We start from the raw sequence: 57671 nt of genomic DNA, 5'->3' as shown, positions 1-57671 counted from the left end.
GCGCACCTGCAGGGCTACAAACAATCCCACCCGGTAAGGATTGGCAATGATGCAAATAAACAGCTGCAGCTGGATATACACGGCGAATTGCTGGATACCATTTACATCTACAACAAATTTTACGAACCGGTAACACATGAGCTATGGGAGCTGATTGAAAGAGAGGTGAACTATGTGATCGACAACTGGGAAAAAGCAGATCACGGCATCTGGGAGATCCGGCAAAAGAAAAAACACTTCCTGAATTCCCGCTTAATGCTGTGGGTGGCCATGGACCGGGCCATTAAGATAGGCCGCGACCGGTCATTTCCCTTCCCCGTGCAAAAGTGGGAATCAGTAAGGGATGAGATTTACAACGACATTTACCACAACTTCTGGAACGAGGAGCAGCAGGCCTGGGTGCAGCATAAAACAAACGGTAAGGCCGGCGATACCATAGATGCCAGCGTGCTGCTAATGCCGCTGGTGCACTTTATTACCCCGGAGGAGCCCCGCTGGAAAGCGACCATGGAAGCCATTAACAACAAGCTAAGGCTGGATGTGCTGATATACCGCTACGATAATGATATTGATGGATTTGACGGGCTTACCGGCAAGGAAGGCACTTTTAACATGTGCTCATTCTGGTACGTTGAATGTTTGGCAAAATCAAAACGGCTGGATGAAGCTATAGAGAACTTTGAAAAAATGCTGGGTTACGCCAACCACCTGGGACTGTTCTCTGAACAGATCAGTAAAAAAGGCGAGCACCTGGGCAACTTCCCGCAGGCCTTTACACACCTGGCTTTGATCAGCGCCGCACTGGAGCTGGATAAGCAGATAGACCGGCTGAATAAGACCGCAGATCTTTAGTTAGCCGGCTTGTAGAACGGTACTTTGATGCCGGTAAAGTCCTGCGACCGGAAGGTATGGGGCTTCATTTTTTCCGCAGTATCTTTTCTTTTTATAATGAAGGTAATGCCGCCATATAAGCCGGTAAGCTTTGCCAGGCGTATATCCATATTGGTTAGCCGGTTGGCGGTACGGATGCCCCACAGCTTTCTGAAAAGCGGCGTTAAGTGGTTATATATTTTAAAGGTCCATTTAGTATTTGGCTTGGCGTGTCCCTCCGCCACTACACGCGGCACCACCAGCAGGGGACATAGGGTTTTCTGGTATTCTACGGTATAACCCTGCTGCTTTAAATAATCGAGGGTATGTATATCAAAGCAATGGATATGCTCATGGGTTCTTTTAAGCCGGATGTTTTCCGCCACCAGGGCAGGAGGGTCGTGCGGAACCGTTATCACCAATACCTTATTGGTAATTCTCAGTAATTCCTGTACCGCCATTTTATAATCCGTTACATGCTCAATGGTCTCGCTGCAAAGCACTGCATCAAATGCCCGGTCTTCAAAGGGCAGGTGGTGAATGTCGCAGCAGGCCGCGTTTATATTGAATATTTCGCTGGCCATTCTGCAGGCATAGTCCGACAGGTCTGTTGAGCGTACATCCACTTTAAACAAGGTCCTTACCAGGTTAGCGGTATAACCTTCAGCGCCTCCCACATCAATAAAGCTGGAAAAGGAAAAACGTCCCAGCGCATTTAGAATGGAGCGGGTAACCATATACCGGGCAATATTGCTGGTAGCCGCATATTTGGTACGGTAGCCATAAATAGGCTGATGGGAAAAGTGAATGCCGTCAATGGTTTTTGAAAACCACGAGTTAACAACTTTTTTAACCTCCTGGGTATACGGGTCCTGGGCAAAGTTTTCGCCGGTTGCATTGATCATGTAGGTATAGACAGCAGCGTGTAGCCGGAAGGTTGGGTATGGCAGAAAATAAATTTAAGCTCACTGCCGGGGTAACTGATCAAACAAATAATACAAAGGCGATTCTTCCAGCACTTTCCGCTCACCTTCTTCCCATTTAATAAGGCGGATAAAACCTTCCGCTATTTCAATGCCGGTAATATCCCCATCACTAAAACAGCAGCAGCCGGTATTAAAATAGGTGGGCTGCGCCATGGTTTTTACAAATTGTTTGCCGGCATATTCTGCACGGCGCTTTTCCAGTGCGGCCTGCAGGGTATTCATGAGGGCTGTGTTGCCGGCCTGCTTTGCTTTTTCCAGCTGTTTGGTGAGCCGGTCTATATGGTCAAGGGAGGCAAAAACCGGTTTATGCGTGTGCCCGGAAATCAGGAACGTGTTTTTATACTGCAGGGTCCATTCATACATCACCACATTGTGGCGGTCTGCCAGGTCAAATGAGTCGGAAATGGTATCCGGATGAATGTCCAGGAAACGCTGAATGGGCGTCCAGATGGCGGCTACAAACCATTTGGAAAAGGCATTGCCATCGCTCCGCTGGTCGCCCTGGTGGCCGTGGGTTAACAGGAAGGAGTAGGTTTGGTTATTATAGGGTATTTGCAGCACCAGCCCTTCATACACTTTCAGCTTTTCGCCAAAGATGGGTTTAAGGAACTGCTGGCGGGGTATCAGGTAGTTCCATTCCAGGTCATGATTCCCGAAAATGCGGTAATAGCGGGTTTGCTGCAGGAACTTTGCTTCTTCCAGTAAGGTGAGCCGGTTTTTTTCAATTACAGTGGCGGGCTTGCTTTCCCACAGCTCCTCACAATCGCCCAGGTTTATGAACGTATAGTCATTACTGTAATACCAGCTTAAGGCGGTCATATAATTGCTTTCAGCAGCTGCAAAATCATCGGCCGCATCCCTGCCGCCTTTGTGCTGATCAGAGAAGATGATGAAACGCGTGTTTTCCGGCAGGCACGAAAAAGTGACACCGCGGTTGGTTTTTCCTTTCAGCAGCTCCTGGAGCAGCTGGCTGAGTGAGCTGAAAACAGCAGCCTGTTTGGGATGGGATGATAACCTGTCTGCCAGCCATATTACGGGTTTGCGGAATATTTTCCGGAAAAGTTTCTTCACATTCAATCTCTTTAAGATCTGGGTATAAGGCGCTAAATTAAAAATCATATTGCTTGCCGGGCAAAATAATATGGAAAGAAGTGCCTTTGCCCAGCTTGGAATCTGCAAACAGATACCCGTTATGATTAGCAACAATGCGGCGGCAAAGCGCTAAGCCAATACCGGAGCCGGGATATATATTCCTGCCATGTAAGCGTTTGAAAATTTCAAATACCTGCTCCGCATACTCTTCCTCAAAGCCTATCCCGTTATCTGTAAGGATAAAGCGATAATAAGCGGTACCTATAAATGGCCTGGTAATGTATCTTGATACATCTTCAAGCGCAATAAGGCTTGAGCGGATGGTGATCTGCGGTATAACACCAGGCGCGGTGAATTTTAGCGCATTGCTGATCAAATTATTAAACAGCTGGTTCATCTGAAACCCGATGGCCTCTATCTCCGGTAAGTTTGCCACTTCGATCACTGCCTGTTTCTCTTTAATTTTTAATTCAAAATCCCCGATCACTGCGGCAACCGTTTCATTTAAATTTACCGGCTGCATTAAAATGTCATCTTTTAAAAGATGGGAAAATTCAAGCAGGTCTCTTATGAGCATGCTCATACGCTCGGCAGAGCCATGGATCTTTTCTATTAAAATGCTGGTCTCAGTGGTCAGGTTTTGTTGCTTTTTCAATACATCAGTGAAGATGCGGATCTTACGGAGCGGCTCCTGCAGATCATGACTGGCTACATAGGCATACTGTTCCAGCTCCTCATTGGAATGCAGCAGCCTGGTATTGGCGTCCTCCAGTTCTTCATTAGTGGCCAGCAGCTCTTCATTGGCGGTTGCCAGTTCTTCTGTTTGTTGCCGTACTTCATTTTCCAGCGCCAGCTGCAGCCGGCGCTGAATGGTAATATCCCGGGCGGTTCCGTTCAGGCTTACCGGTTTCCCGGTTTCATCAAAAGTAGTTTGGCCGTTTAAATGGAGGATACGTTTTTTTCCGTCCGCCAGGTTACTGATGGTGTATTCACTATTGTACCTGCCGCCGGATGCAGGGTTCAGCGCGTTTTCAAAAGTACGGGCTGCGCCCAGCCGGTCATCTTCATCAATGGCCTTTAATTTTTCTTCCAGGGTGGTGGTTTGCGTTGGAAAGCCAAACCAGCTTTGCATGCGGTCAGAGCAGGTGATCTTATCCGTTTTGGCATCCCAGGCCCAGGTGCCTAATTCTGCCAGCTCTATAGCGCCGCGCAGGTTAGCTTCCACCTCTTTTATCGCCTTCTTTTGTTGCTCCTGTTCAGTAATATCCTGTAAGGTGCCGTTAAAGCGATAAGCTTTTTTATCCTCCCCAAATCGTGCGAGTCCCCTTGCCCTCACTATGCGGTCTTTTTGCGTTGCAGGGGTAATGATGGTGTATTCAATATCATAATAGCCGCCGGATTCAAATTGCAGGGCATAATTAATAGCATCTGTTACCCGCTGCTGGTCCTGCCGGGCTATTACATCTATTACCAGCGATGAGGGAATTTCCTCACCGGGTTGCAGTCCCAGCCATTCTTTGAGCCGGGCGTTGGCCGTATATTTATTCGTAACCGGGTTCAGATCCCAGGTACCCAGTTCGGTAGCGTCCACTGCCAGTTCCAGCAGGGCTTTACTTTCGGCCAGCTGCTGCAGGTTTATTATTTTATCTGTAGTTTCTGTGCAGGTTACCAGCACACCGCCTGTTTCGCCGGCTTCATCACACACCGGGCTATAGCTAAATGTCCAGTATACATCCTCCAGCTTGCCGTTCCGGTAAATAGGAATAAGCTGGTCTTCGCTCCAGGTAGCTTCACCGCCAGCCAGTACCTGGTCTATAAGGGGTTTGATGACCGGCCATATTTCCGGCCAGCAATCTGCCCCCTTTTGCCCAAGCGCAGTGGGGTGTTTGCCATTATTACCCAGGCTGGGACGGTACGCATCATTGTAAAATTGTAACAGGGTTTCTCCCCACCATAAGAACATAGGGAATTTAGAAGAAAGGATAACCCCAATAATTGTACGCAGGCTTTGCGGCCACTGGTCCGGGGTACCCACGGGGGTTATTGACCAGTCATAGCTGCGTGTTAACCTGCCCATCTCGCCACCTCCTTTAAGAAAAGGATAGCTTTTTTCCATCACCGTTATAGTCACAGGTAAAGTTTAAATGCTGAATGTTAATGCGGGTGCGGCATCAATTAAATGCCCGATATTATTCTATTCCAGGCTATTCATCGTAACCAACCAAACTGTTATAAATATAAGCAATGCATTTAAATTTAAGGCTTTAGTTCCATCAATAGGGGAAAATACCAGTATCCAAAGTCATCCGGAAGAACAGCGCATGGCAATTATTTTATACGTAAGCATAAAATAGTATCTTACTCCTGATGAAAAACAGCATACAACTTTCCACGATCATACTCGCAGTACTGCTGCTGGGCGCCTGCTCTGTTATGCGCAAAACATCGGGCAGTAAGGAGCTGCAGTGGTATAAAAGCAGAACCTGGGCAGATGGCATACCACAGCAAATGTTCACCGGGTTTAATTACAGAACCTTTTACCGCCAGTATCATACCGATTCCCTGCGCTGGAAAAAAGCTTTCCATTTTATAAAGGAAAACAACCTGCAGGAGATGGCCCCCGGCAAATACCCGATTGACAGCAACATTGTATTTGCATCCATTACCGCGGGCCCCTTGCGCGCCTTTGAGCAAACCAAATGGGAATTTCATAAAGATTATACCGACATCCAGTACATCATAAAAGGAAAGGAAATGATCGGCGTGGCGCCGGTAACTGTTACACCCGCAAACCCCTTTGCCGGTATTGATACCAGCGCTGCAAAATATTACACGGCCCAGCCGGATACCATTTATATGCTTTTTCCGCACGATGCGCACCGCCCCACCATACAGGTGCCCGGGGAAACCATTGTTAAAAAGCTGGTGATAAAAGTAAAGACGGTGGATCTGCCAGTGGAGTAAACTTTAATAAAGGATCCGCTGATCCGATGATATTTAAAAAGGAGCTGCGTACTGCAGCTCCTTTTTTATTTGCTTAATGTTTAAAAAAGCTGTCCGGTACCTCTGCCACAGGGCTATTGCCTACACTGTATTTCAGGCCCAGCGAAAATCCGCCGCCGCCTTCAATAAAATCAAGCGTAAAGGGGTGCAGCCCTTTCTGCAATGCCACCTGCCCCGATTTTTCAATGGGTGCATGCTGTCCGTCGTTATTTACTACTTCCTTATCGCCAATGGTTAATACGCCGCCATCATCACACAGGAAATAAAAGCTGTATACGCCTGTTTCCGGTACATCAATAAAGCCCGTGTACTTCAAACCAAAGCTAGGTGCATTCACGGAGGCAGGCACAACCAGGTCCTTTGCCACAAACTGGCTGTCGGGTTCTGACGTTTTCATGCCGCCGGTATTTAAATAATATTTTTTATAGTAAGCGCATTGCAGCCCTTCCTTTACAGAGGCAAAGGTTTGTACGGCGGCCTGGTAAGCCTCTTTTTTATATTGCAGCGTATAAATATCGCCACGGGTACGGCCGGGGCTAAACGCTGCCAGCTTAATGGTAAGCGGTTTGGTAATTATCAGCGGTTTATTTAGTGCGGGGGAGGAGAACTGCGGCAGGCTGCCATCTGTAGTGTAATGCAAAGTAAGGTCGGGCAGCGGCTTTTTAATATCCAGCACGGCCTGGTCTACAAATACATTCTGTGCTGTAAAACCGCTAAGGTCCGGCAGGCGGTAATGCACCTTTAACGTTTCCAGCCGTTTGAAATGGGCAGGCAGGCGTTGCTGAAAGGCAGCATAGTCAAGGTTTTTACTCCATACCCTTTCTGCTAAGGCAAGCATGCGGGGAAAATATAAATAATCTGCACGGTGCTCAGAAGGCACCTGTTCCGACCACAGGTTGGCTTGTGCGCCAATGATGAATGATGCCTGTTCCGCAGTGAGCTTTTCAGGTACTACCTTAAACTTATAAATATTGGAAAGTGAATTAGCGTCGGGCTGGTTATCAAAATACAGCGGGTTACCGGGGCTCATAATAACATGGTTGCCGTTGCGGGCCGCTATAACAGGGGCGTCCGGCACCCAGCTGCGCCAGTACATTACATTGGCTGTGGCGCTGATGCCACCTTCCAGGATCTCATCCCAGCCTATGAGCTTTCTGGCTTTGGACTGGAAGAAACGTTCCATGCGTTTTACAAAATAGCTTTGCAGCTCGGCTGTGTTCTTTAATCCTTCTTTTTCCATCAGCGCAGTACAGGCCGGGCTTTTTGCCCAGGTTTTACGGTCTACCTCATCTGCTCCCAGGTGAATATATTCTGAAGGGAATAAGGCAATGATCTCTGAAAAAACATTTTCTGCAAATTCATAGGTGCCTTCGTTACAGGGGCAGATGGGGGTGGAGAACAGCTCGCCCCATTTGCTGCCACCTTCGCATGACAGGTTCGGGAACTGATGTATAGCGGCCATCATATGGCCCGGCATATCAATTTCAGGAATGATATCAATGTAGCGTGCAGCCGCATATTTTACCAGCCCTTTTATCTGCTCCTGTGTATAAAAACCGCCGTACAGGGTTTTGCCATCCCGTTTAATAATGTGGGAGGCATCAATAGCCATATCAGGGTTCTCTTTCGACTGGCGTATGCAAGCGGAATCGTTCTTGTCAAATGTGCGCCAGGCGCCTTTTTCCGTAAGCGCAGGATATTTTTTGATCTCTATGTGCCAGCCCTGGTCATCTGTTAAATGCAGGTGCAGCTTGTTCATTTTATACAGCGCCATCAGGTCCATTAGCTTTTCCAGGTATTGGATGCTGAAAAAGTGACGGGATACATCCAGGTGAAGGCCTCTCCATGCATAGGAGGGTTCATCTGTAATGGTAAGCGCCGGTACCTGCAGGCGCTGCGCGGATGCTGTTCTCTTTTCAACGGCCAGGGGCAACAGCTGGCGCAGGGTTTCCACTGCACGGAACATACCGGCGCCGGTTTGGGCTGATAGTACTACCTGGCTGGCAGATACATTGATCCGGTATCCTTCCGCAGCGGTGATAGTTTCATCTTTACGCAGTACGATCTGTCCTTTAGCCGCTGCAGCTAGTGGTTTGCCCAATGCCTGTTTCATGAGGCGCTGCAGCTGTGCTACTGCATTTTCAAAGCCGGCGTCTGCCTGGATGGTTGTGCGCGGCGTAATTGAAAACGTTCCGCTACCGGCTTCCAGTGAAGCAGGGTAGGGGATCAAAGGGAAACTGGCATTCGTTTGTGCGCTTACGTAAGCGCCCTGCAAGGTAATGGCTGCTATTAACAGGAGCCGGGAAAGAAGACGTGTCATTGTTCTGTTTAAACAGGTAAAGCTACTGAAGGGTTCAGCGAAAAGCAATATATGCGGAAAATGGCGGTATTAATTGGTTAAAATGTATCACTATCTTTATGCCCCTAAACCTATTGCATGCAAAGTAAAACGGTTCTGTTGCTGGGCGCCAATTCCGATGTAGCCAAAGCGGCCATTAAACAATACACCGCTAAAGGCTACCGGGTAATAGCGGCCTCCCGCAGCACAGACGCGCTGCAGGCTTTTGTACAGCAGGAAGTGCCGGAAAAAGAGCAGGTGACCATCCTTTACTTTGATGCGGCCGATTTTGCAAGCCATGCCGGCTTTTACCGCCAGCTGCCGGAAAAGCCCCACATTGTGGTATATGCCGCCGGTTACCTGAAACAGAATGAAGAGGCCCTGCTTGATTTTGAAGGCAGCTTTCGCATGATGCAGGTACATTATGCAGGCGCGGTGTCTATCCTGAACATGATTGCCATGGATAAGGATAATGAGCGGCTGGAGCGTATTATAGGCTTGTCATCCCTTTCAGGGGTAAGAGGGCGTAAGAGCAATTTTATTTACGGCAGCACCAAAGCGGCTTTTACCCAATACCTGGCCGGCTTACGGCAGTATCTTTTCTCCCGCCGCATTATTGTAAATGTGATTGTGGCCGGTTATATCCGTAGTAAAATGACAGCCGGGCTAAACCTGCCGGAGCCCTTGATGCTGGAGCCTGCATATATTGCTGCAGCAGTGGTGAATGCGGGAAGCGGCTTTACCATTGTACCGGGTTTTAAATGGAAGCTGATCTATACGGCGCTGAAATGGATGCCGGAAAAGCTGGTAGCTAAGCTGCCGTAAAAAAAGATCTCAGCTGCTCCTGAACTGGTTAAAGGATTGCCAGTATTTGTCTTTATAAATAGTGAAACCTATTTCAATTTGTGAGGCATACCTGTCTTTAATGTCATACACTACTTTAGAGGGTTTCCTGAAATCTTTACAGGCAAAGAAGATCTCCCTCACACTGTTGGCGGTTTGCCGGCCAATGTTCAGGTAACCTTCATAATCTTTCAGCTCGCTTAATATCGCATCTTCAATCTCGTTCAGCAGCTGGTAGGTGTCATCATTGGGCATGCCGCCATCATTTTTACTGCCGTATTTTATTTCAATGTTTAAGATCCAGGGGTGGGAGGCTTTACTATCCCATTCCAGCAGGTCGGTGTTGATGACTGCCAGCAGCATATTGCCGTTCTTCAGCTTTGCTTCCAGCATGGCGTAGTTGTCGTTTTCCGTATCGTGCCGGGTGCCTTCATATTTTTCTATGAACTCTTTCTGCCGCCAGATCAGGAAATCCTTCAGCTTTTCAATAGGGATCCATTCCTGCTGTGCTTCATGGTTCCGGATCACTTTTAAATTATCAATAGTGGTGGCAAAGTTCAGCTCACCCAGGTAGGTATCCAGGTAAATATAGATGCCGTTAATGATGGTTTGTTTATTTTCGTCATTCAGCTCGTCATGTGTGATCACAATATCTATTTCATCGGGGTACTCCGCAATTTCGTTCGCATAAAAACGCATGGTATCACTGTTAAACAGGTGGCCGGCCATTTTAAGGTTGCTGTTACGGATGTCTGACGCCGGTTTAAATGCAGTGAACTTCCAGCCCGGAATATCGGGCGCCGATTGTATCAGCTCCTCCACGAAAACAATATGTTTAATAGCTCCTTCCGCGGTGATCACCAGGTCCACGGTATTATCATCCAGCATACCTGTTAAAAAGTAAAAGCCTTCTTTCAGCTCACCCAGCCTGGACGACAGCCTATCAAAAAATACCTTTTCAATATCCCCTCTTTCCTTCACCACCTTAAAAAATGTCTTTTCATTTTTCCGGAACCAGTTCCAGAAATCCTCATAAGATCTTATAGGTTCCTCTTTTTTGGAAAAAATACTTTTTAAAAGACCCATTGCTGTCAGCTTTTTTAGTACGGTTAAGATCAGGGCTGAAGATAAGGACTTTTTAGCATGAAGATGTGCTGCTTTGCTGGTAATTACCGGAGAAGTACATTATATTGTGTGTCAATCTAACACTCATTGAACCACGGATATATGAAAAAACTACTCGTTATACTGCTTATAGCCTGCAATGCTGCTGCCTATGCGCAGTCTTCCACCAACTTTCATGACTGGGCGGCTACACCTCCAATGGGCTGGAACAGCTGGGATTGTTACGGCCCCACTGTTACAGAGGCGGAGGTAAAAGCCAATGCGGATTACATGGCTAAAAACCTGAAGAAATACGGATGGGAGTATGTGGTGGTAGATATACGCTGGTACGTAGCCAATGATAAATCACACGGATACAATGAGAAAGACCCGCAGTATAACATAGACGAATATGGCCGTTTTCAGCCGGCAGTGAACCGTTTCCCATCCGCAGCCGGCGGCAAGGGTTTTAAGCCCCTGGCCGATTACCTGCATAGTAAAGGATTAAAGTTCGGTATCCACATTATGCGGGGCATACCGGTAATAGCAGTACAGCGCAAGCTGCCTATTAAAGGTACCCAGCTTACCGCGCAGGACATTTACTCTGATAAAGACCAGTGCCTTTGGCTGCACGATATGTACACCGTGGTGCCTGGAAAGGCCGGGGCGCAGGAATATTATAATGCCCTTTTTGAAATGTATGCATCCTGGGGACTTGATTTTGTGAAGGTAGATGATCTGTCGGCGCCCATTTATTTTGCGGAAGAAATAGAAATGATCCGTAAGGCCATAGACCGTACAGGGAGAAAGATCGTGTTAAGCACCTCGCCGGGAGAAACACCCATAGCGCATGCGGAGCACGTACAGCAGCATGCCAATATGTGGCGCACCGTGAACGATTTCTGGGACAGCTGGGAGCCGCTAAAGGAACACTTTGAAGTGTTTGAGCGCTGGAATAAATGGCGGGCAGCAGGCGCCTGGCCTGATGGCGATATGCTGCCTTTAGGACGCATAGGCATACGGGCAGAGCGTGGCAACCCGCGTATGACCAAATTCACCCGTCCTGAACAATATACTTTAATGACCTTGTGGTGCATCTTCAGATCGCCGCTGATGTTTGGCGGCAACCTGCCGGACAATGATGCCTTTACCACTTCACTGTTAACCAATAAAGGAGTGCTGGCCGTTTTAAACCACAGCACCAATAACCGGCAGCTTTTTAACGATGCTGATAAAGCTGCCTGGATAGCTGAGGAACCGGGTACCGGCGCACGTTACCTGGCTGTTTTTAACAAAGCAGATCAGGAAGCGCCTGTTTCCGTAAACCTGAAGCAGCTGGGCATTACCGGCCCCGGCGCTGTTACAGACCTCTGGAGTGGAAAAGCAATGGGTAAATTCTCCGGAGTATTTGCGCCGGCTATTCAGCCGCATGGAGCAGGATTGTATAAAATAAAGTAAGCCATGTTCTAATTCTGTATCTTCAGTGGAGCATGGAACTTATAGATATCATCGGGTTTATAGCGGGCATCTGCACCGCAACATCATTGCTGCCGCAATTAATTACCACACTTAAACAAAAGAAAGCGCAGGAAGTGTCGCTGTTCATGTTCATTGTTTTGCTCATGGGCAATGCTTTGTGGATCTGGTTTGGCGTGGCTAAGTCGGAGCTGCCTATTATATTGACCAACTCATTTTCGCTGCTGCTGAATATTATTATGCTGGTGCTGAAGTATAAGTATAAGGATAATGAATAGCGCCTGCAAGTTGTAGAACAATCTACCCAATATAGTATGCTGCCGGCAGCTAATCCATAGCCAGGCAGGCCAGTCCTTAAAACGGCACAGATTATGTAAAAGCTGTTAATATCACAAAACAACTATCGCATGAAGCAGCTCACTTACAGCATGTTAGCACTGATCGCCGTAACACTCACCAGTTGCGAGGTAATAGGCGGTATTTTTAAAGCCGGCGTATGGACGGGTATTATAGCCGTAGCCATTGTAATAGGATTGATCATTTTCCTGGTCACCAGGGGACGCAAATAAAAGATCGGTCCTTTCTGGTGGCATACCAGCAGGCGTTAGGCCGGACTGTTTAGAAAACTACGGCCAGCTTTAACGAGCAGTAAAAACGATAACGTAATTAATGGATGGGCTGTTCCGGAAGGAGCGGCCCTTCTTTTTTTAGCGGCATTTTGAAAAATAAATATATCAGCGTAACTATACAAAGCCAAACCCGCCTATACCATGAAACGAAGCCGGATACTCGCAGGTATCTCCTTTTTGTTGCTTATTATTTCATTTGCGGCGAATGCCCAAACAGCCGGGAGCCGGTTCATTACCTATACGGCTGATCTTAAAAAGCAGCACCTGCAGCTGTACTGGAAAGATGATCAGCACAAACCTTTTGGAAGTATACAACGTTTAAAGAGCTGGCTGGAAGCGCACAAACAGCAGCTGGTGTTTGCCATGAACGGCGGTATGTACAGGCCCGATCATTCCCCACTGGGTTTGTACATTGAAAACGGTAGTACCCTATCACCTTTAGATACTGCCAACGGTAACGGCAACTTTTACCTGCAGCCGAATGGCGTGTTTTACATTACTGCAGATAATATCCCGGTGATCTGTAAAACAGCTGACTTTAAGAACAACGGCAAAGTGAAGTATGCCACGCAATCAGGCCCTATGTTATTGATAGATGGGCAGCTGAATGCCGCATTTAAAGAGGGTTCCGCCAATCTGAATATCCGCAATGGCGTAGGTATTTTACCGGATGGAAGGGTGATTTTTGTGATGTCTAAAGAAGACGTGAACTTTTACGATTTTGCGAATTACTTTAAAAGCCTGGGATGCAGGAATGCATTGTACCTGGATGGGTTTGTGTCCAGGATGTATGTACCGGAAAAGGATTGGCGGCAGCTGGATGGGGATTTTGGAGTGATGGTGGGAGTGGTGGAGAGTATGTAGAATAATATAAAAATCGTAGTTTTGACCGGTTTCTTGTTGCCTTAACCCGGCTACTTACATTATCCCTATATGCAGTTTATATCCCGGATCACAATGATCCTTTCGCTTATTTCATGTGTTAACCTGGCCAAAGCCGACACATTTATAGTTACCACCAAGGCCGATAGCGGGCCTGGCACACTACGGGATGCCATTAATAAGGCAAATGCCAACGGCACTGCTGCAACGGATTATATTCATTTTAACCTGCCGGGTACTACCCTGGATGACAGGACCATCCGGATCAATGCTGAATTGCCCACCTTATCCTCCAATATCATTGTGGACGGTACAACGCAACCGGGAGCTGCTTTTGGCGTGAGTAACGCGAAGGTGAAAGTATTAAAGGACAATTACCATTCAACGGGTAATTTTTACAATACGTTTTCCATCCGGAATGCAGACAATGTGAGCATTTGCGGTATGCATATAGAGGTGACGGACGGTTTTTCAAACGGTGCATATTGTATTTATATTGCTAAAAGCAGCAACATTAATATCGGGGCATCCGGTAAAGGTAATGTGCTGAATGCGTCGGATGCGATCATTGCCAGCGATGTAGAGCTGGAATTTGGTAGTACTACTGATCTCCATATTGCCTATAATATGTTAGGTGTGAATCCGGATGGCGTAACAGTACCTGTATATCCCATTGGTTACTCACGTATAATTTTATGGGGTGCAGGGAATATAGAGATGGACCATAATGTGATAAACTCTCAAATAAGAATAGAAGAAACCTTTAACACACTAGCGCCACTGGGTAAGCGCAGTTATAAGGTGCATGATAATATTGGAGGCGGGGATTATACCGGTGATCGGAAGATCGGCTACCTTTTTTGTACCATAACAACCTATCCAAGACTGGACATTAGCGGGGACAATATTATTGAAATAAAGAACAATCATGTGCTGTCAGGCCGTTTTGCACTGGGCGGCGGGCAGGGTATTATTACGGTACAGGGGGAATCATAGCCTTCCGAAACAGGAAGCGAACGATATTCCCGGAAGTTTTAAAAATGTCTCAGGTGTATTTATATTGATGAATTTTTTTAAATAGAATTATGAGGTATTTTTTCTTTCTTATAGTTATTCAGATAGGGTTAATAACTAATTCAAACGGTCAAAGTAAACCTATTTGTAAATGTTCATATTTCTCTAATTATGAAATTGATCGCTTTCTTCACGATGCGGATAGCATTTATACATTGTTAGCAAGAAAGTATAGTAAAAATATTATGATAATTGGTGCAAGGGGCCATAGTGCAGCTAATTTAATGTTTATTGTCAACCTCAATGGTAAAAATAAGGGCTTTTATTATGATCTTATGGAACCGGAGAATCGTGTATATAAGGGCATTAAGCTTGATGAATTAGTAAAGAATCTTGTGCGCGACAGTGCCTTTCTGCATACAGCAAAGTATAATCCTGATGCAGTTGATCATGATTCCGGATTTTTCGTTTCGTTCAACTATTCGAAAAGCAAATTTGTTGAAATTTGTTTTTCTCAACTACTTGGGGGAAATAGTAAAAGGCCATTATCTGTTGCAATCCACAGCTATTTATCGGATTTTTAGTTTATTGGACCCTGGAAAGGGATTATTATACTGATCATTAAATATTAGGCAGGGTCGTGCTTAAGGATAGCTTAACATCAGCGGCTTTTATGTAATAAATGATGATCGTTATAAATTAAGTATAAAGATGTGCAGTTGAATGCAATCCGCAGGTACTGATTTTTGGAAGAGACTCATTAAAGTATGAATAAACTATTTATTACTGTAGTATCTGCAATCATAGTTAGTGGATGCTATTCTCCTCAGCCGAATAAAAGTTTGGGAAAGGATTCGCTTGCAAAATCCGATACTTTGACTGATAAGGACAAGCAATGGTTTGATACAACCGGTTTCCTGAGTAACTGTAGCCCCTTTATGAAAAGTGCCTATGTAGGAGTTTTACAAGGAACAAACGCTAGCAGGGACTCTATATTTAACCTATGTTTCGCTCCCTGCTATGACTGTCCAGAAACCTACGAAATTATTTTTGTATATAAGGGAGGAGTCAGGGAACGAAAGCTTATGGATTACAAAATAATGGAAGATATATTTCGGAAAGGGTGTGGTAACCATTTTAGCGAATTTGATTGTTTTGCGTTTGTAGTACCTATACGGGACCCGGAAAAACAAGATGACATGCATGCCTTAAATATGGATTTCCCATTGGAAGTCAAAGTATACAGTCGGATTGAAGGAGACAAATGGAGAAAGGTTATTGCAAGAAGAGTTAACAGTTTTGAAGAATATGGAGATTTACAGTTAAATGTTATTTACAAGCGTGTTTGAATTTGAGGGTTTAGGCGCTGCCTTATTTTAAATGGTGGGGCTTTCAATAGATTACCTCTTCCTGGGCAAAATAGACGTTCAATGTTTTAATTTATTCTGTTATGAATAAATATATGAATAAGGATATAAAGAAATGGTGGGAATCACACAGATTACTATTTAATATTTACACTATTATAACTGGTGTACTTTGCATGGTGCTTATGAAGTTTTTCAATAGTGCGTCTGTGAATTTTTTTATGCTGCCGTTTGGAGTGTTTTATTTATCGTGCCTTAATATAGTTTATACTTTGTTCTATGTTATTAACTACCGACATGCCGTAGACAATAGCAGTGGTTTAAATGCGAGAGCCTTTAATAAGATTGTTGTTTGCGTCGTGTTAGCGAATATATTGCTGGGCATATATTGTATTGTTTCCATAACGCACCATTAGAAAGATACTCCTATGTACGGCCTCCACAAAGAAACGCGACAGGCGAGAGTGCGCATAGCCTGTTTGTTACGTTTCTATCTGCGCTTGGTTCCTTTAAGGGTATATTATGAGATAGCTGGGGATGGAAATGAATATTCTGACGAGATTGATAAAGGTCACTAAAAGCCTAGGCAATACCACTGATAGGAAAAGTCTTTGTTATCAGGAGAAAGCCCGGATTGATCCCGCAACCCTCCAGGTATGCAGGGTCCAAATACAAGTCATTTTCATAAGGATGGCAGGGGTAAGCATATCATGAATCCCAATAGCTGGTGGTTAAACGTAGGTAAATAAAGTAAAATGCTTTTTATGAATTTTAATTTTAATGATCATTACTGGCACGATTCCGTACTGGAGAATATTTTTATTGATAGAAGTGATCCTGGTAATAATGACAGTATAGAAATTGTTATTAAATGGCACGAAGATAACTCAGTATCTAGGCTGGTTTTTAAGAATGTTTATTTGTTCAAGGCTGTAATGAATTTTGGAATTATTGCTAATGAATCAATTGATATAGCATATATAGCGCCATCGGATGATAATGATTTAGTGGATTTTTATAGTAAATGGAAGGGTGCCTATGATCACATCAGTTTGAACTGCTATGTTATTAAGACATCATCTACAGGAAGTGAAATAAAGATACTTGCTGAAACGGTCGAAGAAGTGCACCTACAGTAAGTACCACCAAAACCACGGCTACAGATTATATGAGTGGCCAGGTGTACGAAAATGACACACTGCAGTTTATTGGGCATCATACGAACGTAAGTTTAATATTATATGGTTATGAATTTTAGAAGGATCCTGCAATATATACCACTTGCAATATTGATTATAGCTTTAGGGTATAGTATTTACACAACATTAACTACTAATATATTATTGGTTAATAAGCATTATTGGAGTGTGTTTTTTGTGTTGGCAAGCCTGATTGCGTTAGTATTGAGGCCTAAGATTGGTAAAGTCATCACTTTTATTACACTATTGTTTGGTACGCTTAATTTAATTGCGTTTACCCCTGTTATAGAGGTCTATTCTTTTGGGTTCAGTTTAAATAAAGCTGGATTAGATCTAAAAGTGCAACCTTTTTCTTTATGGGTTTTTCTGCTATTTATCATTATAAACATTAAGGCTATAGACCGGACTTTACGAGGAGCTTTTAGTGATTAAAGTAAGTGAAATTTATTATAAGGCAACCGCAGGCAATTGCCTGCAGTTTTTCAATTTTGTCGGAAGTATGGAGCTGCACGAATATTCCAAGTACAACGAAAGCGCCGGAAGCGCTTATTGCGAAGTTGTAAGGAGAGAACTATAAAATTACAGACAATGCGATCAGTTATTACTAAACAACTAACAAAGAACTTATTTCTGACCTTCTTAATTAGTAGCGTGCTAACCTTTTTAGGTGTTAATACCTTCTATGCAGATATAAGGGGTAGCCTGGAAGGAAACCAGGCTGTTTTTATTATGGCAATAATGGGCATATGCTGGACATTCATATTAACCCTCTGCTCATTGACGGTATACCTTAATCTGTATGCTAACATCCGCAGCAGCCGTGTTTATCGTATGCTTACATTTTTTCTTTTGCCGGTGTTGTCAATGTTAGTGATGTTTATCCTGGGTGGATTTGATGATATATGGCAGCTGTTTGCTATTGCCAGTGGAACATTTGTTATTACACATTTATTCTTTTATATAAGGTTCCTGAAAGGCAGCTATACCATTCAACAGCAAATAGAATCAAAAGTATGAAGGCCATATTTTTAATATCAAGCCTATTATTTTTGACTGTAACTGCCAGTGGGCAGCATCATGAAGATCTTAAACCCGATACAGCGGTTAATAATATAACTATTAATGATTATAAAAGCACCGAGCTTGTATTAGGTAAAAATAGCTGGAGTAAACAGTTTGAGCAGGCTGGCTCCCTGCCAAGAATAGAGGTAGTGAATAAAACAGGAACACAAATCCTTCGTTTATTTTTTCATTATGGGGGGAGTAAAAATTCAGTAGATGAATTTGAAATGATAAACATTGATAGTGCATATAAAATTCCTAAGCAGGTAGTTCATTTGAAGGACGGGCAGTTCATTACTTCAAATAAAATTTATTTAGGCATAACCAAGGAAGATCTGGTTAAAAAACTGGGAAATAGCTATAAGTCCAGCATAAATGGAAATGTGGAGCGGCTTGTTTATACTGCTGATAGTAAATCAAATTTTGTCAGGAGATATAACCAACATGGATATTATATCAGGTGTGTTTTTAAGGATGATATTTTAATTAAATATTCTTTTGGTTTTGAGAGTTTATAAGTTAAGGTGGAGTAGGAGGCTGGTTAATATGAGAGTTTTACTTCTATTTGCGGTAATGTTTTTTATTGCTTCCTGCCATCAGCAAGAGAATAGAAGCACTATTTCCCCAAAAACAGCGACAGATTCCCTTTGGGAGTTTTTACGTCCAAAAATTGAAAAATTCTCTATAACCACCAGTGAAAATCTTCCTGATAGTAATGAATTAGTCTTTTTTTATGAGCAAAGATTTGATACCTCTTTTTTAGTTCATTTTAAAAGAGCAAAGGAAGAAGTACGCGGAGTTGTTTATCAGGTAGCGATGCCTTACCATCGTGACGAGATAGATTTGACTAATGACAGGGAGAGCCTCGCGTTTTTTGAGGGCTATAGCTTTAAGATTGATTCCATTCGATGGCAAGCCATAACAAAGGAGGCCGATATAATCCTGACAAAAAAGATCGTATTGGAAAAGAACAATGGGTGCTTTGATAGCCCTTTTTACTTTTTGATCTTTAACTCAAAAATAAGATGCAGTGATAATTGTGATGAAGTTCTTTTGCCAGGTTTCGCTGCATACTTAAAAGATTCTTTATTGAATCAATGCATGGCAAAGAAACCTAAATGGACCAGGGTAACTCAATAGGGGATTGATAGACCAGTAAGATCATTATTCATATACAACAGCACCTTTAAACATATCTGCAAATACCTGCCAGCTGGCCTCTTCGGCATTTATAGATTGTTGGGTATTGTCGTAATAACCCTGGATATCTTCAGCATAGGCACTGAGCGCTTCCAGGAAGCTTTCCAGGTTGTTGTTCTCCCAGTTTTCAGGATGTTTTTTTAAATCCTGGAGCATAATGTTAAGGAATTGAATAAACGTTGCCCGGTTAGTAACTTTAAGGTCGAATAGCTGCAACCTCATAACATAAATTTACACCAAATACCAATGCCTTATATTACTTCATTTGAGACCCTGGAACAGGAAATAGAAAAAGTACCTGGCAAACCGGTTGTGCTGGAGGCCCTCTGGGATGGAGATACAAATGGCTGGTTCCTTTATATTGATCTCTACACAGAAACAGGCAGGTTCTTTTGGAAAAAAACAACAGCTGTTCATTTAGGAATTATAAGTATGGGTGGCGATATCCGGCTCTTCAACGGGCAGGTACCTGCCTGGCCTGAAGCAGTATTAGCAAAAGCTATTGGCGAAAAGGCTGCAGAGAAATATGGCCTCACTTTTTACTTTCCATCTGATAAAGAGCCGGATGATAATTGCCCAAGCTGGACACAAAGGCACCTGGCCATTAATTGTGCTGACTGCAACAAATTAATTCTTCCCACTAATAGTCCGTATCTACCTAAAGAGATCTGTCATCACTGCCATTTGGAAAGGGAATGGAATGAAAAGATTAAGCTCAATAAGCCCTACAAGGATGGTATCTATGGAACTTACCGTACAAAAGATAACCCGGATGAATGCAGAGATCATACGATTGTTGATTATTTAAAAACATTAAAAGCGCTTGATGCGGCAATCATCATATTTACCCATGATGAGCTGATTGCTATTAAAGACAATGTTTATAACGAAATTAAACAGCTGATTGCTAACTATAAACCATCCGATCTGCAAGGTGAAAGCAGAAAGTTCGGAGCATTCAAGACTTTATCATTTGAGGACAGGGATTACGAGATTGAAATGAAATTTGGGCATGCGCATTGGGAACTTTATTCCCAGGTTTACCGGTACCGCACATTAGAAGAGGCTGTATTAAACGGCTGGACTTACTATTTACACATCGTTAAGGGAATTACAGACAGGGACGATGCCTTCCTGAGATTTGTATATGCCGTATGCAATGGGGAAACAAGTATCCAGGCCATTAATGACCGTTATAGGAACATCCTTACTGCAGCAGAGGTTTTGGCAACCCTCGAAAACCTAGCCACCCTTAACTGCATTAATATCTTAAACCAAACCATCCACATTACAGAACGCGGAAAAAATATTCTGTAATTTCCTATTTTCGCGTAATATCACGAAAATCAGGTATGGCCACGTTCAAAAGAATACTGTTACTCATTGCTTATATAATCATAACCGGTTACCTCTACCAGCTTTCCTTTGATAAGATAATAAACCACAGCTCCTCCATCAGGTATTACAGCACAACCATTGAAGGAAGTACGCTGAAAGATCTGATCCTGGTACTGATCTATTGCCTGATAACCTTTTTCATGGCTGTACGTGCCCTGCGTATGTTAAAAGAAACTCGCTGGTGGCCGCTGTTCATCATCCTGGTGCTGGATATGGTAGTAGTACCTGCAAGCATGCTGCTGGTGGTGGTAAAGGGCCTTTATTGGAAAATAGGCGCGATGGATGTGAACGGCTTGCTGGATCCTTTTATATTGATCGTTATATGTTCCCTTGTAAATGCATTGTATTTTCTTCCCTACCAAAAGATCATAAAAAGAAAACCATAAATAAAAAGCCCTCCGGCTTTTCCGGAGGGCTTGTAAATACTGCTTCTCTATATAAAACACTCAATATTCTCCATCCAGCGCAAAAATGGGTTTGCGGTTCATCCATTTCCCACGTGTAAAGTCAGGGATATACTGCACCTGGCCGCCTTCTGATACAGATTGCTCGCTGAGTGGAGTAATGGCATACCAGGTAGCCAGGTCATATACATCCAGCGCATACGGTGTGCCGCGTTTAATGCTTTCCACAAAGGAATTGATCACAAACCAGTCCATACCGCCATGGCCGGCGCCGGCAGTGTCGGCGGAGTAGCGCTTCCACAACGGGTGGTCATACTTAGCCATGTAGCTGTTAGCATCTGATTCTTCACCGGCCTTTTCCCAGGTATGCGGCTTGCTTTTACCTTCTACGTATACGGATTGTACATCATCCATCCATAAGCCATTGGTGCCCTGCACGCGGAAGTTCAGCGAGTAGGGGCGGGGGGAGTTGGTATCGTGCGACAGCATGATGGTTTCCCCGTTATTGGTTTTTATCAGCGAGGTTACAATATCGCCCAGCTTAAATTCCACCTTTGCATTGGGATGGTTCTCACCGCCATGATCTACGATGTATTTATGCAGCCCGCGTGATTTGGTAGCCATAGAGGTAATGCTCATCAGGCGGTTGCCACGGTTAATGTTGATCATGTTGGCCACCGGTCCCAGGCCGTGCGTGGGATACAGGTCTCCATTGCGGTGCACGGAGTGGTTGGTTCTCCATTTGGCTTCTGACAATGCGTTCTCGCCAAACTCCACACCACCGCCGTAATATTGTTTGCCGTTGTTGAATTTCACTTCGCGCAGATCGTGCTGGTAACCGCCCTGCAGGTGAATAAGCTCACCAAACAGGCCCTGGCGTACCATATTCAGCACCGCCATCACATCCCTGCGGTAACACACATTCTCCATCCCGAACAGGGGTACGCCGGTTGCTTCGCTGGTGTTCACCAGCTCCCAGCATTCCTGTATGTCAGAGGCGCCGCAAACTTCCACGGCAGGCGTTTTGCCGGCCTTCATGGCAGCTACGGCCTGTATAGTATGCCATTCCCAGGGGGTGGCAATAATTACAGCATCAATATCGTCACGTTTCAGCAGGTTATGAAAATCTTCCGGGCCATTGGTATACTCTGCTACCTTTTTAGCGCCGTAAGCTTTGCTGATCAGGTTCCGGGCTTTGGGAATGGTGTACTGCGTATCCGGGTCTGCAATGGCTATTACCTCTACATCACTGCGATGCAGGCAAAGCTCTAAATGTCCCAGCCCGCGGGCGCCTACGCCTATCAGGCCCATTCTTACCTTAGCCTTTTTTTCTGCTGCCAGCAGCTGTGCCGGTGTTTGTAGCATGGAAAAACCTACTCCCGCTACGGCGGTGTTCCGTAAAAAGTCTCTGCGTTTCATAACGATTATAATTTGAAGAATATCTTTTTCTGGTATAACCAATAACAAATATACCATTCCAAAACCCATACTGCAAGTGCAGATAATACGGCCTGTATAGCCGGCGTTATATGCAGCCAGCCGGTAAACCCGTTCACAAAGATGGCCACAGCACCGTTCAGCCACTGTGCGCCTACCGTTTCAAAAAGCAGGTAAATGAAAATGGAGTTCATGCCTATCACTACTGCGATCCAGGTATAACGCGGGTGGTCCTTTACATCTATCCACCAGTATACTGCGGCCAGTATCAGCGTAACCCAGCCTAAAGAGGCCAGCACAAAGCCACCGGTGCTGATGCGTTTAATGATGGGCGAAAGGCCGGAAAGGTCTGCGCCAAAACCCAGCGCCAGCGCAATAATACCGGCTATTACCAATGCCTTTATCTTAACAGCGCTGCTGTAGTCACTCATTAACAGCTTACCGGCTGTTACGCCTAAAATGGTATGTGCCGCCGTGGGTATACAGTTGATGGCTACCCACCCATCCCGGTTTATTTTACCCATCAGCAGGGTATCCATATAGGAGCCAAAGTTATGGCCTTCCACAAAGGGCTGGTCAAAACCGGGCATCAGTATACTGCGGTACAGCACATCATTCAGAAGCACCATACCCAATGCCACAGCTATCTGCACCTTAAAAGAGCGGCCTATCAGGAAATAGGCTACCAGCGTGGTGAAGGATAGCTGTGTAAGCACATTCCACAGCTCCCATACTAACCGCCCTGCATATACGCAATGCAAACCGGTACCGCACAGGAACAGCTGTAAGCTGCGGATGGCAATGTGCCGGAAGTTATCTTGTTCGGAAACACCTTTGGCCCGCTTGCGCGTTACAGCAATGTACATAGCAGTGCCGGCCATAAACATAAATGAAGGCTGCACCAGGTCCCAGAAGCGGAGGCCATGCCAGGGATGGTGAAAGAACTGTGTAATGAACAGATCAAACAGCCCGCCTATATGCAGCTCATGTAACGATTCATATACCCGACAGCTTTCACCGGCCAGCAGCAGCATAATAATGCCACGCATCACATCCAGCGATAGTAACCTGCCATTTGCTTTTAGTTCAGTCATAGGGTTTATTCAAAGTTAACCTGTATAGCGGCTGCACCGGCGCCGGGAATGCGGCCTAAGCCGGCAGACCAGTCGCCTTTGGTGGCCATAATACCCATTTTAAATGCCGTGGTAGCTGCAAGCCCTTTCAATTTACTACGGGAAATGCGCATTTCAAACTTAAATGTGCTGCCATCCTGCGCTTTATATCCTACGTTGTAAAATTCCGTGGCGCCGGTAGGGTCCCAGGAAAATTCATTGGGAGCGCCCTTATGATTGAATGCATCCAGCCAGTTGCCCAGCACCGTGCCTTCCAGCAGCACATCAAACCCCGCGCCTGCAAAGTCGGTTACAAAACCGGTACCGGCGTCGTTATCCGTATCCAGGTAAAAATCGTAGATGTCGGCATTGGCTTCTTTGGAGTTCACTTCCACCAGCATGTACACGTACGATGCATCATAGTCAATGGTGAGCTTTTTAAAGTACGTTTCACCGGCAGCCGGGGCTATCACATAATCCTTTACAGTAGCCCAGTCGGCAAAGCTGTTATCGTCCAGCTTTACGGGTGATGTTTTGGCAATGTAGATCACCGTAGATCCTTCAGCTACCTTCCCGTTGTTATCGGTAGCATATAAGGTAGGCACATACTTGCCCTTGTCGGGATAGGTGTGCACCGGGCTGGCTTCTGTAGAGGTTTCCCCGTCGCCAAAATCCCATTTATAGGATACGGCGCCGGTGGTGGTATTGGTGAAGGTAACCGTCTTATCCTGGATGGCTACCGTATACACGATATCCGCTGCAGGTGTGGTGTCATCTTTCTTACAACCCACTGTTATTGCAGCTAACAGCAGGCCAGTATATATGTGTTTGCTGATTTGCATAATAATACAGATTAATGATTAAGGATTTTGCTGGCACAGCTTGTTGGTCTGTACCTCATCGATCGGTATAAAATAGATAATGCGGTTAGCGTCCGGTTTTATGATCATGTTGGCATAACCGCTGGGCGCTGCCGCCAGGTTAATGTCAGATTCTTTTAAACCGGGCAGATGGTAACCCCAGTACGTGCGGTTCATGTTCCGTTTATTACGGTACACATCAAAGTTGCGGTGTCCTTCAAAGGCCAGCTCTATACGCCGTTCCTTCAACACCACGTCCAGCGCGGTTTTGCCGGCAGGCAGCACTTTGTTGTATAACGCATTCTGCAAACCGCGGTTCTTGCGTATCATGTCCAGGTTATCCAGCGCTTCCGCAGTATTCCCTTTTTTAGCAGCTGCTTCCGCCTTGTTCAGGTACATTTCCGCCAGGCGGAAGAGGATGGGGGAGCTAAGCGTAGGGCTGCCCTCCTGGAAAGAGAACTTGCTGATGTAATAGGTTTCAATGCCATTCTTCTTCTGCATACTGCCATCCGGGTTCTTGGCCGGTACTATATAAGACCAGCGTATATCTTCAGGATGTTCTGCCATGGTATCCCGTAGGGATTGGGAAGCATATTCCTCACCCCAGCCGGAGTTGCCGTCAGAATAGATCATGGAAGCAATGGAGCCTGCTTTACCATAATCATCTACCTTGGTGAAGGCAGCGCAAAAGATGGTTTCCCTGCCGGCCATGGCGTTGGCAAACAGCTGTGGGAAAGTGGCTGCTGTTTCCAGGGAAAAGCGGTTGGAGGCAATCACCTTATCAGCATAAAAAGCAGTGCTGTCATTATTCTCTTTGTACAGGTACGCTCTTGATAACAGCGCCCAGGCAGCTTCTTTGGAGCCGAACTGTACCCCGCGCGGCTGGTTCATCAACTCTGCGCCTTTTGCCGCATCGGCTACTATGGCGTTGTATACTTCTGCAACCGTTGCGCGGGCCTTTAATGCTTCATCGCTGGTAGAGGTGCGCAGGATAATGCCCTGGCCGGAAGGGTTCTGCGTATAAGGCCTGGCAAACAAACGCACCAGGTTAAAGTGGCAGAATGCGCGCAGGAAATAACATTCGCCTATCAGCTGTTTAATGCCTTCATCCGGGTTGGTGATCTTTTCTGCAGATTCTATTACCGTATTGGCATCGTTAATGATCTTGTAGGAGATATACCAGAAGTAACGGCTGTTGGTCTGCGTAGGTGTATGGTCCAGTGAAAAGCTGTAGTACAAAGGATCCGTAGTGGTTTGTGCACACACAATATCATCAGAGGCAAAGTCGCTGAGCTGAAAATACTGGCGCAGGTACATGTTGTTAAGGTCTGTTGTACCATTGAACTCTACGTGATCTTTAAATAATGCGTAAGCACCGTTCACCGCCTGCTGTAAACCCGCTTTGGTGGCGGTAAGTGAGCCGGTGTTCAATGCATCGCTTGGATTTACATCCTTCAGACAGCCGGCTATCAGCAGCGGCAAACCCAATATAAGGAGTATGAATTTTGTACGCATGATCTTAAATTTTTTCCTAGAACCGGATGTTAATATTTAACAGGTACTGGCGATTATTGGGATACTTGAAGTCAGACACGCCGGGCATTACATAGCTGCCCGTAGCAATGGTGGTGGATGGATCCTGCCCCAGGAACTTCGTGAACGTATATACGTTATCCGCAGTCAGGGAAAGGGTTACATCATCCAGCTTCAGGGGGCTGGTCCAGATCTTAGGCAGCGTGTACGACAGTGATATGTTACGGATGGCAAAGAAACTACCGTTCTTCAGGTAACGGGTAGAGGTTTCTGTTGCATTCGCATTATTCTGCGGGCTGGGTTCCGTAGCATTATCCCCGGGTTTGGTCCATGTGCTGTAACCATCCGGCAGTACTATCTGGTTGTAATAAGGCTCAATACCATCGTTCATCACAAAACGCAGCGCATTGCTGAACACTTTATTGCCGGAAAGGAAATAAGCATTTACGCTCAGCGCAATATTCCTGTACTTCCACTGGGAGTTGATACCGCCCTGGAACTTAGGCAGGGCCGATCCTACTTCCTGGTAAGTGGCGCTGGCATAGTCGGAGGTAGCTTCGCGGGAGGTTTCCTTCCCATCTGCATCCCGGTGGATCACTTCCCATTGCGGCGCGCCGGTTTGCGCATTTACGCCTAACCATTTAGGCATGTAAAACTCATACAGGTTGCCGCCGTTACGGTAGATCTGTGAAATGCTCCAGGTAGGCTGTGTGCGCGTGATATCGCTGGGCAGCTTTTGCAGCTTGTTGGAGTTGAAGCTGATGTTAAAATCCGTATTCCACTCAAAGTCGCGGGTTTTAATATTCACACTGCTTAAGCCCAGCTCTATGCCTTTGTTCACAATTTCGCCGGAGTTTTCCCAGCGTTGCTCAAAGCCAATGGAAAGCGGCTGGGATACCTGCAGCAGCAGGTTTTTGGTAATGTTATTATATACATCCACCGTCAGGTTCACGCGTTTGAACAGGCCTATATCCACACCGGCATTCAGCTGATGCTTGCTTTCCCAGGTCAGGTTGGGGCTGGGCAGCTGCAGGGGTGTAGCGGCAGTACCGCCGTTATACTGGCTGTTAAGCGCATACAGGCCCAGGTAGCGGCTTGATCCAATGTCCTGCGTACCCGTTACCCCATAGCTCGCGCGCAGCTTCAGGTTATCAATGAAGGTAGCCGTTTGCAGGAAAGGTTCATTGCTGAGCAACCATGCGGCGGATATAGCAGGGAATGAGCCGTAACGTTTTGATTTCGGGAAGTTGGTAGAGCCATCCACGCGGTAAGAACCGGTCAGGAAATATTTTTCCTTATAACCGTAGCTCACCTGCGAGATCAGGGATTGCAGGATGGCCTGGTCGTTAAACCCGTTCACGATCTGCGTGTTGGATACTACGTTCAGTACCTTTAAGCCTTCCGGCAAACCTTTACCGGAAGCGCCTACTACCTCTGTTTTGCTGTTCTCAATGGCAATACCTGCCAGGCCGCTGATGGAATGATCGCCCATGCGGAACTTGAATTTCAGCAGGTCGTTGGATATTACGCCGTAATTGAGCGTGCCTAATTCATTCAGAAAACCGGTACCGTTATACAGGCCAGCAACCACAGGGGAGTAATAATCAGTAGCCTTATCATAGTTCACCGCGCCGCGGTTGTTGCTGGAAAATGATAGCCAGTCCGTGATCTGTATATTCAGGTTCAGATCATAGTTGGCGTTAAAGCTCTTGTAGGGATGGTTGGAGTTCTGGATGGTATGGATAGGGTTCACCTTATCCCTTGACCACCATTTAAAGGTGGAGTTACCATCTACGTACACCGGCTGCCCGTTAGCGTCATAGGGATTATCCCAGGGCATGTTCAGGTAAGCATAGAACACATCATCATAGTTAAAGCTTTTGCCTGTAGCAGCGCTGAGGTTAATGTTATTGGTCACATCCACGCTCTTTGAAAAATGGTGGGTGGAGTTGCCGCGCACATTAATACGCTGGAAATTGGTGTTCAGGAAAGTACCTTTCTCATTGTAGTAGGAAATGCTGGTGTAGTACTCGCTCTTTTCTGAGCTGCCGCTGGCGGAGATGAATACATTCTCCAACGGCGCGGTTTTGAACATGGTGTTAAGCCAGCTGTAGTTCTGATCGCGCAGCGTACGCGGGCGCTCGTCGTAAAACTTCAGCAGGTCTATCTTATAAGAGTTATCTGTTGTGCCGGGAATATAGTCGCGGTAAAATTCTTTATGATGCTCATACAGCTCCCTGCCGTTCATCATGGTCATTTTCCCAAAATCCGGTTTGCGGATACCCGTGGTTACTTTTGCCTCAAAGCGCGTTTTACCGATACGGCCTTTTTTAGTGGTAACAATGATCACGCCTGCATTGGCCTGTGAGCCGTACATGGCGGTAGCGCCGGCATCTTTCAGCACCGTAATATTCTCCACGTCATTGGGGTCAAAGTTGCCGCCAATAATACCATCTACCACATATAAAGGGCTTTGCGAAGCATTTACAGACGATACGCCGCGCAGGCGTATCTCAGCCTGGCTGCCCGGCACACCGGAGGCATTGATCACCTGCAGGCCGGGTACCTTGCCCTGCAGCATGGAGCCTACATCGTTGGTGGTTACATCTTTCAGCTTTTCAGCAGATACCACGCTTACTGCGCTGGTAAGCTCCCCTTTCTTTTTATCGCTGTAGCCTACCACCACTACTTCGTTAAAGTTCTTGGTATCCTCCACCAGCGCCAGTGCCAGCGTTTTGCCGGCAGGGATGCCGATTTCGCGGGTTACGTAACCAATATTGCTGATCACCAGTATTCCCTCTGATGGTACGCTGCCCAGCTGGAACTGGCCATGCTCATTGGTTTGCGTGCCTTTGGAAGTACCCTTTACCATAATGGTAGCGCCGGGCAGCGGCACATTGCCGGTGCCGGTAATAGTACCGCTTATATTAATAAGCGTATCAGCCGCCAGCGGTGGTGACTTACTTTCCGGCGTGCGTTTGATCACAAAGCTGTTGCCTTCCAGCGAGTAGGTAAGCTGCTGGTGTTTCAGGCATTGTTCCAGCACCTCCTGCACCGTGGCCTCTTTAACATTAATAGACACCGGTTGTGTGCCCGACAACACCTTTTCGGAATACACAATCGATACCCCTGTTTGTGTAATTACTTCCGAAAAAACTTTTTGCAAAGACATGTTCTTCACAGACAGGGTCACCTTTTGAGAGTAAACGGCGGCGCTTACATGCAGGCAGGTGATCAGGAGAAGAAATGCGGTCCCTTTGAGCTGCATAATGATTTGTCTTTTTAGGTCCCGGTCTATACGGGAAATTTTGGTTGACAGCCCGCGGCAATAGCGGGCCAATGCATTACACGTGAATTGCATACTTTTGTGATGTTTGGTAAATGATTGATCTCTCAGCGATTATTCAGCATACCAGATGTATGACCGGTTTCCGATGGCAGTCGGAGCCGGTTTTTTTCTGATCTTGGTTGTTGGTTGATTCCCCCTTTCTTTTGTTTTATAGCTGGTTAAGGCAGCACTATTATTTTTCTGCCTTCTACCTTAAAATGATTAAAGCCGCTGGCTTCCAGCAGGTTCAGCACACCGCTCAGCTGCAGGTTGCGGGATATACCGCCGCCATACAGCTCTGCGCTGGGTGTTACCGTATATACGATGTCAACATCATACCAGCGCGCTACTTCCCGTAAAATGGCGGCCAGCGTCATGTTGTTGAACACAAACAGGCCGTTCTTCCAGGCTATGATCTTCTGTACATCTGCTGCCTGTACTGTCAGCGCGTGGTTCGCCTGATCCAGTACTGCCTGCTGGCCGGGTTGCAGCAGGCGCAGGGCATTACCCTCCTTCACCTGTACGGAACCTGCCACCAGCGTGGTGTTCACGGTGGCTTCATCGCCATAGGCCATCACGTCAAAGCTGGTGCCCAGCACCTGTACTTCCATGGAATTTACCATTACCTTAAAAGGCTGGTTGGCCTGCTGTGCTACTTCAAAATAGCCCTGCCCCTGCAGCTCCACTATTCTGTCTTTCCCTGTAAACGCCGTGGGATAGCGCAATGATGACGCGGAATTCAGCCATACCCTGGTGCCGTCCGGTAAGGTGAGCTTAAATTGTCCTCCCCGTGGTGTGGATAAGGTATGGTATTGTAGTCTGTTATCTGTTCCGTTAGCGCCGTACACCAGCTGGCCGTTCTGCTGCGTAATATGGGTATTGCCGCCGATCACCTGCCGCCCGCTGCTGTCCAGCGTAATGGTGGTGCCGTCTGCCAGGGTAAGTACTGCTTTGTTGGCGCCGGGTGTAATATTATTAATGGTTTGCTGTGCTAAAGGAATATTGGTTTGCGTGGAAGGACCGGGCCTGCGCCACAGGAATGCCAGTGCAATGGCGCCGGCTATAATCGCCGCTGCTGCCACATAACGGATAGGGAATATACGTTTGGCAGGGGCGGGGGTAATAATATTATGGTACACATGATCCAGGTCTACTTCCGGTAAGGCTGAATCTGCCGGCAGCCCCTGGTAGGCCGTTTCCATAAAATGCTGCAGGGCCGCATCTTCCGGGTGAGCCGCAATGTATGCCAGCAGTTCTTCCAGCTCCCGGCGTGTGCAGGTTTTGCTGGTATAGCGTTGCAACAGGTATGTTATCCGGGACGTTTCTTGCGGCATATGGAATAGCTTATACTAATAAAGACGGTTGGGGAAACACAAAGGACCGCGAAAACTCAAAAAAAATTAATTGTCAGGGAATCAGGTATTTACAGGCTACCTGGAACAGGAAGGCGGTTAATACAGCGTGTTGGGAAAGATAGGTACGGATATATTTCAGGGTTTCTACCAGCAGGTTCTTTACCCGGCTTTTGGAAAGGCGCAGCTGTGCGGCTATTTCATCATGGTTCAGGCCCTGCTGCCGGCTTAGCTGAAAAATGGTTTGTTTCTGGGGCGATAGCTGTGCAACTGCCTGCTGAATAAGGTTTTTGCTTTCCCGGGCTTCCAGCTGCAGCTCCAGGTCGTTGGTAGTTTCAGAGAGATTGGCCCACACCTGGTCTATAAGCTTTTGCTGCAGGGATACTTTGCGTAAATGATCCAGGGTTTTGTTTTTGGCGATGGTGAACAGGTAATTGCCTACATGCATAATATCTGGCAGCTGCTCCCGCCCGGTCCATAAGCGTAAAAAGGTTTCCTGTAAAATGTCTTCCGCATCAATGGCGGAATGGGTCATGTGGTACGCAAAGGCCAGCACCTGCCGGTTATGCCGCGCATACAGCTCTCTGAAAGCCGGTTCATCTCCTTCTTTCAGCTTTTTTAACAGGTCTTGGTCCGTGTTCATTACAGGCATCCCCTCCAATTTTAGGGAATTTCCCCTGCTTAAAAAAGAGAAAATGAAAAATATTTCCCATTAAGCCTGCCGCAACTATTCCGTATTGCGTAAACCAATTTCCCGATTCCATAAATCAGCCCCCTGCTGAGCCTATACCTTTGCAACCGCATTGCATGTCCGACAATTAACCTTTATGCATATACTATTTAACAGATTCACAAGACTGACAGGCTTTCTGTGCGCGCTGCTCATTGCTGCACCGGCCTTTGCTACAGAAGAACCACTTGCCGCCATTAAGGGTAAGGTGATCACGAATGATGGAACACCAGCAGCCTTTGTAGCTGTACAGATCAAAGAAAAGAACAGGGGCACCCTTACCAATGAACAGGGCGGGTTTGTATTTAAGAGAATGCATCCCGGCCATTATACCCTGCAGGTAATGCTGATGGGCTACAAAACCGTTTCACAGGAAGTAGAGGTAATAGAGGACCAGGTTGTAAATGTGACCATACAGCTGGAAGCTACCAATAAACAGCTGCAGGAAGTGATCATCAACGGCACCCATAATAAATATAAAACAGACAGCCTTTCCAGCTCCCTGCGCCTGAAATCCCCGCTGCTGGAAGTACCGCAGAATATACAGGTGATCTCTGCCAGCCTTATTGCCGATCAGCAGTCATTTGATATTGTAGATGGCATTACCCGTAACATCAGCGGCGCATCCCGCGTAGGCCACTGGGATAACCAGTATGCGCAGATCCGTATGCGCGGTTCCAAGATCCCCGCTTTCCGCAATGGTATGAACATTGAAGCCAGCTGGGGCCCCACCGCAGAAGATGCAGCCATGATAGAGCGCATTGAATTTGTAAAAGGCCCTGCCGGTTTTATGCTGGCCAATGGCGAACCCGGTGGTTTTTACAATGTGGTAACTAAAAAGCCTACCGGTATTACCAAAGGCTCTGCCAACATCAGCATGGGCAGCTTCAGCACTTACCGCGCTGCGCTGGACTTTGACGGTAAGCTGAGCAAAGACGGTAAACTACTGTACCGCCTGAACGTAGCCGGGCAGCAGAAAGATTTCTACACCAAGTACAATTACAGCAACCGTTATTTGTTTGCTCCATCCTTTAAATACCTGGTAGATGACCGTACTTCCGTTACGCTGGAATACGCTTACCAGGCTTCCCGTTACCTGGGTAATGGCAACTACCAGTTCTCTAAGAACAAGCTGCTGGATGAAGGTATTGGTAATGATTTCTTCTATGGCGATCCTTCCCTGGAACCCGGCAAGCTGCGCGATCACAGCGTGTACCTGTATGTGGATCACAAGCTGAATGATAAATGGGAAGCGCATGCGCAGGTAGCGTACTTTAACTTCCAGATGGTGGCTAACAGTGTGTGGGCCGACAGTATGCACACCAACGGCGATATGTACCGCTATTACAGCATTGGCGATGAAGCGGGCGAGAACCGCTTTGCACAAATGTCACTGTCTGGTGAGGAATATACCGGTGCTGTACGTCACCGTATACTGGCAGGTGTGGATATGGGTAACAAAAAGTTCTGGGGCGATTTCCGCAGAATAGCCCCGCTTCACCTGGCTGGCGGTAGAGTATTTAATGTGTATAACCCGGAATATGGCGTGCCAGCTGATTCCATTGCTTATATAGACCGTTCAAAAAGTGTGCGCACAAGGGCAGGATCCACTACTTATGCTACTGTAGTGAATTACACCTCCGTATATGTGCAGGACGAGCTGGCCTTCTTTGGCGATAAGCTGCGCCTGTCACTGGCAGCCCGTTATACCCACTCTGAAACCGTAGGTAAAACAAAGAACGCTGAAATAAAGGATGATGTGGTAACGCCGCGTATTGGCCTCAGCTACTCCATTGATAAGTCTTTATCAGTATACGCCATGCGGGATCAGTCCTTTGTAGCCGTACCTGGCCTGGATTCCAGCCTGAACCCCTTTAAGCCTATTAAGGGGACCGACTATGAAGCAGGCGTGAAGAAAGAATGGTTCAATGGCCGCTGGACCTCTTCCGTAACTGCCTATCGCATTAACCGGGAAAATGCGCTGGTAACTCTTCCAGGTGTGGTAGACAGCCGTGGCAACAGCGTGTCTGTACAATTAGGCGAAACCGTAACTAAAGGCATTGAGGTAGATATTAACGGCGAGATCATTTCCGGCCTGAATGTAAATATCAACTACGCCTATACGGATTCCAAGATCAGCAAAGAAGCCCCGGGCACTGCTGAAGATAAAACAACCATCGGCAATGTAACGCCTAACACCAACGCACATATTACCAATGGCTGGGTAAATTACCGTATTGGTAAGGGGCCGCTCACCGGCTTTGGCATAATGGGTGGTTTCCAGTGGATGGCCGACCGTTATGTAGGCACTACCAAAAAGCCTAACATTCCCAACTATTTCCGTACCGATGCAGGCCTTAGCTACCAGAAAGGAAAATACAGCGTTTCCCTGCTGGTAAATAATGTGGCAGATAACCGTAAGCTGCTCACTGCTGCTTCACTGGCTGCTAATCCCAACAGTGTTACCAGCTACTACAGCTATATAGTAGAAGCCCGCCGTAACTTCCGTATGACCATCGGTTACCGCTTCTGATCAATTGATTAATAATAGAAAAGGCGTTCCGTTGCAGCTGCGGCGGAACGCCTTTTTTATGGCAGGGGGGCCGATTCCCGGAAATGTATCAGCTTTCCCGGCTTTTGTATTAATAGCATAGGGGTGCATAGGGGTAGCTTTGTATCATTATTTAAAGCAAAAACAAAATAATGGCAAAGATAATTTTCATCACGGGTGCTTCCCGTGGATTTGGCCGGATCTGGGCAGAGGCATTTTTAAAACGCGGTGATAAAGTAGTGGCTACCGCCAGGAATTTAGACACCCTCAAACCCCTCAGCCAGCAGTATGGCAGTGCAGTACTACCTTTACAGCTTGATGTTACAGACAGGAAAGCCAGCTTTGACGCCATCAGCAAGGCAAAAGAACACTTTGGTAAAATTGATGTAGTGATCAACAATGCCGGTTACGGCCTGTTCGGCGCTATTGAAGAAACCAGCGAGCAGGAAGCCCGCGACCAGTTTGAAGCCAATGTATTTGGCCTGCTTTGGGTAACCCAGGCCGCGCTGCCGGTAATGCGGGCGCAGGGACATGGGCATATTATCCAGGTATCCAGTATACTGGGTATTTTTACCTTACCTACCCTGGGTATATATAATGCGTCTAAATTTGCGGTGGAAGGGCTCAGCGAAACGCTGGCCACAGAAGTAAAAGGCTTTGGCATAGATATTACGCTGGTAGAGCCTAACGGTTTTTCTACCGACTGGGGCGGCGCATCTGCTGCTCACAGCAAGCCGCTGCCGGAGTATGATGGCATAAGGGCTGCTTTCCAGGAGGGTGCTACCCCTGATATTTTTGGTGTGCCGGAAGCTACGGTAAATGCTATCCTGCAGCTGGTGGATACAAAAAATCCTCCACTGCGCCTTTTCCTGGGTAAAGTAGGTTTGCCGGCTGCAAAACAACAGTATGCAGAACGCCTGGCTACCTGGGAAGAATGGGCTGATGTAGCCAATGCTGCACACGGTAAGTAAGTTGGCAGTCCTTAGTTGGCAGTGGGCAGTTTTGACTGCGCGGGGGAAGTAAGAAGGGTTGTCAGAGCTGAGCATATATCAACAAAAACTGGTCTGCGCTGTTATTACAGTGCAGGCCCGTTTATAAAAGAGCGCTTATGTGGCATTTCAAAAGTTTAAGCGAATTTCATCAGATCAACGGTTTTCCGGCGCCGGAAAACCCGATGTTAAGCCTGCTGCGTTGTACGGAGCACTGCCCGATGGGGCACAACGGGTTTACCGGCGACTTTTACATGATCGGATTCAAGAAAATGAAGGCTGGGGTAATGATCTATGGAAAAACCAAGTATGATAATACAGGCGGTGGCAGCCTGTATTTCACAAAACCCCGGCAGGTGATTGAGCTGCGGAATATTGAGCTGGAAGAAGATGGGTTTGCCATTTACATGCACGAAGATTATTTAAACGGGCATGACCTGCATAATGAAATAAAGAAATACCGCTACTTTGACTATGAGGCCAATGAAGCCCTGCACCTGTCGCCACGGGAAGAGCAGATCATCTGGGAGCTCTATAACAAAATAGAAACGGAGTACTACAATAACCAGGATGAATACAGTAAGGAAATTATCCTGGGCCATATCAGCTCCATCCTCAAATACTCCCAGCGTTTTTACAAACGGCAGTTCATTAACCGTACAGAAATGTCCGGTATAATGGTTTCTAAGTTCAATAACATCCTGGCCGCTTATTTTGAAAGCGGTTTATTGAATGAGCATGGGCTACCTACGGTTAAGTATATGGCAGACCAGCTGCATGTATCACCCGGCTACCTGAGTGACCTGTTAAAGCAGGAAACCGGTAAAACAGCCATCGAGCTTATTCATATCTTCTTAATTTCAGAAGCCAAGAACTTACTGAAAGGCGCGGACAATACGGTGGCTGAAATAGCCAACACGCTTGGGTTTGAGAACCTGCCTTATTTTTCACGCTTATTTAAGAAAGAGGTAGGTATGAGCCCCGTGCAGTATAAGAAGCAAAGTTTGAATTGAGTATACATAATATACAAAAGGCTGGTCATTCATAAGAAGACCGGCCTTTTGCTATTAATACGTTGTACCGTTATCCTTACTGCGACCACCCCGTAGGCTCCCGGTCCCAGCGATGACGCTTCAGCTGATTCAACAACTTATCCGGCAGGCCGTTTCCATCACTGGCGCCCATGTTGGCTTCCACGTTCTTTATTTTCCGCATGCCGGGAATGGTGGTAGACACATCCGGGTTGCTGACAATAAAACGCAGCGCCATTTCTGCCATGGTCATACCGGCAGGGATCAGGGGCTTCAGCGCATCAGCATGTTCAACACTGCTGTTCAGGTTCTCTGGTACAAAGTAGCTGGAGCGCCAGTCGCCAATAGGGAAGGTGGTTTGTTTGGTAAAGGTGCCGGTGAGCGTGCCTTCATCAAAAGGCACCCGCGCGATCACAGCTATATTTTTTTCGCGGCACAGCGGAAAGAGGTTGTCTTCCGGCGCCTGGTCAAAAATATTGTAGATCACCTGCACAGCGTCTATCAGGCCGGTCCTCAATGTTTTCAGGCAGTTATCCGGTTCCCAGCGGTTCACGCTTACACCCCAGGCCTGCACTTTACCCTGGTCGCTTAATTTGGTAATGGCTTCTTTCCATTCATCCAGCTGCGCCCAGTTATCTTCCCACACATGAAATTGTTGCAGGTCAATGGATTCCACGCCCAGGTTCTTTAAACTTTTGTTGGTATAGTCTATAATATGATCGGCAGGAAATACCTCATCCAGCTTAAAATGCGGTTTGGAAGGCCACTTTAGGTTCTTAGGCGGAATTTTAGTGGCTACATACAATCTTTTACCGGGGTGGCGGCGTAAGGTTCGGTTTAAAATGTTCTCGCTCAAACCCTCTCCATAACCCCAGGCAGTATCAAAAAAATTGCATCCCAGCTCAATGGACCTGTCCAGCGCTTTGTTCACTTCCTTTTCTTCTGAACCTGTCCAGCCGGCCATTCCCCACATGCCATAGCCTATTTCGCTCACATTCCAGCCGGTCCTTCCAAATGTTCTGTACTGCATATAATTAAAGTTTTTGCTAAAATATACTTTTTGTGATTTTTATTCAATTAATCGTGATGGGCATAATGGTTGAAACCGGTAGCTGCCAGGCCCGGATAATAATTTATTTTGTATGGTATAAAGAGCAATAATATTATATATTGTAGGATATAATCCCACAACATGTTCTCATTTTTTAAACGTAAGAAAACAGCATTGCCGGTACCGGCATGGGCGGCCTATTTTAACAGCGCAGAGTATACTGAATTTTTGTCGTTGCTGGATAATTACTTCAAAAACAAGGGAATAGCTTATGTGTTGGGAGACGGGGAGATCATACTGGACAACGCAACTTTTGGTGCAGAAAGAATGGGACTGGTGAATGTATCTCAGGTATGTAAACAGCACCCGCAGTCAGCCTGGAAAAGCTGTATTGAAGATCATTTCAACGGTATGGAAAGGGCGTTTGCTTTCACGGATGATTTTGAAAAACGCTGCCATGACCTTTCGTTTGCCAGGGACTATATAGGCATACGGCTTTATCATAACAGTTACGTGGAGAATATCGATCCCGGTCTTATTATAGGAAAACCGCTGGCCGGTGATCTGTTCATGATGCTGGTCTTTGATCTGCCCAATACTGTTATTAATGTAAAGCCGGAGCAAACCATTCCCTGGGGCTTAAGTGATGATGCGCTGTATGAGATGGGCATAGTTAATATGCGTGAAAAATACCTGTCTCATAATTCCCTGGAACAGCTGGGGGATATTACCATCCGTTTTGTGCAGGGCGATCATTTTTTTGTGCCGAATATTGTTTTTGACCTTGAAAGAATACCGGAATATTTAGGCACGCATGGATCATTGATCGGTATTCCACACCGGCATGCAGTGCTCATTTATCCCATAGAAGATCTGAATGTAGTGAAAGCCATTAACCAGCTGATACCCGTTATTTCCGGCATGAATCAGGAAGGTCCCGGATCTGTCAGTAAGGGCTTATACTGGTATTACAACGGACAGCTTACCGGGCTGCCTTACAGCCTGGAAGAGAAAAAGCTGAATTTTTATCCGCCGGAGGACTTTTTATCTGTCTTAAACACCCTGCAGGAGCCCCGGTAGTCGGGCGGCAGCTTTACCATTCGTCCCGATCCTCTTGCAGGCATTTCAGAAATTCCTGTATATTCAGCCCCAATATTATCTTGTTATCAAATGAACAAAATCTTGATCGCTGTGGCCTGTATGGCGGTAACTACCGCCGTGGAGGCACAAACCAACCAATCATTAACCGTACAGGATTACGCCCGTGCAGAAAGCATGCTCTCTTACAATACCGAAGCGCTGATCGACCGGAGCACTGTTGTACCTAACTGGATGCCAGGTGGTAAGTTCTGGTACCGCGTATTAACCGCACAGGGGAGTGAATTTATATTGGTGGATCCGGTGAAAGGCACCCGCGCACCGGCTTTTAACCACGAGAAATTAGCCGCTGCCATTGCAAAAGCCACCGGTAAGCCTTGCTCCGCCTCCATGCTGCCTTTCATGTCCTTTAACTTTTCGGCAGATGGGGAAGCCATTGTTTTCTCATCCCGCGGTAAACACTGGAAATGCGACCTGCAGCAATACAATTGCGAAGCAGATAACAATACACCTGTTATCGATAACAATAATGCCCTGCCTTACAACCGCAGGAATCCTGCTCCCGGCAACGAAGTAGTATCGCCGGACGGGAAGAAGGCCGCCTTTATTAAGGAGCATAATTTATGGGTGCGCGATGTGGCCTCTAACCAGCAAACGCAGCTCACCACAGATGGGGTGCAGGACTTAGGTTATGCTACCGACAATGCCGGCTGGAGCAGCAGCGATAAACCTGTGCTGCGCTGGTCGCACGATTCAAAAAAGATTGCCACTTTCCGGCAGGATGAACGCAATGTGAATAGCATGTACCTGGTTACCACCAATGTGGGCGCACCCAGCCTGCAGGCCTGGAAATACCCGCTGCCGGGGGATTCTACCATCATCACCATTCAGCGTGTGATCATTGACGTAGAAAATCCAAAGGTCATTAACATACAGGTAGGCCCGGATGCACACCGCGGTACTTTAAGCGACGACATTTCCAGCAGCGGTACTTTCGACGATGTGGACTGGAGCGATGATAATACGCAGCTGGCATTTGTTTCCACCTCCCGTGATCATAAGGAAGAAAAGCTGCGCATCGCAGATGCCGCCACCGGCGCAGTACGCGAGGTGCTGGAAGAAAAAGTAGCTACGCAATATGAATCCGGCCAGGGCACTATTAACTGGCGTTACCTGAAAAAGTCCAATGAAATTATCTGGTACTCTGAGCGTGATAACTGGGGCCATTTGTATTTATATGATGCCGCTACCGGTAAGCTGAAGAACCAGGTCACCAAAGGAGATTGGGTAGTAACTAAGCTGATTAAAGTAGATGAAAAGAACCGGGAGCTGTATTTTATTGCAGATGGCCGCGAGCCGGGCAATCCCTACTTCAGCCATTTTTATAAAATAGGTTTTGACGGGCAGCATTTAACATTGTTAACACCGGAAGAAGGCAACCACCAGGTAACGCTTTCGCCTGACAACAACTATTTTATTGACAGCTATTCACAGCCTAATATACCGCCGGTAACTGTGCTGCGTAAAATGGATGGCAAGCTGGTAACCAACCTGGAAAAAGCCGATGTAAGCCGGCTCACCGCCACAGGCTGGCATGCAGCCAAACCTTTCTCAGTGAAGGCGCACGACGGCAAAACAGATATTTACGGCTTGCTGTACACCCCCTCTAACCTGGACCCGCAAAAGAAATATCCCATTATTGATTATATCTATCCCGGGCCGCAGGGCGGCAGCGTTGGCGGCAACTGGTCGTTCGTAGCCTCCCGCATTGATCACCAGGCCCTGGCCGAGCTGGGTTTTGTGGTAATGGTGCTGGAAGGCACCAGCAACCCCCTGCGTTCCAAAAGCTTTCACGATATGAGTTATGGCAATATGGCGGAAAATACCCTGCCCGACCAGGTAGGCGGCATTCGCCAGCTGGCAGCGCAATACAGCTATATTGATACTTCCCGTATAGGCATCTGGGGACATTCCGGCGGTGGTTTTGCAACTGCCTGCGCCATGTTCCGCTACCCGGATTTCTTTAAAGTAGGCATCTCCGAATCCGGCAACCACGATAACCGTAACTATGAGGATGACTGGGGCGAGCGTTATAACGGCCTTGCCGCCAACTCTGATTACAACGCGCAGGCTAACCAGAACTACGCCGCCAACCTGAAAGGCAAGCTGTTACTGGCGCATGGCATGATGGATAACAATGTGCCACCCTACAATACCTTACTGGTGGTGGAAGCGCTGGAAAAAGCCAATAAGGATTATGACCTGATCATCTTCCCGAACAGTAAGCACGGATATGGCGCCTATACCTATTATATGATGCGCCGCCGCTGGGATTATTTTGTGCGTAACCTGCTGCATGCAGAACCGCCAAAGGAATACGACCTGAAAATGAAGATGGACCCGCGGAATAGCTTTGGTACAAGGAATTAAAAAAGGTTTTATGACCGCCACACATAAAAGGCCCGGCAAACGCCGGGCTTTTTCTTTTCCGCTGGTTTTCAATAATAACTGCGCTATCCGTCGGGACATCCGGCCGGTTGATCTTTTTAACACCGCTTTATATTGCCTGTGCCATATCTTTGCCCCTGAATTACCGATGTGCGATCATAACCTATGAAGAAGATTACGCGAAAAAGACTGCTCCGTCTTATACTGATTCCTGTTGTTTGTGTGCTGGTGCTGCTGGGAATAGCAGCCGCCATTTTGTACTCACAGCAACAACGCCTGGTTGGGTTAGCGGTAAAGGAGCTGAACAAACAGCTGCCTGGTGAGCTGGTGGTTGGCAGCAGCAATATCTCCCTTTTCCAGAACTTTCCTTACATCTCCATTGGTTTGCGGCAAGTGCGCTTTTACGGCAGCAAGCAGCAAACCGGTAAGCCCATTTATGAAGCAGAGCGTATGTACGTTGGCTTTAGTTTGCCCGACATTCTGCGGCAGCAATATCATGTGAAAGTGATCCGGCTCAAGAACGGTTCCCTGAACCTGGTAAAGGACAGGGCCGGCCGCCTGAATATTGTAGAAGCCAGCCGTATAGCACAGGATACTACCGCTGTCACCGATACCACCGCCAGCCCGCTGGACCTGGATATTAAAAAAGTAGTACTGCGTAATATGCGCATTGCTTACCTGGATAAACAAAGCGGGCAGCAGCTTACGGTACAAATAGAACGGATACAATCCGCATTGCGGGCAGATGACACTCAAATGCTGGCCGGCCTGGATGGTAAAATGCTCATAGACTTTACCCGGCCCGGTGATACCACTTTGTTCCGCAATAAAAAGCTGCAAACCTCCATTAAGCTGGCTTATAATAAATCCTCCCAACTGCTGCAGCTGCCAAAAGGCACTTTGAAGCTTGAGGATGCGGTGTTCAACATCACCGGCTCTGCAGACCTGCTGCATGGCAATGATGTGGACCTGCACATTAAAGGTGATAAGCCGGACCTTAAACAGCTGTTTGCCTTTGCGCCGGAATCTGTAGCCAAACAGCTGGAACATTTCAAATACGCCGGGCACCTGTCTTTTGACGGTAAGGTAAAAGGTAAGCTGACCGGCGGGCAAATGCCACTGATAGAGCTGTCTTTCTCCTGTTCCGATGCCTGGCTGCATAATACACAGGCCGATAAAAAGCTGGATTCCCTGGCCTTTAAAGGATATTATACCAATGGCGCAGCGCGTTCCCTGAAAACATCGGAGCTGCGTTTGTTGAACATGAATGCCCGCCCCGGACAGGGCATTTTCCGCGGCAATTTCATTATGCGCGATTTTACAGACCCCAAGGTGCTGATGCAGATAGATTCTGACCTGGAGCTGGGCTTTGTGGGCGATTTCCTGGGTATTGCCGACCTGCAGCGCATCACCGGCCGCATTTTACTGAAAATGAACTTTAAGGAGGTGGTAGACCTGAGCGTGCCGGAACAATCCATGGGCAAGCTCACACAGGGTATTCAAAGTGAGCTCACCGTAAAGGGGCTTACTTTCCGCATTCCTGGTTATCCGCACATCATAGAGCACCTGAACCTGCATGCGGACATGCGTAATGGTTTTGTAAAGATGGATTCCCTCTCGTTTAACCTGGGGCATTCCGACTTTCACATGAATGGTTCTATCAGCGACCTGCCGGCCCTTTTTCACAAGCAGCAAAAGCCGGTGCTGGTTATGCTTAAGGCCAATAGCAATAAAATGATCATGAAGGAGCTGCTGGCCTTTGATACCGCTAAAATGCGCAAGGCGCAGGAAGAGATCTATGGCTTTAATATAGGCGCTTCGCTGGAAACTTCTGTGAATGAGCTGCGGCATCCCAACCCGCTGCCAAAAGGTAAGTTTAAGATAGAGCAGCTGCGTGCATCGTTCAAACATTACCCGCATGCATTCCACGATTTTGGCGCAGAGCTTACCATCAATGACACCGCTTTGCTGCTGCGTAATTTTGCCGGCTTAATAGACAGCAGCGATATTCATTTCAGCGGCCGTGTAATTAACTATGCCCTGTGGTTTAATAAAGTAATGCGGGGCAAAACGCAGGTGGCTTTTGACCTGAAATCACAGCACCTGGCCATGAACGACCTGTTAGGCAAATACAGCCGCACCTATGTGCCGGCGGATTATCATAATGAAGTAGGCCGCAACATCTGGCTGCGCTCCAAAATAGACCTGCGTTATGATTCCGCGTTCCGCTTTGCGAAAATTAAGATCGCCAATATTTCCGGCAGCCTGCAAAAACATGCCTTTGAGCTGGATAGCATCAGCGGCATTGTAAAAATAGGCGCGGATAATTTTATAAAGATCGATACGCTGAAAGGCAAGATAGGCCGCAGTGATTTTGACATTAATATGCGCCTGTATGCCGGTAAGGATACCACGCGCCGGAAAAAGGAGAATTTCCTGCGCTTTAATTCCCGCTTCCTGGATGTGGATCAGCTCACCAACTATCAGCTAACAGCAGCTAAGGAAGCTGCTCCATCCATTTCCAACATGCCGGTAGCCACCAATGCAGTAGCCAAAACTTCTGCGCACGCTAAAGCATTTAATATTTTTGAGGTGCCGTTCATTGATTTTAATGCCTCGGTAAATGTAGGCAAGATCAAGTATCACCGTTTATGGATAAAAAATCTCTCCACCAATGCGCGGATGCTGAGCAACCAGCACATATACCTGGATACGCTGAACCTGGACATAGCAGAAGGCAAGCTGGCCGCCCACGCACATTTCAACGGCAGCAATCCTGATAAGATCTATTTAACCAGCAGGATCAATGTGCAGGATATGAACATAGAAAAGATGATGCTGAAGCTGGATTACCTGGGGCAGGATTATGTGATCAACAAAAATATCAAGGGCCGCCTTACCGGCCAGATAAAGAGCTACGTACAGGTACATCCTGACCTTACGCCGCTGATAGACCATTCCAAGGCGCAGCTGGATGTAGCTATTTACAACGGTGTGCTGATAAACTTTGCGCCCATGCAGGCCATGTCGTCGTACTTTAAGGATAAGAACCTGAACATGGTGCGCTTTGATACGTTGCGGAATAAGCTCACATTCAAGGATGGTGCTTTATCCATCCCGGCCATGAATATTAATTCCTCCCTGGGCTTTATGGAAATTTCAGGGAAACAGTCGCTGAATATGCAAATGGAGTATTACCTGCGCATTCCCATGAAGATGGTTACCTCCGTGGGTTTCCGCATGCTGTTCGGTAAAAAGCAGGAAGAGGTGGACCCTGACCAGGTGGATGCTATTGAATACCGCGACAAGGATAAGAAGATCCGTTTTATGAATATTAAAATTACCGGTACGCCGGATAATTATAAAGTAGGTTTGGGTAAGGGTAAGAAAGCGTAAGCGCTTACCTTACCTGCCCGATGCCGAACTGGTTGCCGGCGCGTACGGCCTTATTACCGCTGAACTGTACCTCTACCATTTTCTCGCTGGCTACGCTGTTATTAAATTCATCCGTTAGCGTTAGCAGCACCTTCCGTGTTTTTACATCGATCACTTCCCCGCTGGAAGGGTAGGCATATTTGCCATCTATGCTGAAGGTAACCCAGCCGGGCATATCCTGCAGGGGAATGGTAGTAAGCTGCTGGTAGGGTGGTGTAGCGCTGAACACGTGCAGGCGCATATTGTGGCCGTCGCATACCCACAGCTCTTTTTCATCCGGCGTAAGGCCAATACCATGGCTGGGATTGCCATGGCGCCGTACCGGCCCCATTTCCCAGCCCTCTACTACTACATGGGCCAGCCTGGCGCCGGTTTTCAGGTCGCCCACTTCAAAGCCCAGCAGGCTGTCAACGGTTACATATACACGATCTTCTTTTCCATTCACCGTAAAGGGACGTATATTATTGGCAAAGGGACCTGCTTTGCGGGCGAGGGTATGCGTTTTGGTATCCGCAATATATAGCCAGGGGCTGCCAATATCATCCATATACACCTGGTTGCCGGTAGCGCTGTAAATGGTGTTGTGCGCACGTTTATATACTTCTATCTTTTTAATGATGTTACCCGTTTTACAATCCACCACATTCCAGAAAGTATTTTCCAGTGAGGGCAGGTACATGGTAAGTCCATCCGGGGAAATAGCCATACGGTCGCAGCCTTTTTCAAAAGGTTTTTCCCAGATTATTTTATCCGTAGTAAGGTCTATACGCTGCAACGATTCCAGCGTGCTTATATAAATGCTGTTAAGCGGAATGCTTACGGCTATGCCTTTTACATTGGATGGGGTACCATCGGGGTGCAGGCCTTTTGTAGGGATCCTTTTCACAAAACGGTGATGATCATTGATATCAAACACCAGGATGCCATGGCCGCCATAACCCAGGTAATCGCGGATGCCGGGCGTAGCCACATAGAGGTATTGTTTGTTTTGTGCGCCGGCAGCAAAAAAGGAGAGGAGCAGCAATAAATAAAGGATACTTTTTTTCATAACCTGCTTTTGATGATACGTGGATGCTACCGGTAAAATATCACATTTCAGGCAGGTTTTTATGGAAAAATAGCATTCCATACAGGGGTGGAATGCTATTTATTTACATAGTATTCATTATTTACGGTCCCCCAGGCGAAAGCCGGGAACAGCATAAAAGTCTACTTCATTATCAAAAAAGTAAGCTGCGTTCTTGTTATCATCAACAGTGGTCAGGAAAATATCGCCGTCTGCATCCTTGCCTATCTTGCAATCAAATGTTTCATCCGCTTCTTTCTGATCGTTCTTATACAGCAGCAGCTGTACTTTGGCAGCGGTTTCGCTGCTAACCGTTACTATCAGTTTTCCGTGCTCCCCTTCATCATTGGGCAGGGCATGTGTGGAGGGCGGGTTATACTGCTCTACCTCGTAAAGGGTGTAGGTACCGGCAATACCGGCTGGCGTGGGTACATCATCATGATCTTTCTTACAGGATACAAATGCAAGAATGGTTAATGCCAGAAAGGAGGTCATCAATTTTTTCATATGGTGTTGTTTAAAAGTGTTACTATCCTGCGCTCATAAGCGCACGTGCATGCAGGTCTTGGGTTACCGGGTTACAGTACTGCTTGTGTGTTAGTTCCTATGCTGCAATTAAAAATAAGGGGCAAATATAATTGTTGCAGCAACAGGAACCAATAGGGGCAAGGCTTACAAGAAAAGAAGGTGGAAAATTTGTGCAAATTGTATCTTTGACAGGATAAGGTAAAACCTATACCAAACATTTAACCCTTTTGGCCTTGCACAGGCCTTTGCAATGATAAAGTTTATTGGTAGGGGTGGGACATCAATTAAATAAATTACCACTTATGCGTATTTTATTATTACTTTCTCTGTTAACTATTATTCATTCACCAACTTTTTCACAGCATAAAATGAGGACTGTAGAGGAACTGATTAATACCAAAGAGCCGGGTTGGCAGTATGTAAAGGAATGGATTGATTCTGCCACCAATAAGGTAGAAATATTACCATGCAATCCGGAGAAAGGGAAAGATGCTTTGTACAAAACACAGGTTACTACCCGCTCACCAATGGGGGCTATAATTTATATGACCGGCGGCTTGCTGGTAGATCATGGATGGATCCGCATCCTGGGCTCCGGGCATGCAAGGCTTAACAGAACATTACCGGACTGGAATAAAGGCAAAACCTTTAATGAGTTTGGAGAACAGCCACCATACCTGCTGGTAGCAGACGATGCAATTGGCGGTTTCTTTGCCATTAATGGCGGCGTTTTGGGGAATGATCCCGGCAAGGTCTATTACCTGGCGCCTGATAACCTGGAATGGGAGGCGATGGACATGACCTATTCTGATTTTCTTTCTTTCTGTTTTACAGGAGATCTGAATAAGTTCTATGAAAACCTTCGCTGGAAGGGTTGGGAAAAGGAAGTTGAGCAGCTGGATGGCGCCAAGGTATATAATTTTTATCCTTTCCTATGGACAAAGGAAGGGGAGGATATAAATACAGTTTCAAGGAAACCGGTCCCGGCGGAAGAACAGTATAGCTTGAATATGAGCACGCGGGTGCAGCTGGGGATTGGGCATTAATAGTCAAAGTGAGTTCAATAATCCTATTTTACCTATATACAGGTATTAATGATAAACATACAATTTTAATACATGAAGATCATACTCGCCGCAATTGAATCCAAACTCCCTGACGCATGGAAAGAATTTTTTGCAGCAGAAGAAAATGTAACCATCATGGAAGCCGATATTACAAAGCTGCAATGTGACGCCGTTGTAAGCCCAGCCAACTCTTTCGGTTTTATGGACGGAGGGCTGGACTATGCACTTTCTGAACGCTTTGGCTGGGACCTGGAAAAGCGGCTGCAGCAATTAATAAAAGCACTTCCGGAAGGGGAGCTGCTGGTAGGCCAGGCAATGGTAATAGAAACCGGTGATAAAACGGTGCCATTTTTAATATCAGCACCTACTATGCGTATCCCCACCAACTTTAATATTGATACTTCCGTAAACGCCTACCTGGCCATGAAAGCCATTCTCATCAAGGCAAAGCAGGACGATCGGATCTCTTCCGTTGCAATACCAGGCCTTTGTACCGGCGTAGGACGCATGCAGCCTATCATTGCAGCCCGGCAAATGTTTCAGGCTTATAAAGAGATCATGTTAGGACAAAAGATGGATTTTAAAACTTTTGGCGAAGCGCAGAAATATCATTGGAACATTAACCCGCAGGGGATGATCTGGACGCATTGATACTGCACTTAAACAACCCTTATACCTGTTAAATATCATTATCCTTGGAAAAGATCTTACCATTCCTGATTATATCCTCACTAATAATTTTTATTGACTTTGCTGCTTATCTAATAGGCTGGAAAGGGATCGTGCATAGATATATTATTACACTGGCAGAGATAGGAGCGTTGTTGGCAGGCCCCTGGGCTTACGCAGGCTGGGGTGCAGGCAACGTTTGCTGTGCGCAGGATGAAATTGATACTGCGGCTTTTGCCTCCCCGCACCAGCTAACTGTTATTACTATCATTGTGCTGGCGCTGGCCGCTTACGGATATTCAAAGTTCAGGAAACAACTGGCTACACCGGTAATGGAAGTAGCTGTTAATGTAGCGCTTATAGCTGGTATTGTATTCAATATTGTGCTCTCGTTTCATATAGTCAATAAGCTTTTTGTTGCGCTGGGAACAATACCCATTATACTATTGGGCTTATTAATGTTGATAAAGAACCAGCAGCTTTTTATAAGCCAGCATACATATGAAAAAGGCGCCCCCTACAAAAGGACAGAAGTTTGGGCATGGAAAATATTATTAGCCCAACCCCTGATCAAATTTCCATTATTACTGCTCCTCTGTTTGCCCTTCCTGGTAATAGTGATCATTTTTCTGTTACTCTTTGGTCAAAAACCGGATTCCATTATCCGTGCATTTACAGAAACCTATCACCACAACTTTTCCCAATGGGACTATAAATGCGATAACGTAGAATGCGGCGGCCACTACCTTTGCTCCGTAGCTGCCAACGGGCATAAACGCCTGGTAAAGCCGGTACGCTACGGAACCCGTAATAATGGCATCATTATCTGTAACCGGCAATTACTGGTAGCTAACGCATTTGAGGAGCTGTTGCAGGAAAGAATGCCGGCCGTACACCGCTCTGTAAGAAAGCAATACAATAAAGTAGGTAACCTTATCCATCGCTACTACAATATTTTCAACAATAAGATCATTTCAGACATTGTGTACATTATCATGAAACCCCTGGAATGGTGCTTCCTGCTGGTGCTTTACACCTTCGACAGCAAACCGGAGAACCGCATTGCCATGCAATACCTGGGTAAAACAAACCGGGCAGCAATTACACCGCAGTAAAAACCCCCTTTTAACAGGATTACCTGCTATTTTCTTTTATCCTATTTTAGATGCTATTATCAACCTTTTAACCTTATTGGATCATGAAAAAGAAAGCATCTCAAAAATTGCAGATCGTGAAGATCAAAATTTCCAAGCTGAGCAAAACCAATGCGCCTGCAGAGAACAAACAACGTACTTTACCCACCACACAGTTTATTTCCTGTGGTGAAACTTACTGGGTTTGCTAATTACAGCCTGAACACATGAAGCTTTTAACAGGAAAGGTGAATGAGCAATTTTGTTCATTCACCTTTCTTATTTTACGATCAGCCCATAAAACCCTTTCCGGTACGTTTCTGAAACGGGTATGATCATTTCCCCAATCTTGATCCCATCCCGCTCAATAGCATCGATCTTATCAATAGCCACCATATACGATTTATGTACCCTGCAAATAATGGCAGGCGGAATTTCCTGCTCAAACTCTTTGAACGTTTGCAGGGTCATAATACGTTTATGCAGGGTATGAATACGGCGGTAATCCCGCATACCTTCAATGTACAGGATCTCCTGCAGCAGTACTTTTTCCAGGCGGTATTCCGTTTTTACAAAAATGAACTTCTTTTCCGGTACAGCAGCCTGTTTGGAGAGGTTCTGTTTTGCTTTTTCCACAGCCTGCAGAAAACGTTCAAACGTATAGGGTTTCAGCAGGTAGTCGGTTACATTCAGGTCAAAGCCTTTGAGGGCAAATTCATCATAGGCGGTAATAATGATCACTTCCAGCTGCAGGCGGGCGCTTTCCAGCAGCTGAATGCCGGAGAGCTCACCAATATTAATGTCCAGGAACACCAGGTCAACCGGGGTAGCTTTCAGGAACACCAGCGCATCTACGCCATTATCAAAAACGGTTAGCAGGTTCAGGTACGGCAGCTTCTGAATATAGTTCTTCAGCCGTTCCTGCGCCAAGGGCTCATCCTCCACTATAATGCAGTTAATTTTCATGCGTATGCAATATAAGGTTCACTTTATAAATGCCCCCCTGCTGGGTAATAGCTAAAGTATGTTTGTTTGGATACAGCAGCGCCAGGCGTTTTTGCAGCAGCGTATGTCCCAGTCCGTTAGCGCCTTCAATGGGATGGGGGGCTAAGCTGTACCGGTTCTCACAGTCAAATACCAGCCTGCCGGCCTCAATGCACAGCTGAATGCGGATGGCATTAGCCGTTCTTTCGTGGGGGGCATGTTTAAAAGCGTTTTCTATGTAGGGGATAAACAGCAGCGGCTCTATCATCAGGTTACCGGTTTCTCCTTCCACAGAATAATGTACATAATCCGTATTGGCCGTACGGATCTTTTGCAGGGCAATATACTTTTCAATATAGGCCAGCTCTTTGGACAGTGGTATCTGTTCCGTTTTGGTTTCATACAGCATAAACCGCATAATGTCCGACAGCTTGTTCAGGTAAAGCGATGCCTGCGCAGCATCTTTTTCTATCAGCACATCAATATTATGAATGGTGTTGAATAAAAAGTGCGGGTTCAGCTGCGATCTTACCAGCGCGAGCTCCGTTGCATGGTTCTTTTGCGTAAGCTCCTCTTTTATACGGATGTCGCCATACCAGGATATAAATCCCCGCATCACCAGGCCAATTACACCATGTATGCCGGCCAGCAGCGCCAGGAAAATGGTCATCCACATCATTTCCCGCCAGTCTGCACGCGCGCCCCAGGTGCCGGGAATGGAGAGCATTAAAAGCGTAATAACGGCACTGCTTAACATCCCCAAAAGACCAAAAAGCAACAGCGCCTGGAACCGTTTAGTTTGCAGGAAACGGGTGAATAGCAGGCCATAGAAGCAATAAAAGCCCAGCACCCCGGGTAAAAAGCTGAAAATGCCTGCGCCTGACACCAGCCATATGTACAGCATATCTGCAAAAGTTCTGTGCCCCCTGGTAGAAATAAGCATGAACAATGATACCAGTAATATATAAGTGGACCAGTATCCTAAATGCAGCAATATAACAGCGGACCTTTTCAAGCTTTCTGCTTTTTATAATAATACAATAACCAGCTTGCGATGGTAAACCCGCAAAAATAGCTGAGGGGTAAGGTATATAGCGCTGCAGCCGGTTGTTTGCCAATAAATTTGAGTGTTCCGTAAATGTAAGGAATAATGTAGCCATATTTCCACTTCGCTGCTATGATGGAAGCCGTTAACAGGGCCAGCCCAACGCCCACCGGCACCAGGAAGTTCCTGAACTGCAGGCTTAATAAATATTGCAGCGCTACAATGGGCAGGCATGCTATAAGGAAATGGCCGCTACCCCGCAGGTAAGCCGCAACGGGGAAGGCTGTACGGGGAAAAGGTATCTGCCGGTTAAACAGGGCAGGTACCACCCCGGTAAGATAGATGCCGATGTTGAACAGCAGGAAGAATTGCAGCAGCATTACCAGGATCACTGCCAGCTTAGCGCTGAAAATAGTGTGCAGCTTTTGCGGGGTGCTGTGTACCAGCTTCCAGGCATTGTTCTTTACTTCCAGCTGGGTAATTAAGCTGCTCACCAGTATTACACCCATGGGCAGTAACAATACGGCCATGTATTGCCAGTTATCTTTATACAAATGCTCCCAAACCTGGGGGGATGCATTAACCGCCGCCGAATCAGCCGCATACACGAGCCGCTGAAATAGTACAATGGCCGGGATAAAAAATGCGCCGCTTATGGTAAGCCAGGAGGCCAGGCTGTGGCGGGTCTTCAGCCATTCGCTTTTAAAGCTGTAAAAGAAAGATAGTTGCATGTTAATGATTAATAAGGTCCATAAAAGTGGCTTCCAGGTCATGGTGCTGTGCATGAATGCCATATACATCAATGCCTGCCAGTACCAGCTGCCGGTTAATAAGGGCTATCTTTTCTTTGGTAACACCCTGCATCAGCAGATGCCCGTTCGCTGCCGCCACATGCACTCCCTGCGCTTGCAGCAGCTGCAGGCTTTGGGTATTATTATTTGTACTGATCAATACCGGCGCCTGTTGAGTGCTGCGCATCAGCGTTTCCAGCGTATCCTGAAATAACAGCTTTCCTTTGTGAATAATGCCGATATGTGTGGCCAGCTTTTCAATTTCCGGCAGCAGGTGGCTGGATATAAGGATGGTAATGCCCTGCTCCCGGCTGATGGTTTTCAGCAGCTCCCGCATTTCAATAATGCCATTGGGGTCCAGGCCATTGGTAGGCTCATCTAAAATAAGCAATGCAGGACGGTGTAGTAAGGTCATGGCAATGGCCAGGCGCTGTTTCATACCCAGCGAGAACTGTCCGGCTTTTTTATGCCCGGTATTAGCCAGGCCCACCAGCTGCAATACTTCGTGTATACGTTGGCTTGGGCAGCGGTAAATAGTTTGCAGCACCTGCAGGTTTTCCACCGCGCTTAATTGGCTGTATAAAGAAGGGCTTTCGATCAGGGCGCCCACCTGCCGCAGTACCGCCACCCGGTGCTGCTCAAACGGCTTCCCAAAAATAGTGATGTGGCCCTGCTGTTTTTTTAGTAAGCCCAGCACCAGTTTCAGGGTGGTGGTTTTACCGGCGCCATTAGGCCCCAGGAAGCCGTAAATGCTGCCCTGCGGCACCTGCAGGTGAATGTTGTCCAGAGCGGTTTCCTGCCCTGTAAAGCGGTAGGTGAGTTGGGTTGTTTCCAGGCAAAAGGACATGTGACAAGGTTTGTACATTTCAAAAATAGCCGCTTTATGCAGCGGGCTGCCGTGTGTTTTGTCATATGCGGGGGTTTATCTGCAAAAGGGGTGTTTTGTTCTGCAACGCGTATCTTCGCCCTATGGCAACGATAGCAGATTTTGAGAAACTGGATATACGTGTAGGTAAGATCATTACCGCAGAAGATTTTCCGGAGGCCCGTAAACCGGCCTATAAGCTCACCATTGACCTGGGCCCGGAGCTGGGCATTAAACGCTCATCCGCACAGATCACTAAGCATTACACCAAAGAAGCGCTGCCAGGTACCCTGGTATTATGCGTGGTGAATTTTCCGCCCCGGCAAATAGGGCCATTTATGTCAGAGGTGTTAACCCTGGGCGTGCCGGATGACAATAACGAGGTAGTACTTATTAAGCCGGAGCAGGAGGTACCCTTGGGTGGCAGATTGTATTAAAAGCATTTAAACAAAATACTGTCCCTGGCTGTTTATTGAGCATAACTGTTCCAAAATAGCTTACCCCCAAAAAAATTACTATGGCCAGGTATGGTAACATTCTTTCCCTGTACAATTGCAGTGATACAGATGCTGCAAAGGTGATCCCCGTGCTGCAGAACAAACAGGTGATCTTTCAGCAGGTGGACCACACCTTTTTTATAGAAAGCACCTCCAAGGACAATACAGCAGCCGTGGTAGACGGCATCAGGACATTACAGCTCAGCTTCACTTTTTTTCATGACAGCAATCCTTTTAAATCAAAATTGTTTTACAGCGATGATATAGATCCGCAGGTGATTGCGGCTATCAACAGGATCTTATTTCAATAACCACCAAACCCCAGATATGAATTGTAAATATTACCTGCTGTTGTTTGCGCTGCTGCAGGCAGCTGCGGTTATGGCCCAAAAGAACGGGTTCAGGGATTTTATACAGGTGTATCCGGTAGGGGAGGATGCGGACATTAACTTCCGCACCAGCTACGTGAAGTATGAAAAGAATGTGCTGTTTGAAGCCAACCCCATTGTACGCTACAGTTTTTCCAACAACATTTTGCAGGGCCTGGGAGACGGGAAGCCACATGTACGGGCCTACTATGCTTCTTTTACACCACAGGTGCGCATGTATACAGAAAATTCCCTGCCAGTGAAAACACCCTCTTACCGTATTCTGCTAGGCACGCAGCAGGTGTTCCGGCTGGGCAATAACCTGTTCACCATATCGCTGGAAAGCGGCCACTACTCCAATGGGCAGGCCGGCAGCGCATTTAGTGAGCAGTATGAGGATGGCTCCCCGCAGAGCGATAGCATTTACAGGCTTATTACACCCAACACCAACCTTTCAGCCATCCTGAACCGCAAAAGCGGCAACTTTTCCACCAATCTTACAGAGCTGGTATTTAACTACCGCATAAATAAGCTGGATGATGTAACCCCCAACCGCATTCACTCCCTGAAACTGGGCGCGCTGTTTTATCACGACCGTTTCCTGCAGCTATTTAACTTTGGCGGCTTTTCTGATGCAGATATTAAGATCTATGGGCGGGTAAGATTGCTGGGCGGATATGAATACAGCAAGGTAAGCCCCAAAGGCGTGCGGCATTGTTTTTTTGAAAATGCAGAATGGATCTTTGGCGCGCACAACTGGGTAAATCCCTTCCGGAGCGAAACCGGTTACCGCATTTACCCCTTTCACAATATGCGGACCTTTGGCTTTGTAGCCAAATTCATACACGGGCACGATAATTACAATTTCCGCTTTGTGGACTCCGGCACGCAGGGCAGCATAGGTTTTACCTGGAGCAACTTTCCGCCGTTCCCAATTAAGAATTTGGATTAACGTGCCACACTTCAAAGGTGTGCCACACATAAGTTACGTTTTCTGGTAAAAATCTGCCCCAACGGCTGTTTTCCGTGCACTGCCGCTGTAGCCATGTACCCAGCCCAGGCGCTGTATATCAAAGGCCAGCACTTTGGCATCGCTTTCTTCTTTTGCCAGGCCGGCATACCCTAAAGGCATTTCCACGCTTGCTGCAGCCTGTAAAGCCTTTTGTTTTCCAGGTACCTTCAAGTCCTTGTCTGCGGCTACACCTCCAAAGCTCAATTTTATTACCCGTTCTATGAAAGCAATTGCACCTAACTTGTAGTTGGCATGTGCAGGAAGGGCGTTTATATTGATGGTTATTTGGGCTAAATTTTTTCCGGCAGTAAAAAGAGTCCCGAAATTTTCCAGGCCATACTGTACACCTGCATTCCAGTGTGCCTCCCTGTTTTTATAAGCCACCCCTTTATCAAACCACTTACTGTAATGCTGCCCGGAGGCCCATCCTTTTCCTTCGGAGCTGGTAGCATCCACAGGCTTTTGATTTTCATTGCCGGCTAAATGGTCCTGTACTCCTTTTGTAAATCCGCTTTTATAATCGCCATGCCCCATTAATACACCGGCTTGTGCGTGCATAGCGCTGGCATCCCCGCCAAACTGTTCCGGTTTCAGGGAAGCTGGGTTTCCATGAACTTTCACTTCCACAATCCAATCCGGGTTTAAGTATTCCAGGAATAATTCCCTGTTCTTGACCACAGAGCCTTCATAGTTATATTTTGCGGTATTAGGTGGAGGAACTGTTTTGAAGGCCTTGCCGCTTACGTTATCATCGATGCCTGCCAGGTGTGCCGGGTTATTGAGGGGAGTATAATGGTTAATAAGCATTACCTGTTTGGGGACTTTAGCCAGGTCAATTTTAAGGCGTACGCCATCGGCGGAGGAGAATGATTCCCCGTCATTACTATACACGGCTTTTTCCCGCGGGCTGGCTGAAAGGCTTAATCCGCGCTGGTGCAGGCCGCTTCCTTTCCAGTTATGCAGCACGGCCAGCTCCTGTACGCTTAGCGGGTCTCCCTTTTTTCCACGGATCTGTTCTATAACATCCTGTCCATCGCTGGGGTCCATCAGGTTTTTGGGTATACCTGCAGCTTGTGACAGCATTTGCCAGCGGCCGGTCATGCTGCCAATGCTTAAAAATTCCATGAACTGGTAAAAGCTTTTTTCCACATATGCATACCGCCGTGTAGGCACGCCAACATTATCTTCTACATATTCCTTTTCAGGCTTATCAAAACGGCTATACTTGGTGCGCAGGTCTTCAGGATGGTCGGGCCCTACCAGGTCCGGTAAATAGCTCCCCTGGTCCGACATTAAAGTAGCTACTACCTGGTTACTGCCGTTTTTCACCACGCGGTCGCCATGTTCATCTTTTTCGCCTAATACCAGCTCCCCGTTGCTAAAGGGCGGTATTTTCCTCAATTCCGCAATGGGATCAAAACTTTTTAAAAGAGCCGGGTAATCCGTCATAACGGTTTTAACCCGCGCGTCTTTTTCCGCCTTGGCAGGTGGCCCTGTTAAGCCAGATGTATTGGGCATGGTGGCCAGCGTACCGGTTTCAAAAAGTGCTTTTTTATCTTTAAATGCAGCCCGGATGGTTACCAGCGCATCGCTTACTTTTTGTACATCCCTGGGGTCAGCGCCATGTTCAGGAAAAACGCTTAGCTTTTCTTCATTCACCCGTTGTATAACAGGCTGCCGCTGAAGGGGAGCAGTGGATGTTGGAGCTTGCTTTATATAAGGCCAGGCTACTGCCGGCAGCTGCCGGCCGTTTGAGCGTTGTTCCGCTGCTGCGCGGCTACCGGTATGCGCCGCTTCTTTATCATTGTACTGCATGGGCAAATTGAGGGATCTCTTTGGCCTTTAAGTTACGAATATTTAATCCTTCGCAAACCTTACCACCATTTCCACCACCTGGAAGCTGCTGCGGGCAGGTTTCTTCTCGCCCGGCACCACCAGCCGCAAAGGACCTTTGTCTGCCGGCAGGGCATGCCCGTCTGTTTCATTGGCCAGTATCACCTGCCGGTCTGTAAAGCTGCTATCCAGCTCCGCCAGGGAAAACAGCACTTCATAACCATCCGCACATTTTACCATCAGGTATTTGCTAAGGTTCTTGCCCCGCAGCTGTTTACCCATGGTAACGCCGGCTTTTTCCAGGATGGCTTGCAGGGGCGTACCGGAATAGGAATGGTCTTTTCCATCCCGGTCCTTCAGGTTCACGGTAATGCGGGGCCATTGCGCTAAGCTGTCAACATAAATAGTAAGCGGCGTAGCTACCTCTCCGGATATTTTTACAGCCGGCTTTTGCTGCGCCAGTACCGGTAATGTACATACGTTTAAAAACAGGAACAGGATATATAATTTCATGACTATTGTTTTATAAATGGATCTGAAAATCGGGTGTCTGTCTGTATGCCCTGGCATTTGGGCGTATGGAAAGGTGGTGGTGAAGCAAAGTGCGATGAGTAAATTTTTGACCATAGCCTCCTGTAAAATTTGCCGTTGTATTATTGAGTATATAACGATAAATATAGAACGATTTCGGCTGATTTTGATCCAGGTCGTTTAGTTTAGGGTTAAACGTCCTTGTAGTTCACATAATAATGCCCTGGAGGTTCCAAGGTCCCGGATTCTTTTTTGTGAAAACCTCTTCCTGGCCGTTCGTGTGACGGCCTTTGAATAGTATGGATCAAATGGCGTATCGAGTTTATTTAGCTAGTTCAACCGGAATTTTCCTTTCTTCCAACAGTTCATCGATGATAAAAGCTATCGCTGAAAAATTATATGTCAGATCCTTCACTGTAGCTGCAAAATGCTCCTCATCCAATACAACCCAACCTTCCATAAGCGTTAGCGGGCCAAGATCCAGGCGAACATTAGGCCATTTCATTTCAAAAGCCTTGAACCTCATCCTGAACGCAGTGGCAAAATCCCGGCTCTTTATCTTATAGCCCGTCAATTGCCTTAATTTTAAGGCATGTATGTTATAATACAGTTTGCCTGTCCGGGCCGATTCGTCGTTCACCCAGACAGAGAAAAAGATGGATTCCTCGAAGGGCCTTGCCAATTGTGACGCATTGATCCAGGATCTTTTCTGGACTTTCAAGGCCACAGAATGCAGCCATATCCCAACTTTGGATTCCAGCTTTTTTTCGCTGAAATGCTGCTGATCAAGATCATTGGCAATTTTCTGAAATTTATCCAAATAGTAGGCTGTTTCCATTCCGTAGTCGTTTCGCTCCTGAAAATACTCAAAAAAGCGCTTAACTCATTCCAGGTCTCCGGCTATACGGAATGCCTGCTGTTTGTGACCATAACAGCCCGGGAGACCCGCTTCTTCATACAAGCACATAAGAGAATCTATGCCACCATTTCAATCCGCGGAGGCGGTGAAATCACCTTGCCAGTTCCTGGTGCATCTGTCGTCTTATTGCCTGCCGATTGTCAGATAAGCTATATATAAGCCATATATAAGCCGTATCTAAGCTATATATGTCTTGTCCTGGAATAGGTTTACACGTTGGTTAAATAATCCTGTTTGAAGTTTACAATAGCTTGCTGTAATCCTGATTTTGGTTTACAGTTCGTTTTTTTCTTGTTTTCCATCGGGATAGTAGGGTTCCCTTCTGAGTAGCGGCCTGCTCCGGCGTCAGATAATTACAGCTGGCATGAGGCCGTTGCTGGTTGTAAATCCGGATAGCTGCTGTAACAGCGCTGGCTGCTTCTTCGTAGTTGTTAAACTGTCTTGCCAGGTCAAACTCTGATTTCAGAATGCCATTCATCCGCTCTGCTATTGCATTTTCATAAGGATCTCCTTTCTCTGTCATACTGATGGCTACTTCATT

Annotated in this window: 54 protein-coding genes (1 of these 54 running past the window's edge); 30 read left to right on the top strand and 24 right to left on the bottom strand. The window is 46.6% G+C overall.

The genetic code is table 11. The features are described from left to right. Positions 1–852, top strand: partial view of a glycoside hydrolase family 15 protein gene (locus BMZ54_RS27585; protein WP_089919629.1) — the final stretch only. It extends 996 nt beyond the left edge of the window; the window shows 852 of its 1848 coding nt (coding positions 997–1848); the start codon falls outside the window, past its left edge; it ends in the stop codon at positions 850–852. On the opposite strand, the gene BMZ54_RS27580 is transcribed toward BMZ54_RS27585, so the two are convergent. From BMZ54_RS27580 to BMZ54_RS27570, 3 genes are read right to left on the bottom strand one after another with little or no spacing between them, the layout of a single operon-like run. Further along, positions 849–1775 carry a class I SAM-dependent methyltransferase gene (locus BMZ54_RS27580; protein ID WP_089919628.1) on the bottom strand — a complete coding sequence of 309 codons (927 nt, stop codon included), beginning with the start codon at positions 1773–1775 and terminating at the stop codon, positions 849–851. The genes BMZ54_RS27585 and BMZ54_RS27580 overlap by 4 nt on opposite strands. A gap of 60 nt (positions 1776–1835) precedes the next feature. Next, positions 1836–2927 carry a metallophosphoesterase gene (locus BMZ54_RS27575; protein WP_238386703.1) on the bottom strand — a complete coding sequence of 364 codons (1092 nt, stop codon included), beginning with the start codon at positions 2925–2927 and terminating at the stop codon, positions 1836–1838. A 37-nt stretch (positions 2928–2964) separates the two neighbouring features. Beyond that, positions 2965–5079, bottom strand: coding sequence for a PAS domain-containing sensor histidine kinase (locus BMZ54_RS27570; protein ID WP_143081162.1), 2115 nt, complete (start codon positions 5077–5079; stop codon positions 2965–2967). 236 nt (positions 5080–5315) lie between these two features. On the opposite strand from BMZ54_RS27570, the gene BMZ54_RS27560 reads away from it, so the two are divergent. Then, positions 5316–5912: a NanQ anomerase/TabA/YiaL family protein gene (locus BMZ54_RS27560; RefSeq protein ID WP_089919620.1), complete on the top strand. Its 597-nt coding sequence runs from the start codon at positions 5316–5318 to the stop codon at positions 5910–5912. Positions 5913–5985: 73 nt separating this feature from the next. Here BMZ54_RS27560 and BMZ54_RS27555 read toward each other — a convergent pair whose 3' ends face one another. Next, positions 5986–8271 carry a family 20 glycosylhydrolase gene (locus tag BMZ54_RS27555; RefSeq protein WP_089919618.1) on the bottom strand — a complete coding sequence of 762 codons (2286 nt, stop codon included), beginning with the start codon at positions 8269–8271 and terminating at the stop codon, positions 5986–5988. Between the two features lie 117 nt (positions 8272–8388). Here BMZ54_RS27555 and BMZ54_RS27550 point away from each other — a divergent pair, with 117 nt between their 5' ends. After that, positions 8389–9114 carry an SDR family NAD(P)-dependent oxidoreductase gene (locus BMZ54_RS27550; RefSeq protein WP_089919617.1) on the top strand — a complete coding sequence of 242 codons (726 nt, stop codon included), beginning with the start codon at positions 8389–8391 and terminating at the stop codon, positions 9112–9114. A gap of 9 nt (positions 9115–9123) precedes the next feature. On the opposite strand, the gene BMZ54_RS27545 is transcribed toward BMZ54_RS27550, so the two are convergent. Beyond that, a complete protein-coding gene (locus tag BMZ54_RS27545) occupies positions 9124–10218 on the bottom strand; it encodes a DUF695 domain-containing protein (RefSeq protein ID WP_089919616.1) in 1095 nt (364 codons plus the stop codon). A gap of 141 nt (positions 10219–10359) precedes the next feature. Here BMZ54_RS27545 and BMZ54_RS27540 point away from each other — a divergent pair, with 141 nt between their 5' ends. The 12 genes from BMZ54_RS27540 to BMZ54_RS27480 all read left to right on the top strand — a co-directional run bounded on the left by BMZ54_RS27540 (position 10360) and on the right by BMZ54_RS27480 (position 19005). Beyond that, the gene (locus BMZ54_RS27540) at positions 10360–11694 is read left to right on the top strand and encodes a glycoside hydrolase family 27 protein (RefSeq protein ID WP_089919614.1); all 1335 of its coding nucleotides are present in this window, start codon (positions 10360–10362) and stop codon (positions 11692–11694) included. 32 nt (positions 11695–11726) lie between these two features. Beyond that, entirely contained in the window at positions 11727–11990 is a 264-nt protein-coding gene (locus BMZ54_RS27535) for a SemiSWEET family sugar transporter (protein WP_089919612.1), read from the top strand. Positions 11991–12119: 129 nt separating this feature from the next. Continuing rightward, positions 12120–12281: a phosphatidate cytidylyltransferase gene (locus BMZ54_RS27530; RefSeq protein ID WP_089919611.1), complete on the top strand. Its 162-nt coding sequence runs from the start codon at positions 12120–12122 to the stop codon at positions 12279–12281. A gap of 201 nt (positions 12282–12482) precedes the next feature. Next, positions 12483–13205 (top strand): phosphodiester glycosidase family protein, encoded by a 723-nt coding sequence (locus BMZ54_RS27525; protein ID WP_089919609.1) that lies wholly within the window; start codon positions 12483–12485, stop codon positions 13203–13205. A 69-nt stretch (positions 13206–13274) separates the two neighbouring features. Further along, complete coding sequence (locus tag BMZ54_RS27520; RefSeq protein WP_089919606.1) at positions 13275–14219, top strand: hypothetical protein; 945 nt, start codon at positions 13275–13277, stop codon at positions 14217–14219. A gap of 89 nt (positions 14220–14308) precedes the next feature. Continuing rightward, on the top strand, positions 14309–14821 hold the full coding sequence (locus BMZ54_RS27515) for a hypothetical protein (protein WP_089919604.1): 513 nt from the start codon (positions 14309–14311) through the stop codon (positions 14819–14821). A gap of 183 nt (positions 14822–15004) precedes the next feature. Continuing rightward, positions 15005–15586: a hypothetical protein gene (locus BMZ54_RS27510; RefSeq protein ID WP_089919603.1), complete on the top strand. Its 582-nt coding sequence runs from the start codon at positions 15005–15007 to the stop codon at positions 15584–15586. A 782-nt stretch (positions 15587–16368) separates the two neighbouring features. Then, positions 16369–16743 (top strand): hypothetical protein, encoded by a 375-nt coding sequence (locus BMZ54_RS27500; RefSeq protein ID WP_143081161.1) that lies wholly within the window; start codon positions 16369–16371, stop codon positions 16741–16743. A 108-nt stretch (positions 16744–16851) separates the two neighbouring features. Further along, positions 16852–17235, top strand: a complete 384-nt coding sequence (locus BMZ54_RS27495) for a hypothetical protein (RefSeq protein WP_089919595.1) — start codon at positions 16852–16854, stop codon at positions 17233–17235. Positions 17236–17580: 345 nt separating this feature from the next. Beyond that, complete coding sequence (locus BMZ54_RS33075) at positions 17581–17820, top strand: hypothetical protein (protein WP_162277685.1); 240 nt, start codon at positions 17581–17583, stop codon at positions 17818–17820. Then, entirely contained in the window at positions 17817–18383 is a 567-nt protein-coding gene (locus BMZ54_RS27485; RefSeq protein WP_089919591.1) for a hypothetical protein, read from the top strand. The genes BMZ54_RS33075 and BMZ54_RS27485 overlap by 4 nt, the downstream gene beginning before the upstream one ends. 28 nt (positions 18384–18411) lie before the next feature. Continuing rightward, positions 18412–19005, top strand: coding sequence for a hypothetical protein (locus BMZ54_RS27480; RefSeq protein WP_143081159.1), 594 nt, complete (start codon positions 18412–18414; stop codon positions 19003–19005). A 24-nt stretch (positions 19006–19029) separates the two neighbouring features. Here BMZ54_RS27480 and BMZ54_RS27475 read toward each other — a convergent pair whose 3' ends face one another. Next, positions 19030–19287 (bottom strand): DUF7660 family protein, encoded by a 258-nt coding sequence (locus tag BMZ54_RS27475; RefSeq protein WP_089919588.1) that lies wholly within the window; start codon positions 19285–19287, stop codon positions 19030–19032. A gap of 24 nt (positions 19288–19311) precedes the next feature. Between BMZ54_RS27475 and BMZ54_RS27470 the strand changes: the two genes are divergently transcribed. Together BMZ54_RS27470 and BMZ54_RS27465 are read left to right on the top strand one after the other, a co-directional pair. Continuing rightward, positions 19312–20382 (top strand): hypothetical protein, encoded by a 1071-nt coding sequence (locus tag BMZ54_RS27470; RefSeq protein WP_089919586.1) that lies wholly within the window; start codon positions 19312–19314, stop codon positions 20380–20382. Positions 20383–20417: 35 nt separating this feature from the next. Then, positions 20418–20849, top strand: a complete 432-nt coding sequence (locus BMZ54_RS27465; RefSeq protein WP_089919584.1) for a hypothetical protein — start codon at positions 20418–20420, stop codon at positions 20847–20849. Positions 20850–20909: 60 nt separating this feature from the next. On the opposite strand, the gene BMZ54_RS27460 is transcribed toward BMZ54_RS27465, so the two are convergent. The 7 genes from BMZ54_RS27460 to BMZ54_RS27430 form a co-directional block, all read right to left on the bottom strand. Further along, entirely contained in the window at positions 20910–22286 is a 1377-nt protein-coding gene (locus BMZ54_RS27460) for a Gfo/Idh/MocA family protein (RefSeq protein WP_089919582.1), read from the bottom strand. A gap of 5 nt (positions 22287–22291) precedes the next feature. Then, the gene (locus BMZ54_RS27455) at positions 22292–23398 is read right to left on the bottom strand and encodes an acyltransferase family protein (protein WP_089919580.1); all 1107 of its coding nucleotides are present in this window, start codon (positions 23396–23398) and stop codon (positions 22292–22294) included. Positions 23399–23403: 5 nt separating this feature from the next. Next, a complete protein-coding gene (locus BMZ54_RS27450) occupies positions 23404–24258 on the bottom strand; it encodes a PKD domain-containing protein (RefSeq protein ID WP_089919577.1) in 855 nt (284 codons plus the stop codon). Positions 24259–24276: 18 nt separating this feature from the next. After that, positions 24277–25791: a RagB/SusD family nutrient uptake outer membrane protein gene (locus tag BMZ54_RS27445; RefSeq protein ID WP_089919575.1), complete on the bottom strand. Its 1515-nt coding sequence runs from the start codon at positions 25789–25791 to the stop codon at positions 24277–24279. Between the two features lie 16 nt (positions 25792–25807). Then, positions 25808–29077: a SusC/RagA family TonB-linked outer membrane protein gene (locus tag BMZ54_RS27440; protein WP_089919573.1), complete on the bottom strand. Its 3270-nt coding sequence runs from the start codon at positions 29075–29077 to the stop codon at positions 25808–25810. Between the two features lie 239 nt (positions 29078–29316). Next, a complete protein-coding gene (locus BMZ54_RS27435) occupies positions 29317–30471 on the bottom strand; it encodes a FecR family protein (protein ID WP_089919571.1) in 1155 nt (384 codons plus the stop codon). Between the two features lie 73 nt (positions 30472–30544). After that, a complete protein-coding gene (locus tag BMZ54_RS27430) occupies positions 30545–31141 on the bottom strand; it encodes an RNA polymerase sigma factor (RefSeq protein WP_089919569.1) in 597 nt (198 codons plus the stop codon). Between the two features lie 175 nt (positions 31142–31316). Between BMZ54_RS27430 and BMZ54_RS27425 the strand changes: the two genes are divergently transcribed. The 3 genes from BMZ54_RS27425 to BMZ54_RS27415 all read left to right on the top strand — a co-directional run bounded on the left by BMZ54_RS27425 (position 31317) and on the right by BMZ54_RS27415 (position 35772). Next, positions 31317–33752 carry a TonB-dependent receptor gene (locus tag BMZ54_RS27425; RefSeq protein WP_089919567.1) on the top strand — a complete coding sequence of 812 codons (2436 nt, stop codon included), beginning with the start codon at positions 31317–31319 and terminating at the stop codon, positions 33750–33752. 170 nt (positions 33753–33922) lie between these two features. Continuing rightward, positions 33923–34741, top strand: a complete 819-nt coding sequence (locus BMZ54_RS27420) for an SDR family oxidoreductase (RefSeq protein WP_089919566.1) — start codon at positions 33923–33925, stop codon at positions 34739–34741. Between the two features lie 137 nt (positions 34742–34878). Beyond that, entirely contained in the window at positions 34879–35772 is an 894-nt protein-coding gene (locus BMZ54_RS27415; protein WP_089919564.1) for a helix-turn-helix domain-containing protein, read from the top strand. Between the two features lie 76 nt (positions 35773–35848). Here BMZ54_RS27415 and BMZ54_RS27410 read toward each other — a convergent pair whose 3' ends face one another. Further along, complete coding sequence (locus tag BMZ54_RS27410; protein ID WP_089919563.1) at positions 35849–36820, bottom strand: aldo/keto reductase; 972 nt, start codon at positions 36818–36820, stop codon at positions 35849–35851. Positions 36821–36982: 162 nt separating this feature from the next. Here BMZ54_RS27410 and BMZ54_RS27405 point away from each other — a divergent pair, with 162 nt between their 5' ends. The 3 genes from BMZ54_RS27405 to BMZ54_RS27390 all read left to right on the top strand — a co-directional run bounded on the left by BMZ54_RS27405 (position 36983) and on the right by BMZ54_RS27390 (position 43783). Continuing rightward, complete coding sequence (locus BMZ54_RS27405; RefSeq protein WP_089919561.1) at positions 36983–37921, top strand: hypothetical protein; 939 nt, start codon at positions 36983–36985, stop codon at positions 37919–37921. Positions 37922–38011: 90 nt separating this feature from the next. Then, entirely contained in the window at positions 38012–40369 is a 2358-nt protein-coding gene (locus tag BMZ54_RS27400; RefSeq protein WP_089919560.1) for a S9 family peptidase, read from the top strand. 183 nt (positions 40370–40552) lie between these two features. Next, positions 40553–43783: an AsmA family protein gene (locus BMZ54_RS27390; RefSeq protein ID WP_089919557.1), complete on the top strand. Its 3231-nt coding sequence runs from the start codon at positions 40553–40555 to the stop codon at positions 43781–43783. 4 nt (positions 43784–43787) lie between these two features. Here BMZ54_RS27390 and BMZ54_RS27385 read toward each other — a convergent pair whose 3' ends face one another. Together BMZ54_RS27385 and BMZ54_RS27380 are read right to left on the bottom strand one after the other, a co-directional pair. After that, positions 43788–44870: a YncE family protein gene (locus BMZ54_RS27385; protein ID WP_089919963.1), complete on the bottom strand. Its 1083-nt coding sequence runs from the start codon at positions 44868–44870 to the stop codon at positions 43788–43790. A 117-nt stretch (positions 44871–44987) separates the two neighbouring features. Further along, a complete protein-coding gene (locus BMZ54_RS27380; RefSeq protein WP_089919556.1) occupies positions 44988–45395 on the bottom strand; it encodes a hypothetical protein in 408 nt (135 codons plus the stop codon). A 389-nt stretch (positions 45396–45784) separates the two neighbouring features. Between BMZ54_RS27380 and BMZ54_RS27375 the strand changes: the two genes are divergently transcribed. The 4 genes from BMZ54_RS27375 (at position 45785) to BMZ54_RS33010 (ending at position 48497) form a co-directional block, all read left to right on the top strand. Continuing rightward, the gene (locus BMZ54_RS27375; RefSeq protein WP_089919554.1) at positions 45785–46462 is read left to right on the top strand and encodes a DUF2625 domain-containing protein; all 678 of its coding nucleotides are present in this window, start codon (positions 45785–45787) and stop codon (positions 46460–46462) included. Positions 46463–46534: 72 nt separating this feature from the next. After that, positions 46535–47134 carry a macro domain-containing protein gene (locus BMZ54_RS27370; protein ID WP_089919552.1) on the top strand — a complete coding sequence of 200 codons (600 nt, stop codon included), beginning with the start codon at positions 46535–46537 and terminating at the stop codon, positions 47132–47134. A 44-nt stretch (positions 47135–47178) separates the two neighbouring features. Further along, positions 47179–48267 carry a DUF6688 domain-containing protein gene (locus tag BMZ54_RS27365; protein ID WP_089919549.1) on the top strand — a complete coding sequence of 363 codons (1089 nt, stop codon included), beginning with the start codon at positions 47179–47181 and terminating at the stop codon, positions 48265–48267. An 83-nt stretch (positions 48268–48350) separates the two neighbouring features. After that, a complete protein-coding gene (locus BMZ54_RS33010; protein ID WP_156093029.1) occupies positions 48351–48497 on the top strand; it encodes a hypothetical protein in 147 nt (48 codons plus the stop codon). A gap of 67 nt (positions 48498–48564) precedes the next feature. Here the strand turns inward: BMZ54_RS33010 and BMZ54_RS27360 are convergent, their stop codons facing one another. The 4 genes from BMZ54_RS27360 to BMZ54_RS27345 are packed head-to-tail and all read right to left on the bottom strand — an operon-like array spanning position 48565 to position 51952. Continuing rightward, positions 48565–49251, bottom strand: a complete 687-nt coding sequence (locus tag BMZ54_RS27360; protein ID WP_089919547.1) for a LytR/AlgR family response regulator transcription factor — start codon at positions 49249–49251, stop codon at positions 48565–48567. Continuing rightward, complete coding sequence (locus BMZ54_RS27355) at positions 49241–50284, bottom strand: sensor histidine kinase (RefSeq protein ID WP_143081157.1); 1044 nt, start codon at positions 50282–50284, stop codon at positions 49241–49243. The genes BMZ54_RS27360 and BMZ54_RS27355 overlap by 11 nt, the downstream gene beginning before the upstream one ends. Then, on the bottom strand, positions 50281–51045 hold the full coding sequence (locus tag BMZ54_RS27350; protein ID WP_162277684.1) for an ABC transporter permease: 765 nt from the start codon (positions 51043–51045) through the stop codon (positions 50281–50283). Before BMZ54_RS27350 ends, BMZ54_RS27355 begins: the two co-directional genes overlap by 4 nt. 1 nt (position 51046) lies before the next feature. Next, complete coding sequence (locus tag BMZ54_RS27345; protein ID WP_089919542.1) at positions 51047–51952, bottom strand: ATP-binding cassette domain-containing protein; 906 nt, start codon at positions 51950–51952, stop codon at positions 51047–51049. A gap of 122 nt (positions 51953–52074) precedes the next feature. On the opposite strand from BMZ54_RS27345, the gene BMZ54_RS27340 reads away from it, so the two are divergent. The 3 genes from BMZ54_RS27340 to BMZ54_RS27330 all read left to right on the top strand — a co-directional run bounded on the left by BMZ54_RS27340 (position 52075) and on the right by BMZ54_RS27330 (position 53787). Next, positions 52075–52407, top strand: coding sequence for a tRNA-binding protein (locus BMZ54_RS27340; RefSeq protein WP_089919540.1), 333 nt, complete (start codon positions 52075–52077; stop codon positions 52405–52407). An 80-nt stretch (positions 52408–52487) separates the two neighbouring features. Further along, positions 52488–52778: a hypothetical protein gene (locus tag BMZ54_RS27335; RefSeq protein ID WP_089919539.1), complete on the top strand. Its 291-nt coding sequence runs from the start codon at positions 52488–52490 to the stop codon at positions 52776–52778. Positions 52779–52794: 16 nt separating this feature from the next. Beyond that, positions 52795–53787, top strand: a complete 993-nt coding sequence (locus BMZ54_RS27330) for a hypothetical protein (RefSeq protein WP_089919537.1) — start codon at positions 52795–52797, stop codon at positions 53785–53787. 33 nt (positions 53788–53820) lie between these two features. Here BMZ54_RS27330 and BMZ54_RS27325 read toward each other — a convergent pair whose 3' ends face one another. The 4 genes from BMZ54_RS27325 to BMZ54_RS27310 form a co-directional block, all read right to left on the bottom strand. Then, on the bottom strand, positions 53821–55662 hold the full coding sequence (locus tag BMZ54_RS27325; RefSeq protein ID WP_089919535.1) for a hypothetical protein: 1842 nt from the start codon (positions 55660–55662) through the stop codon (positions 53821–53823). A gap of 42 nt (positions 55663–55704) precedes the next feature. After that, the gene (locus tag BMZ54_RS27320) at positions 55705–56193 is read right to left on the bottom strand and encodes a molybdopterin-dependent oxidoreductase (RefSeq protein ID WP_089919533.1); all 489 of its coding nucleotides are present in this window, start codon (positions 56191–56193) and stop codon (positions 55705–55707) included. A gap of 340 nt (positions 56194–56533) precedes the next feature. Continuing rightward, positions 56534–57049, bottom strand: a complete 516-nt coding sequence (locus BMZ54_RS27315; protein WP_089919531.1) for a hypothetical protein — start codon at positions 57047–57049, stop codon at positions 56534–56536. 322 nt (positions 57050–57371) lie between these two features. Further along, positions 57372–57671, bottom strand: a 300-nt coding sequence (locus BMZ54_RS27310) for an integrase core domain-containing protein (protein WP_143081156.1), incomplete at its 5' end; no start/stop codon positions are given.

It is taken from the genome of Chitinophaga rupis (assembly GCF_900109685.1).
Taxonomy (GTDB): domain Bacteria; phylum Bacteroidota; class Bacteroidia; order Chitinophagales; family Chitinophagaceae; genus Chitinophaga; species Chitinophaga rupis.
This window is presented reverse-complemented; position numbering and strand designations above follow the sequence as displayed.

Coding starts and splice junctions, on each gene's coding strand:
- BMZ54_RS27580 (WP_089919628.1), bottom strand. CDS start 1,775: ATGATCAATGCAACCGGCGAAAACTTTGCCCAGGACCCGTATACCCAG.
- BMZ54_RS27560 (WP_089919620.1), top strand. CDS start 5,316: ATGAAAAACAGCATACAACTTTCCACGATCATACTCGCAGTACTGCTG.
- BMZ54_RS27555 (WP_089919618.1), bottom strand. CDS start 8,271: ATGACACGTCTTCTTTCCCGGCTCCTGTTAATAGCAGCCATTACCTTG.
- BMZ54_RS27550 (WP_089919617.1), top strand. CDS start 8,389: ATGCAAAGTAAAACGGTTCTGTTGCTGGGCGCCAATTCCGATGTAGCC.
- BMZ54_RS27545 (WP_089919616.1), bottom strand. CDS start 10,218: ATGGGTCTTTTAAAAAGTATTTTTTCCAAAAAAGAGGAACCTATAAGA.
- BMZ54_RS27540 (WP_089919614.1), top strand. CDS start 10,360: ATGAAAAAACTACTCGTTATACTGCTTATAGCCTGCAATGCTGCTGCC.
- BMZ54_RS27535 (WP_089919612.1), top strand. CDS start 11,727: ATGGAACTTATAGATATCATCGGGTTTATAGCGGGCATCTGCACCGCA.
- BMZ54_RS27530 (WP_089919611.1), top strand. CDS start 12,120: ATGAAGCAGCTCACTTACAGCATGTTAGCACTGATCGCCGTAACACTC.
- BMZ54_RS27525 (WP_089919609.1), top strand. CDS start 12,483: ATGAAACGAAGCCGGATACTCGCAGGTATCTCCTTTTTGTTGCTTATT.
- BMZ54_RS27520 (WP_089919606.1), top strand. CDS start 13,275: ATGCAGTTTATATCCCGGATCACAATGATCCTTTCGCTTATTTCATGT.
- BMZ54_RS27515 (WP_089919604.1), top strand. CDS start 14,309: ATGAGGTATTTTTTCTTTCTTATAGTTATTCAGATAGGGTTAATAACT.
- BMZ54_RS27510 (WP_089919603.1), top strand. CDS start 15,005: ATGAATAAACTATTTATTACTGTAGTATCTGCAATCATAGTTAGTGGA.
- BMZ54_RS27500 (WP_143081161.1), top strand. CDS start 16,369: ATGAATTTTAATTTTAATGATCATTACTGGCACGATTCCGTACTGGAG.
- BMZ54_RS27495 (WP_089919595.1), top strand. CDS start 16,852: ATGAATTTTAGAAGGATCCTGCAATATATACCACTTGCAATATTGATT.
- BMZ54_RS27485 (WP_089919591.1), top strand. CDS start 17,817: ATGAAGGCCATATTTTTAATATCAAGCCTATTATTTTTGACTGTAACT.
- BMZ54_RS27480 (WP_143081159.1), top strand. CDS start 18,412: ATGAGAGTTTTACTTCTATTTGCGGTAATGTTTTTTATTGCTTCCTGC.
- BMZ54_RS27475 (WP_089919588.1), bottom strand. CDS start 19,287: ATGAGGTTGCAGCTATTCGACCTTAAAGTTACTAACCGGGCAACGTTT.
- BMZ54_RS27470 (WP_089919586.1), top strand. CDS start 19,312: ATGCCTTATATTACTTCATTTGAGACCCTGGAACAGGAAATAGAAAAA.
- BMZ54_RS27465 (WP_089919584.1), top strand. CDS start 20,418: ATGGCCACGTTCAAAAGAATACTGTTACTCATTGCTTATATAATCATA.
- BMZ54_RS27460 (WP_089919582.1), bottom strand. CDS start 22,286: ATGAAACGCAGAGACTTTTTACGGAACACCGCCGTAGCGGGAGTAGGT.
- BMZ54_RS27455 (WP_089919580.1), bottom strand. CDS start 23,398: ATGACTGAACTAAAAGCAAATGGCAGGTTACTATCGCTGGATGTGATG.
- BMZ54_RS27450 (WP_089919577.1), bottom strand. CDS start 24,258: ATGCAAATCAGCAAACACATATATACTGGCCTGCTGTTAGCTGCAATA.
- BMZ54_RS27445 (WP_089919575.1), bottom strand. CDS start 25,791: ATGCGTACAAAATTCATACTCCTTATATTGGGTTTGCCGCTGCTGATA.
- BMZ54_RS27440 (WP_089919573.1), bottom strand. CDS start 29,077: ATGCAGCTCAAAGGGACCGCATTTCTTCTCCTGATCACCTGCCTGCAT.
- BMZ54_RS27435 (WP_089919571.1), bottom strand. CDS start 30,471: ATGCCGCAAGAAACGTCCCGGATAACATACCTGTTGCAACGCTATACC.
- BMZ54_RS27430 (WP_089919569.1), bottom strand. CDS start 31,141: ATGCCTGTAATGAACACGGACCAAGACCTGTTAAAAAAGCTGAAAGAA.
- BMZ54_RS27425 (WP_089919567.1), top strand. CDS start 31,317: ATGCATATACTATTTAACAGATTCACAAGACTGACAGGCTTTCTGTGC.
- BMZ54_RS27420 (WP_089919566.1), top strand. CDS start 33,923: ATGGCAAAGATAATTTTCATCACGGGTGCTTCCCGTGGATTTGGCCGG.
- BMZ54_RS27415 (WP_089919564.1), top strand. CDS start 34,879: ATGTGGCATTTCAAAAGTTTAAGCGAATTTCATCAGATCAACGGTTTT.
- BMZ54_RS27410 (WP_089919563.1), bottom strand. CDS start 36,820: ATGCAGTACAGAACATTTGGAAGGACCGGCTGGAATGTGAGCGAAATA.
- BMZ54_RS27405 (WP_089919561.1), top strand. CDS start 36,983: ATGTTCTCATTTTTTAAACGTAAGAAAACAGCATTGCCGGTACCGGCA.
- BMZ54_RS27400 (WP_089919560.1), top strand. CDS start 38,012: ATGAACAAAATCTTGATCGCTGTGGCCTGTATGGCGGTAACTACCGCC.
- BMZ54_RS27390 (WP_089919557.1), top strand. CDS start 40,553: ATGAAGAAGATTACGCGAAAAAGACTGCTCCGTCTTATACTGATTCCT.
- BMZ54_RS27385 (WP_089919963.1), bottom strand. CDS start 44,870: ATGAAAAAAAGTATCCTTTATTTATTGCTGCTCCTCTCCTTTTTTGCT.
- BMZ54_RS27380 (WP_089919556.1), bottom strand. CDS start 45,395: ATGAAAAAATTGATGACCTCCTTTCTGGCATTAACCATTCTTGCATTT.
- BMZ54_RS27375 (WP_089919554.1), top strand. CDS start 45,785: ATGAGGACTGTAGAGGAACTGATTAATACCAAAGAGCCGGGTTGGCAG.
- BMZ54_RS27370 (WP_089919552.1), top strand. CDS start 46,535: ATGAAGATCATACTCGCCGCAATTGAATCCAAACTCCCTGACGCATGG.
- BMZ54_RS33010 (WP_156093029.1), top strand. CDS start 48,351: ATGAAAAAGAAAGCATCTCAAAAATTGCAGATCGTGAAGATCAAAATT.
- BMZ54_RS27360 (WP_089919547.1), bottom strand. CDS start 49,251: ATGAAAATTAACTGCATTATAGTGGAGGATGAGCCCTTGGCGCAGGAA.
- BMZ54_RS27350 (WP_162277684.1), bottom strand. CDS start 51,045: ATGCAACTATCTTTCTTTTACAGCTTTAAAAGCGAATGGCTGAAGACC.
- BMZ54_RS27345 (WP_089919542.1), bottom strand. CDS start 51,952: ATGTCCTTTTGCCTGGAAACAACCCAACTCACCTACCGCTTTACAGGG.
- BMZ54_RS27340 (WP_089919540.1), top strand. CDS start 52,075: ATGGCAACGATAGCAGATTTTGAGAAACTGGATATACGTGTAGGTAAG.
- BMZ54_RS27335 (WP_089919539.1), top strand. CDS start 52,488: ATGGCCAGGTATGGTAACATTCTTTCCCTGTACAATTGCAGTGATACA.
- BMZ54_RS27330 (WP_089919537.1), top strand. CDS start 52,795: ATGAATTGTAAATATTACCTGCTGTTGTTTGCGCTGCTGCAGGCAGCT.
- BMZ54_RS27325 (WP_089919535.1), bottom strand. CDS start 55,662: ATGCAGTACAATGATAAAGAAGCGGCGCATACCGGTAGCCGCGCAGCA.
- BMZ54_RS27320 (WP_089919533.1), bottom strand. CDS start 56,193: ATGAAATTATATATCCTGTTCCTGTTTTTAAACGTATGTACATTACCG.
- BMZ54_RS27315 (WP_089919531.1), bottom strand. CDS start 57,049: ATGGAAACAGCCTACTATTTGGATAAATTTCAGAAAATTGCCAATGAT.